The sequence below is a fragment of the Cellulomonas sp. NPDC055163 genome (assembly GCF_053607065.1).
Map to the genome: position 1 here is coordinate 521,913 of NZ_JBSGSU010000002.1, position 45,030 is coordinate 566,942.

Genomic DNA, 45,030 nt, shown 5'->3' on the forward strand with positions numbered 1-45,030 from the left:
GTGGTGTGTCGACCGCGCTCCACGCGGACACCGGGATGGCGACCGTCTTCGTCCACGATGCGTACCCCGGCGGTGCCGGCTTCGCCGAGCGCGGGTACGCGCTGGGCGAGACGTGGCTGCGGGCCACCCGAGACGCCGTCGCAGCCTGCCGGTGCGCGCGGGGTTGCCCGGCGTGCGTCCAGTCGCCCAAGTGCGGCAACGCCAACAACCCGCTCGAGAAGGCCGCCGCGGTCCGGCTCCTCGACGCGGTCCTCGCGCACGCCGTGCCGGGCTGAGCCGCGCCGAGCCCGGACGGACCGCGCGCCGCCCCGTCGACCTCGCGCCGGACCCGCGGCGACGGCCTCACCCTCGCGCCGGACCTGCGGCGGCGGCCTCACCCTCGCGCCGGACCCGCGGCGGCGGCCTCACCCACGCGCCGACACCGGCCCCGCTCGTGCGTGCGCCGTCGCCGGCCCGACGGCCGAGCCGCGGACCGTGCTCACCACCACGACACCGGCACCGTCACCGCGGCACGACGAGAGACGCACATCGTTCCGGCGGGCGGTCGCCCGCGCGACCTCGCAGGCCTCCGAGACGTCGGCGCCGCCGTGGTCGAGCAGGTGCTGCGCTGCCGCGAGCGCCGCGAGGTCAGCACCGGCCTGCGCGCGCCCCCGCGCACCCTGCGCACCGGCGAGGAGCCCGACGACCGCGAGCAGCGTGCCCGCGACCGCCACGACACCGAGCGTGAGAACCGTGCCGGCCCCGGTCTCGTCGGTACACCGGCGCCGGACGCCCCGAGCCCCGCCGATCGCGCGGGCACCGACCGAGCCACCAGAGCACGGCTCGGTCCCGGTGCGCCGAGACGCCTCCACCCGGGTCACGGCTCGACCCAGGCGACCGCGCTCGCCCGCGCCACGAGCGGGCCCGTGCGCAGCCCGCTGCTCACCACCGCGTCGCTCACCGAGACCGTCACCCAGTCGCCGCTGCGGACGACGGCGACGTCCGCGCCGGGCCCGGCGACCCGCGCAGCGGTGGCCCGCACGCCGGACTCGTCGTCACCGATGGCGGCCGCACGTGCGCCCGCGCGGGCGGCGTCGGCGCAGCGGAGCTGGGTGAGCGCGGACGCGGCGAGGACGAGGACCGCCACCAGGACCAGGACGACCGCGGGCAGTGCCACGGCGAGCTCGGCGGTCACGCTGCCGCGCTCGCGTGCCGTGCCCGGGGCGGCGCCGCTCTCGTCGGCACCTGCCGGCCCCGACCCCCTGGCGCTCCCCCGCTGGTCGGTGACCTCCGGCGAGACACCACCCGAGCGCGTCCGGGCGACGCCGCCCGACGGGGTCCGGGCGGCGCCGCCCCGACGTCCCCTCGCGTCGCCGCGCGTGCAGGCCGGCACGACACCACCGGAGCGGCCCGGCACGGCACCGCCCGAGCTCGTGCGTGCGCCGTCACCGCGCCGCGTCGTCACACCGACAACGCTCCGCGGATGAGGCCCAGGAGCAGCGCCTGCACCTCGCCGCTGCGCAGCACGACCATGAGGAGGCCCGCGAAGCCGACGGCGGCGACCGTCGCGATCGCGTACTCCGCGGTGGCCATGCCGACGTCCGACCCGGCGACGACCCGGCCCCGCAGCACCTGCGCGACCTTCCGGGCCGGCACCATTCGTGCGGCGCCGTCGTCCGGCACCCCCGTCGGTGCGGGGCCTCCGCTCGGCACTCCCGTCGGTGCGACGCCGTCGTCCGGCACACCCGCCAGTGCGACGCCGCCACCCAGCACCCCTGTCGGTGCGGTGCTCCCGTCCCGCCTCTCCGGACCGCTCGCGGTGACCGGCGCCTCCGCCCAGCTCCGCCGGTCGAGCACGGGAGCCGCCCCGCGCAGCCCGGCGCCGACACCCACGTCAACGGGTCGCCGCGTGACGGGACGGTCCGTCTCGCCCGCCGTGCGGCGGCCCAGCGTCGCCCGGCGTGCGGCGTGCGTTCTCGTGTGGGGCCCGGTGGACGTGGGTCCTCGTCCGCCGGGGCGAGCGCGTCGGGCGGGGTGCAGGTCGACGGTGGTGCGCATGGTGGTCCTCCTCCTCGGGCGCCCTCGCGGCGCCTGGCGGGGACCACGTTCGCGCTCGCACTCGGCTCGCGGGACGGCTCTTTCCGCCGCTGCCCGTCGAGCGGTGAGCCGAGCGGGCTGGGGGTGCACCGCGACCGTCCGCCTTCCTTCGGCGGCGACGGGCTCGCGCTCGCCTCCCCCGGGGCGACGCGCGCTCGGCACACGCGGTGCGGTGCGCCCTCATCCGAGGCGCCACCGACGCGCCACCGCCGCAGGGCCTACCGGCCCACGCCCGCCACCCACGACCCGCCCGACCCACGCCCACCTCACGCGACCGGCCCGACGCGTGCTCGCCACAGCCCCTCGCCCGACCCGCGCGACGCGACGCGACGCGCGTCGGACGTCGGACGTCGGACGTCGGGACGTCGGACGTCGGGACGGTCCGCTCCCCGGGCCGGGCACAGCGACGCCCGGTCCACCCCCTGGACCGGGCGTCGCCTTCACGGGCGTGCTCACGGGTCAGGACCCGGTGCACCGCCCAGCTTCGTGGTGGCCGGTCGGGCCGGGGGCCGCGCCGACATCGGGTCTCGCACGGGAGGTCGATGCGAGGTGAAGCAGGTGCTGCGTCCGGGTGGGGCCGGCGCCGAGCGGGGGCGTGCTCGCGGCGAGCTGGGTTCCCACCGGGTCACCTCCCTCGCGTGGTCGCGACGTTGCGACAGCGGCAGGTTATGCAAAAGCCCCGTCTCCGGCAACGTCTGGCTCCTGCGCGACCGGCAGACGCCTCACCCCAGGAGACCACCGGCGAGAGAGACGACGACCGGGACCAGGCCGAGCAGGACGAAGGACGGCAGGAGGCACAGCCCGAGCGGCAGCACGAGGCGCACTCCGAGCCGGCCGGCGGCCTCACGCGCGCTGCGCCGCCGGTCGCGGTTCACCTCGTCCGCCGCTGCACGCAGCCGGGGCCCCGGAGCCGCACCCGACGACCACGAGTCGGCGAGGCACTCCGCGACGGGTGCCAACCGGCCCGGCACGGCGGACCACGCCGCGGACCAGCCTGCACCGAGGACGAGGGCACGTGCGGCCGCCGTCAGCGCCGCTCCGTCGTCGCCTCCCACCGCGTCCCCGACGGCGTGGACGGCGCGCGGGAGCGCCGCCCCGGACGCCACCGCCACCTCGAGCAGGTCCAGGACGAGCACGACGTCGACACCACCCGCGTCGTCCAGCACCGCGCCGTCCAGCACCGCGTCGTCCAGCACCGCGTCGCCGAGCGATGCGTCGGGCGCGCCGCCCCGTAGGCTCCCCGCGGCCCGACGGCACCGCCGGCCGACCCCCGCGAGCCGCGCCGAACGCCCGGTGCTCCACGGCACCCGTGCGAGCCCGACGAGCAGCGCGACCACGAGCGCCACCGCCACCCCGCTCACCGGTCACCCGGTGCCTGGGCCGCGACGACGAGCCGTCGCGTCCACACGTGCCCGGCTCCGAGCAGCACCGCCCCGACGAGGGCGGACGCCGCGCCGAGCCCACCGTCGAGGAGCACGCCGAGCGGGTCCGCACCGAGGGCCGTCCCGAGCACGACGCCGAGGACGGGCAGCCACCGCAGCACGGTCGCGGTGGATCTCGGACCGGCCAGTGCGGCGCGGCGGTCGGCGTCGAGCTCCTCGTCGCTCTCGAGCGTCCGGGCGACCCGGTCGAGCACCGGCCCGAGCGGTGTGCCGAGCTCGGCGGCGAGCCGGCCCGCGGCCACGACAGCCCGCGCGCGTCGCAGGTGCTGCTCGCGCGGGCCGCGCGACGGCCACCGGGTCGGCCCGCGTCCGGGGACCAGGTCCGCCAGCGCCGGCACACCGTGCGGCCCGACGACGATCCCGGCGACCGTGAGCCAGGCGCGCGCCGGCGAGCTGCCCGTGCGCAGCGCCGACGCGACGCCGGTCACAGCGGCGGCGAGCTCCCCCGCCGCCATCAGACCCGGGCGTGACCCCCCACCGCCCGTCCGGCCCACGTCGGCGCCGCGGCGCCCGGGCCTCGGCCGACGCCCTGCCGGCTCGCCGAGCGGTGCCGGCGCCCGCCCGCGTGGACCTGCGGCAGCCAGGGCGGCCAGCGCGACCAGGACCCCGGCCCAGACGCTCACGAGGCCCCGAGCCCGAGCCGCTCGGCGAGCGCGGGCCACCCGGGTCCCCGCACCGCGACGCCGCCGGTGACGTCGACCGCGACGTCGACCCGCAGCTCGCCGTCGCCGTCCCGCCGCACGACGCCGATCTGGGCGAGGTGGCGCAGCGCGCCCGTGCGGCGCACGTGCAGCACGGCGTCGAGCGCGCTCGCGGCCTGCGCGGCGACGGACGCCCGCGACATCCCCGCGAGCGACGCGAGCGCCTCGAGCCGCGCCGGCACGTCCGACGCCGTGTTGGCGTGCACGGTCGCGCAGCCGCCGTCGTGCCCGGTGTTGAGCGCGGTCAGCACCTCGCGGACCTCGGCACCGCGGCACTCACCGAGCACGATCCGGTCGGGCCGCATCCGCAGTGCCTGCCGGACGAGGTCGGCGAGGTCGACGCCGCCCGCGCCGTCGACGTTGGCGTGCCGCGCGAGGAGGTGCACCACGTGCGGGTGCGCCGGCGCGAGCTCGCCGGACTCCTCGATGCACACGATCCGCTCGTGCGCGGGGACGAGCGAGAGCAGCGCCGCGAGGAGCGTCGTCTTGCCGGTGCCCGTCGACCCGGACACGAGGAAGCTCGCGCGCGCGTCGACGAGCGCGCGCAGGACCGGCGCGAGCGCCGGGGCGACGCTCCCGGACGCGACGAGCTCGGGCAACGTGAAGGCGCGCCGCCGCAGGACCCGCAGCGACAGCAGCGTGCACCCCCCGGCGACGGGCGGCAGGACGGCGTGCAGCCGGGTGCCGTCGGGCAGGCGCGCGTCGACCGTCGGGCTGGCGTCGTCGAGGCGCTGGCCGCCGACGGCCGCGAGCCGGACCGCGAGCTCCCGCACCGCCTGGGTGCTCCCGAGGTCGACCGGGGTGCGTTCGAGCCGCCCGCTCCGCTCCACCCACACCTCGTCGGGCGCGTTGACGAGGACGTCGGTGACGTCCGGGTCGTCGAGGTGCTGCTGGAGCGGGCCGGCGCCGAGCAGCTCGGCCCGCACCGCGCGCTCGAGGTCCACGAGCGCGCGGCTGCCGAGCAGCGTGCCCGACGCGCGCAGCGCCGCCGCGATCTCACCCGGGTCAGGGGCGGCGCCGCGCCGCGCGAGCCGGTCCCGCACGTCCTCGAGCAGCGCACGGTCGACGGGCGGCAGCGGCTCACCTCGGCGTCGTGACCCGACGATCTCACCGGAGGTCCGCGCCCGCGCGCCGTCGACGGGCTCCCAGCTCCGCCCCCCGAGCACGTCCCCGTCGGCGTCGGGTCGCCGTCCCGCACGCCCCGCCTCCGCAGGCCGAGCGGGGAGGCCCGCGTCGAGCGACCGTCGCGGCCCCGCGACGTCGGGGTGCGGCCTCACAGGTCCTCCGCCAGCCGGGCGACGGCGCGCAGCAGCGGCCCGCGCCGCAGTGCCGGGCTCGCCGGTCCACCGCCCCGCTCGCACGCCGCCGCGACGGCCCGGTCGGCGGCCATCGAGACGCCGAGCGGCAGGTCGACCACGTGGGCGAGCTCGAGCGCGCTGAGGCCACCGGGAGCCGGGCCGCGGACGACGAGCCGGACGTCCTCGACCGTCTCCACGAGCGCAGGACGCAGGGCGAGCGCGCCCGCGACGGCACGCAGGTCGCGGGGGACGACCACGAGCACGAGCCCGCACAGCGCGAGCACGCCGGACCGCTCGGTCACGTCCGCCCGGTCGAGGTCGACGACGACGTGGTCCACCTGGGACAGGAGGGCGCCGAGCACGTCGCCCACGGCGGCCGGCGGCGGAGGGCCGGGGCGCGCCCGGTCGGCGCTCAGCACGGTGCACCCGCCCCAGCTCGGCAGCAGCGCGACGAGCTCGACGCCGGCGACCTCGCCGCGCGCCCCGGCGAGGTCCGGCCAGCGCAGCCCGTCGGCGCCCTCGAGCCCGACGAGCACGTCCATGCCACCACCGGTGCGCTCGAGGTCGACGAGCGCCGCAGACCCGCGCCGGGCGAGGCGGTGCGCCAGTGCAGCTGCGAACGTCGAGGCACCGGCGCCGCCCCGCGCCCCGACGACGCCCACGACGGTGCTGTCCGGGCGTGCCCGCCGCACCGCTCCGCGCGTGACCGCACGGGGGCCGGGTCCGGCGGGCGCTGCGAGGGCTGCCTCGACGTCCCCCGGGCGCGGCCAGCCCTCCGTTCCGCGCCGACCGGCGAGGTCCGGTCTCACGTCGAGCACCTCCGAGCTGCGAGCGAACACGCCGGCCTCCTCCCTCGGCGGCGGGTCCGGCCGACCCGCTCGCGAGCGCCGATGGTGCACGCGCTCCGGGCCGACGAGCGGCGCGCGATCCGGGCCTGCGGGCGTCGCGAGCCGTAGGGCGGGGCTGGGGGTGGTCGGCGACGGGAGCCGGCTCGGCTCGGCTCGCCCGCGGCTCCCAGGCGCCCAGTGGGGCGTCCGTGGCCGGGTCAGCGCGATCGGCGGGAGGGTGGCCCGGTCGGTGCGGGTGCCGACTGGCGAAGGCCCGGCGGCGCGTCGGTGGCTCCCGCTAGGCTCACCGGCGGCGGGCGACGAGAGGCACCTGGTCAGGTCATGGTGGAGAAGGGTTCGGACGACGCGGTCCCGGCGAGCTCCGGCACCGGTGGGCACGACGCGCCCGACGTGGGGCCCACGACGACACCGCCGACGCGACCGTCGGCGGCGCCACCGCCCGCGACAGCACCGCCCACGACCTCCCCGGTGCCTCCCCCGTCCCCGTCTCTGACGACGACCTCCCGGCCGGCAGCAGCGCGCACCGGCCCCCGGCCCGGCGCCGCCGCCTTCTTCGACCTCGACAAGACGATCATCGCGACGTCGTCCGCCACCGCGTTCTCCCGGCCGTTCCTCGCGGGCGGACTGCTGACCCGGCGGGCGGTCGTGCGCACCGCGATCGCGCAGTTCCTCTACCTCGTCGGGGGCGCCGACGCGGTGCAGACGGAGCGGCTGCGGGCCAACCTCGCGCAGACGGTCACGGGGTGGGACGTCGCCCAGGTGTCGTCGATCGTCGAGGAGACGCTGCACGAGTCGATCGACGCCGCGGTCTACGCCGAGGCCGTCGCGCTCATCGAGGAGCACCACGCCGCGGGCCGGGACGTCGTCGTGGTGTCCGCGTCGGGCGCGGAGGTCGTCCGACCGATCGCGGCGGTGCTCGGCGCCGACCACGTGATCGCGACGCGGATGAGCGTCGTCGACGGCCGGTACACCGGGGCGATCGACTTCTACGCCTACGGGGAGAACAAGGCGCTCGCGATCACCCAGCTCGCGGCCGAGCGCGGGTACGACCTCACGGCGAGCTATGCGTACTCCGACTCCATCACCGACGCGCCGATGCTGGAGGTCGTCGGGCACGGGTTCGCCGTCAACCCCGACCGCGCGCTGCGCCGGCTCGCCGCCGAGTCGGGGTGGGGCGTGCTGACGTTCACGCGGCCGGTGGCCCTGCGCGCCCTGGTGACCCCGCCGCGCTCCGTCGTGGCCGGCATCGCTGCCGCCGCCGTCGTGGCGGTGGGGGTGCTCGTGTGGCACCTGGCGCGGCGCGGGCGCACCGAGACCTGAGCCGCCGGTCCTGACGACCGGCACGGGTCACGGCGGGTGATCGAGGCCGTCCGGCGCCCCGCCCCGCCGGTGCCGCACGGGTGCCGCGCCCGTGCGGCCCCGGAACTGGGGTGCTCGCCCCGCCACGGCACGGCACGGCACCGACGCCCGCCCGGCGCGGCACGGCACCGCACGGCACGGCACCGCACCGCACGGCACCGCACCGCACCGCACCGCACCGCACCGCACCGCACCGACGATCGCCCGCCGCGGCACCGACGGTGGTGTCCGGTTCGTCCCGCCGGTCCGCCCCTCGGACCACGCGTCCACGGACTGACCACCGACGCGGCGTCCTGACCTGCCGGGACGCCCCGGAACTTCCCGTCCCCGCCGCGCGGGGGTACGAAGGGAGCACGACAGTCGGACCCGCAGGGAACCCACGCGCGATCGTCCACGCATAGGACACGTCGACCGGGCTGGCCCGTAGCGACGACGCAGTTGCACGCCTGCTATCCCTCCGGTCCGTTGTTCGGCGACGGCGTCCTCACGGGCGCCGTCGTCCATGTCCGGGCTCGCGCGTCCGGGCACCACACGTCCGGGCTCGCGCATCCGGGCGCGACGCGTCCGGGCTCGCGCATCCGGGCCCGGGCTGGCCCGTCCGGGCACCGCGCGTCCGCGTCCGGCGGGTGCGTCCGCCTCGCCGCCCGGCTCAGCCGTCCGTCGACAGCCGTCCCGCGAGCACCGCGTCCGCGACCGAGCGGGCCTCGCGCGCGCCGTCCACCGCGCCGCGCGCGCAGAACGCCACCCAGCCCGCGAGCCCGTCGGGCGTCCCCGTCGCGAAGCCCGCCGCCGCGGAGAGGTACGGGTTGGGTGCGGTCGCCCACGCGTGCTCGGGCACGAGCGAACCGGTCGGGTCGAGCCCGCGCGACGTGAGGACGAGCCGCGACAGCGCACGGGCGACGAGCCCGTTCCCCGCGACGAACGGCCGCAGCGCGAGCACCTCACCGTGCACGACGGCCGCGACCACGACGGCGGGCACGCGGGTCTCGCGCAGCACCCGGCCGAGCAGGTCGAGCCGGCCGGCGACGTCCGCGCCCGACGGCGCCGCGCCGAGCCCGCGGAGGTCGAGCGCCGGCTGGTCGGTGCGCAGCCGGCCGAGGTCGCCGTCCGCGACCCAGCCGCGACCGGCCGCGGCGTGCAGCCGCGCGGCGAGCTGGGCGAACGGCGGGAGCGTGGCGGCACCGCGCGCACCGAGCTCGGGCATCAGGCGCTCGACCTCGGCCGTGACCCGCAGCGCCCCGGTCGCGACGGCGACGTCGGGGGCGGGCCTGTCCACCGGCGCACCGCCGGGACGCTCGCGCCCGGGCTGCGCTGCTCCGCCGCGGCGGGCGGTCCCGAACGGCGAGGCTCCGCCGGCGACATCCACGAGCGGCACAGCCCCGCCGGAAACGGTCGCGAGCGGCACAGCCCCGCCGGCAGCGGTCCCGAACGCCGAGGCTCCGCCCGGGGCGACGTCGGGGGCCACGTCGGGCTGCCCCGCTCCGCCACGCGCAGCACCGGGGTCGCCGTCCGCCCCGACCGCGAGCGCCCGTACGACGTCGAGCGGCACCCGGGCACCGTCGAGGGCCGCGCTGCCGCGAGCCGAACGGAGACCTGCCTCCGCCCGCACCTCGCGCCAGCGCCGCCGGTACGCCTCGTGCCACCGCAGCTCCTCGCAGGCCCGGCGCGCGGCGTCGACCGCCTCCGCGACCCCGGGCAGGGCCGCGAGGCCGGCGAGGGGGTCGTCGGCGGAGCTCCTCGGGGCGGCCTGCGGGTGCACGGGCGTCACCCTACGGCGCGTCGTCGGGCGGCTCACGGAGCAGTGCCCGGGCCTGCCGGGCCGCCGACCGACGGTGAGGCCCCGGAGCGGACACAATGGCCGCATGGTCTCAGCGCCGAGCGTGTCGTCGTCCATCACCGCCCGCCTCGAGGTCCTGGCCCGCCCGACGGCGGTCAGCGAGCTCACGACGGCGATCGAGCGCGAGGGCGGCATCGTGACCGCGCTCGACGTCACGGCGTCGGGCCACGAGCACATGACGGTCGACGTCACGTGCGCGACGCGCGGCGAGGAGCACGCGGGCGACATCGTCGAGGCGTTGCGCGGGCTGCCGGGCGTGGTCGTCGACCGGGTCAGTGACCGCACGTTCCTCATGCACCTCGGCGGCAAGCTGTCGATCGAGTCGAAGGTGCCGCTGCGCAACCGCGACGACCTGTCGATGGTCTACACCCCGGGTGTCGCGCGCGTCTGCCAGGCGATCGCCGCGCACCCTGAGGACGCCCGGCGGCTGACGATCAAGCGCAACACCATCGCGGTCGTCACGGACGGCACCGCGGTGCTCGGTCTCGGGGACCTCGGGCCGCTCGCCGCGCTCCCGGTGATGGAGGGCAAGGCGGTGCTCTTCAAGCGGTTCGCGGACATCGACGCGTTCCCGATCGCGCTCGACACCACGGACGTCGACGAGATCGTGGACACGGTCTGCGCGATCGCCCCGGTGTTCGCGGGCATCAACCTCGAGGACATCTCGGCGCCGCGCTGCTTCGAGGTCGAGCGGCGGCTGCGTGAGCGCCTCGACATCCCGGTGTTCCACGACGACCAGCACGGCACCGCGATCGTCGTCGTCGCGGCGCTGACGAACGCGCTCAAGGTCGTCGGCAAGCAGCTCCCGGACGTGCGGATCGTCCTCTCGGGCGCGGGGGCGGCGGGCACGGCCGTGCTCAAGCTGCTGCTCGCGGCGGGGGCGCGCGACGTCGTGGTCGCGGACATCGACGGGGTGGTCCACGCCGGGCGCCCGGGCCTCGCACCGCAGCTCGTCTGGACGGCCGAGCACACGAACCCGCGCGGGGTGACGGGGACGCTCCGGGCGTCGCTCGCGGGGGCCGACGTGTTCATCGGTGTCTCCGCACCCGACGTGGTCTCGGGGGAGGACGTCGCGACGATGGCGCCGGACTCGATCGTCTTCGCGCTCGCGAACCCGCGTCCCGAGGTGGACCCGGACGACGCCGCGCAGCACGCTGCGGTCGTCGGGACGGGGCGCAGCGACTTCGCGAACCAGATCAACAACGTGCTCGCGTTCCCGGGGGTGTTCCGCGGGCTGCTCGACGCGCGCTCGCACAAGGTCACGGAGAGCATGCTGCTGGCTGCGGCGACGGCGCTCGCGTCGGTCGTCACCGACGACGAGCTCAACCCGACGTACATCGTGCCGAGCGTCTTCAACCCGGAGGTCACGACGGTCGTGGCGGCTGCGGTCGAGCACGCGGCACGCACGGCGGAGGGTGCGCGCACCCACGGCTGAGACCCGCGGTGCCGTGGCCGGTGTCGCGGCTGCGCGGTCCGAGCCGGCGTCGGGGGAGCCGCCTCGTGCGCGCCCGCGTCAGCGCCGGAGCGACGCCTCGACGCGGTCCTGTCGGCGATCGTGCCACGCGAGCGCCTGTGCCCGGAGGGTGCGGACCTCAGCCCCAGGCGCGGCCGTACTGCGGCGGGGTGAGCGCCGCGGCGTCGACCCCGAGCTCGTGCGCCGCCCGCAGAGGCCACGACGCGTCGCGCAGCGCCACCCGCCCGAGCAGCACGGCGTCGGCCGCGCCGTCGACGAGGACCTGCTCGGCCTGGTGGGCGGTCGTGATGAGCCCGACCGCGGCCACGGGCAGGCCGGACGTCTCGCGCACGGCCCGCGCCGCGGGGACCTGGTAGCCGGGCCCCACCGGGATCGACGCCGGCACGTTGCCGCCGGTCGAGACGTCGACGAGGTCGACGCCGTGCCCCACGAGCTCCTTGGCGACGAGCCCGACCTCCTCGACCGTGAGGCCGCCCTCGGCCCAGTCCGTCGCGGAGAACCGCACGAGCAGCGGCTTCTCGTCGGGCCAGACGGCGCGGACCGCGTCGGTCGTCTCGACGAGGAGGCGGGCCCGGTTCTCGAGGGTGCCGCCGTACTCGTCGGTGCGGGTGTTCGACAGCGGCGAGAGGAACTCGTGCAGCAGGTAGCCGTGGGCGGCGTGCAGCTCGACGACGTCGAACCCGGCGGCGAGCGCCCGGCGCGCCGCGGCGGCGAACTGCCCGGGCACCGCCTCGAGCGCGGCGTCGGTCAGCTCGGCGGGGGCCTCGAGCCCCGGGTAGGCGAGCGCGGACGGCCCGACGCTCGTCCAGCCGCCCTCGGACGCCGGCACGGTGCCCCGGCCCGCGGCGAACGGCGAGTACGTCGACGCCTTGCGCCCGGCGTGCGCGAGCTGGACCCCGGAGTACGAGCCGCGGGCCCGCACGAAGTCGGTGATCCGCGACCACGCGGCCACCTGCGCGTCGTTCCACAGCCCGGTGTCCTGCGGGCTGATCCGCCCCTCGGGGACGACCGCGGTCGCCTCGGCGACCACGAGGCCGAAGCCGCCGGCCGCCCGCGCGCCCAGGTGCACCAGGTGCCAGTCGTCCGGCAGCCCGTCGGTCGCGGAGTACTGGCACATCGGCGCGAGCCACGCGCGGTTCGGGAACGTGGTGCCGCGCAGGGTCAGCGGCTCGAAGAGGAGGGTCACGGCGGGACCAACGCCGCGAGGTCCGGCGCGATTCCCGAGCCCGGGCTTTCGTCCCAGGGGCGGCGTCCCGCGGCGCGGCACGCTGGGCGCATGCTCACGATCGCCGAGGCGACGGACCACCACGCGCACGTCGCGGTCGCCAAGACCGCGCTCGCGCGCCGCCCGCTGACCTTCCTCGTCCAGACCATGCTCGCCGGCGCGTACATCGGCATCGGGGTGGTGATCCTGACGACCGCGGGCGGGCCGCTCGCCGTCGCCGGGTCGCCGTGGGCGCCGCTCGTGCAGGGCCTCGTCTTCGGGGTGGCGCTGGCGGTCGTCGTGGTCGCCGGGGGCGAGCTCGCGACGTCCGCGATGATGATCCTGACCCAGGGTGCGATGCGCGGCACGGTCTCGTGGGGCCGTGCGGGGGCGACGCTGCTCGCGTGCCTGGCCGGCAACCTGCTGGGCGCGATGGTGTTCGCGACCGTCGTGCACCTGTCGGGCGCGCTCGGGCCGTCGACGGCGGCGGGCCAGACGATCGCCCGGATGATCGAGCACAAGGCCGCGGAGACCGGCACGCAGCTGTTCTTCCGCGGCGTGCTGTGCAACCTCATGGTGTGCCTCGCGGTGTGGTGCGCGGCCCGGCTGCGCAGCGAGGGCGCACGCCTCGTGATGGTCTTCGCGTGCGTCGCGGTGTTCATCACGTCGGGCTTCGAGCACGTGGTCGCGAACATGACGACCTTCTCGTTCGGCCTGATCGGCGGGCTCCCGGGCGCCACGTGGCTCGAGCTCGGGCGCAACGTCGCCCTCGTCGGGCTCGGCAACCTCGTGGGCGGCGGCCTGCTGGTCGGCGCGGCGTACGCGTCGAGCGCGCGGCCGGCCCCGCGCCCTCCGGCCCCGTCGCTCGTCGCTGCGGCGCCCGCACCGGCTCCCCCGGCGGCGCCGGCGGGCGTCGGGCCCGCCGGTGCCGACGCCGTCCCGACCCCCGGCGCCAGGACGCCCGGCGTCCCGGGCGGCGGCCGCGCGTGCACCGCACCCGGTGCGGCGACGCGCGAGGTGCAGGAGCCCGCCCTACCGTGAGATCGGACGGTGCCGCTCGACGGCGCCGCTGACGCACGAAGGAGCGGCGATGAGCACCTCCGACCCCGGCCCCGGGAGCACGCCCGCGGGGGGCACGCCCCTCGGGACCTCCTCCCCCGGCTCCCCCGGTTCCGCCTCCCCCGGTTCCGCGTCCTCCGGGACGACCGGGCCCGCTCCGGCGGGCCGCGCCACCGACGAGCGCGAGGACCTCTTCCCCGGTCCGCACGCGCCGCGCCGCACCGGGCCCGCGGGCCACCTGCTCGGCACGCTCGTCGGCCTCGTGCTCGTGCCGGCCGCGCTCGCGGTCGCGCTCGTCGGCGAGTCCCGCATCCTCGTCGCGCAGACCGACGGCTGGGACGCCTCGACCGACGTCGTCGGCATCGTGCTGGTGACGCTCGGGGTGCTGCTGCTCGCCGCGACCGTCTACCTCGGGGTGTGGTCCCCGACCGTGCCGATCGCGGGCGGGCTCGTGACCGCCGTCGCCGGCGGGGTGTTCCTGTACGCGCCGGCCCTCGCGCGGGACACGGTCCTGACGGTGCTCGACGGCACGAGCTGGCGGACGACGGGCGGCAACGCGACGGTCGCGGCCACGTCCGGCACCGTCCTGCTGGCCGGGGCGCTCGTGCTCGTCGCCGGGCTGACGGCGTGGCAGTCGCGGCGGCGCGGGAAGGCGGTCGGCGACTGGCGCGCGCGTCACGGGGCGCACGCGGCGGAGGCCGACCGGGCGGCGGCCCAGGCGTCCTGAGCCTCGACGACCAGCCGTCCCGCCAGCCGCGGGCGCGAGGTCGGGCACGTGCGCGCGGCCACGCGACAGGGCCACGCGAGGGACTGAGGTCCTACTAGAGTGCGACGGACGGGACGCCTCGTCCCCTTTCGCACCATCGTCGCTGCGCAGGAGGTACACCGTGGCTCAGGCCGCCGAACCCACGCACCCCGAGTCCTCGGACATCGAGAACCTCCTCACGGAGGACCGCCGGTTCCCGCCGGAGCCCGAGTTCGCGGCCCAGGCCAACATCCACCCCGAGGTGTACCCGTGGGCGGCCGCCGACCGCCTGGGGTTCTGGGCCGACCAGGCCCGCGAGCTCATCAGCTGGTCGACACCGTTCTCCGAGGTCCTCGACTGGTCCGGCGCCCCCGTCGCGCGCTGGTTCGGCGACGGACGGCTCAACGCCGCGTACAACGCGGTCGACCGGCACGTCGAGGCCGGCAACGGCGACCGTGTCGCGCTGCACTTCGAGGGCGAGCCCGGTGACGCCCGCTCGATCACGTACGCCGACCTGCAGCGTGAGGTCTCGCGCGCCGCGAACGCGCTCACGGAGCTGGGCGTCGGCACCGGCGACCGGGTCGCGATCTACATGCCGCTGATCCCCGAGGCCGTCGTCGCGATGCTCGCGTGCGCCCGGATCGGTGCCCCGCACTCCGTCGTGTTCGGCGGCTTCTCCGCGGAGGCCCTGCACTCGCGCATCCTCGACGCCGAGGCGAAGCTCGTCATCACGGCCGACGGCGGCTACCGGCGCGGGTCCGCGAGCGCGCTCAAGCCCGCGGTCGACGAGGCCCTCGACAAGGGCGCCCCCTCGATCGAGCACGTCCTCGTGGTGCGGCGCACCGGGCAGGACGTCGCCTGGACCGAGGGCCGCGACGTCTGGTGGCACGACGCCGTCGACTCCGCGAGCGACACGCACGAGCCGGTCGAGGTCGAGGCCGAGCACCCGCTGTTCATCCTCTACACGTCGGGCACCACCGGGAAGCCCAAGGGCATCTTCCACACGACCGGCGGGTACCTGACGCAGACGGCGTTCACGCACCGCGCCGTCTTCGACCTCAAGCCCGAGACCGACGTGTACTGGTGCACCGCCGACATCGGCTGGGTCACGGGCCACTCGTACGTCGTGTACGGCCCGCTGGTGAACGGGGCGACGCAGGTCATCTACGAGGGCACCCCGGACACCCCGGACAAGGGCCGCTGGTGGAGCATCGTCGAGAAGTACAAGGTCTCGATCCTCTACACCGCCCCGACCGCGATCCGCACGTGCATGAAGTGGGGCGAGGAGATCCCGGCGGCGCACGACCTGTCGTCGCTGCGCCTGCTCGGCTCGGTCGGTGAGTCGATCAACCCGGCGGCGTGGACCTGGTACCGGCGGGTCATCGGCGGCGACAAGGCCCCGATCGTCGACACGTGGTGGCAGACGGAGACCGGCGCGATCATGATCTCGCCGCTCCCGGGCGTGACGACCGCGAAGCCCGGCTCCGCGCAGGTCCCGCTCCCGGGCATCGCGGCGGACGTGCTGGACGACGACGCGCAGCCGGTGCCGAACGGCGCGGGCGGCTACCTCGTGCTGACGGAGCCGTGGCCGTCGATGCTGCGTGGCATCTGGGGCGACGAGGAGCGGTTCCGCGACACGTACTGGTCGCGGTTCCCGGGCAAGTACTTCGCCGGCGACGGCGCGAAGAAGGACGAGGACGGCGACATCTGGCTGCTGGGCCGCGTCGACGACGTCATGAACGTCTCGGGCCACCGGCTCTCGACCACCGAGATCGAGTCGGCGCTGGTCTCGCACCCGATCGTCGCCGAGGCGGCCGTGGTGGGCGCGAACGACGAGACGACGGGCCAGGCGGTCGTCGCGTTCGTGATCCTGCGGACCGAGGAGGGGGACGCGGCGAAGGCGTCGGGGATGGACGTGCAGGCCGAGCTGCGCGCGCACGTCGCGAAGGAGATCGGCCCGATCGCGAAGCCGCGCACGATCCTCGTCGTGCAGGAGCTGCCGAAGACGCGCTCGGGGAAGATCATGCGGCGCCTGCTGCGCGACGTCGCGGAGCACCGGGCGGTCGGGGACGCGACGACGCTCGCGGACTCCTCGGTCATGGACCTCATCACGGCGGGGCTCAACACCCCGTCGGCGTCGAGCGCGGACTGAGCCGGCGCGCGGACCGGGTCGGGTGGCGCACCCGGGCCCGGCGCGCGCCGCACCGCACCGCACGCGACGGAACCCCGTCGTCCACCCGGACGGCGGGGTTCCGTCGCGTCCGGGAGCGGTCGCGGACGGGTGCGCGGGGAACCCGTGTCCGGCGGGACGAACGGGTCCCGTCGGTGGGGCCTCGCACGGGCTCTGTCCACCGTTGTCAGGGGGTGTGTCTCAGGACCGCCGGGATCCGGGCGCCTAAACGCTTCGTGCGTCGAGGGTGCCGACGACCGGGTGATAGGCAGACCCCCGACGCACCCCCAGGTGCGCGGCACGACGGACTGTCCCCGTCAGCAACGACGCAGAGCCGCCATCGAGGCTGACGCGCCGTCGTGCCCACGAACATGGCGCTGGGAACGAGGAAGTACATGAGGAATCGACTCTGGGTCGCGGGCGCGCTCGCCGCCGCGCTGATCCTCCCCGTCGGTGCCGCGACGTCGGCGAACGCCGCCGACCCCGTCGGGTTGCACGTCGCGAACGGCCGGCTCGTCGAGCGGAACGGCACGCCGTTCGTCTTCCGTGGCGTCAACCACGCCCACACCTGGTACGCGACGCAGACGCAGTCGTTCGCGGACATGGCGAGCCTCGGCGCGAACTCCGTCCGGACCGTCCTGTCCAACGGCGACCGCTGGACCAGGAACGACGTCGCGGACGTCAAGAACGTCATCTCGCTCGCCAAGGCGAACAAGATGATCTCGATCCTCGAGGTCCACGACACGACCGGCTACGGCGAGCAGTCCGGCGCCACGACGCTCGCGAAGGCCACCGACTACTGGATCTCCGTCAAGGACGCCGTCGCCGGCCAGGAGGACTACGTCCTGGTCAACATCGGCAACGAGCCGTACGGCAACAACGCGACGGCCAACGCGAGCTACGTCGCCGACAACCAGGCCGCGATCAAGCGCCTGCGCGCCGCCGGCATCAAGAACACGATCGTCGTCGACGCCCCCAACTGGGGCCAGGACTGGGCCGGCATCATGCGCGACAACGCCGCCGCGATCTTCGCCGCCGACCCCGACGCGAACACCGTCTTCTCGGTGCACATGTACGGCGTGTACGCGCAGGCCTCGACGATCACGGCCTACCTGGACGCGTTCAAGGCCAAGAACCTCCCGCTCATCGTCGGCGAGTTCGGGTTCGACCACTCCGACGGCAACCCCGACGAGGACACGATCCTCGCGGAGTCGCAGGCGCGCGGCATCGGCTGGCTCGGCTGGTCGTGGAGCGGCAACGGCGGCGGCGTCGAGTACCTGGACCTCGTCACGAACTTCAACAAGAACGCGCTCTCCGCGTGGGGGACACGCCTGTTCACCGGCGCCAACGGCATCAAGGCGACGGCGCGGACGGCCACGGTCTTCGGTGGACCGACCCCGACCCCCACGCCGACCCCGACCGTCACCGTGACGCCGACGCCCACGCCCACGGTCACCCCCACGCCGACCCCCACGGCCACGCCGACGCCGACCGCCACGCAGGGCACGGGCGCGTGCTCCGCGACGCTCTCGGTCGGGAACAGCTGGGGCGGCGGCTACCAGGCCTCCGTCACCGTCACGGCCGGCTCGACGATGATCGGCAGCTGGACGACGTCGTTCCAGCTCCCGTCCGGCAGCACCGTCTCGCAGCTCTGGAGCGGCACGCACTCGGCCTCGGGCGCGACGAACACGGTGCGGAACGCGGCGTGGAACGGCCTGCTCGGCGCGGGCGCGACCACGACGTACGGCTTCATCGGCGCGGGCACGGCCCCGACCGGCACCGTGCCGGTCGCGTGCACGGCGGGCTGACCCGCTCCGCCTGACCCGCTGCACCGCTCACCGGCGGCCCGGTCCCGACCTCTCGGGACCGGGCCGTCGGCGTGCGTGCGCGGCGTGCGGGACGTCAGACCCCGAGCGCGCGCCGCAGGTTCCGCACCGCCTCGCGCCCGGCCCGGTTCGCGCCGATGGTCGACGCGCTCGGCCCGTACCCGACGAGCTGGAGCCGCGGGTCGGCGGCGACCTGCGTGCCCTCCATCACGATGCCGCCGCCGGGCCCGCGCAGGCGCAGCGGCGCGAGGTGGTCGAGCGCGGAGCGGAACCCCGTGGCCCACACGACCGTGTCGGCGCGCACGTACACCGGGACGTCGTCGGACACCGACCCGACCTCCCAGCGCGCACCCCGCGGCACCAGCCGGGAGAACATCGGGCGGCGCACGAGCACGCCCGACGCGATGCCCGCGCGGTACTCGTCGGTCAGCGGGAGCCCGGTCACGCTCACGACGCTCTCGGGCGGCAGGCCCGCCGCGGTGCGCTCGGCGACGCGCGCGACCGCCTCGCGCCCCAGCTCGGGGGTCAGCGCGGCGTCGTCGATCCAGCGGGGCTCGCGCCGCGTGACCCACGTCGTGCGCTCCGCGACGTCCGCGAGCGCGAGCAGCAGCTGCACCGCGGACGTCCCGCCGCCGACGACGATCACGCGCTCGCCCGCGAGGTCCGCGACGTCGTGCACGTCGCGCGAGTGCAGCTGGCGGCCGCGGAACGTCGCGCGGCCCGGGTAGGCCGGCCAGAACGGCTTGTTCCAGGTCCCGGTCGCGTTGACGACCGCCCGCGTGCGCCAGGTCCGCGCCCGCGGTCCCGGGTCGACGCGTCTCCGCGGCCCGTCGTCGACCGTCGCGTCCGCGGCTCCGAGGTCGACCCCGGCGTCCGCGGCCCCGGCGGCGACGCCCGACGGCTCGACCGTCTCGACCGTGAGCAGCCGGTCCGGTCCCCCGACGTCCCGCACCGCACGCACCTGCACCGGGCGCCGCACGTGCAGGCCGTGCTCGGCCTCGTACGCCGCGAAGTACGCGCTGATGACGTCGCGCGCGAGCGCCTCGGGGCCGGCGTCGGGGAGCACCGAGCCGGGCAGCTCGTGGACCCCGTGGACGTGCGCCATGGTCAGCCCGGCCGCACGGTGCTGCCACGCCCCGCCCGCCGCCGCGTCGGCGTCGAGCACGACGAACGTCCCGCGTGCGCCGGACCGCGTGCGCTGCGCCTCGGCGTGCGGGACGAAGCCGACGCGCCGGAGGTGGAAGGCCGCGGACAGCCCGGCCTGCCCCGCGCCGATGACCACGACGTCGACGTCCGGCGGGAGCGGCGTCGGCGGGGTGGCATCGCGGAGGGACGGCGCGCCGCTCACGACGGCTCCCTCAGCCCGTCGAGCCACGCCCGCACGGCACGCCGCCCGGACAGCCGGACCACCGGCACCGTCCCCTCGGCCTCGAGCGCCCGGTACTGCTCCCGCGTGCGCGCGTAGTGCGTCCAGGTCCAGAGCACGATGTTGTGCTCGGGGTCGCGCGCGACCAGCCCCGACCAGAGCTCGCGGTTGCCGTTGCAGAGCTCGCGCCGCGTGACGGCCCGCACCAGCGTGCGGCGCACGACCTGCGCCATGACGAGCCACCGGGGGTGGTCGAGCCACACCACGAGCTCGACGTCGTCGAGCAGCGACCCGACGCGCGTCGTCCAGTTGCCGCACGCGACCCAGCCGTCGGGAGCCTGCGCGAGCCGCTCCCGCAGCTCACGGGAGCCGTCGTCGAGCTCGCGCAGCCGCCAGCCCGGGAGCCAGAAGACGTCGTCGAGCTCGAGGTGCGGGACGCCGAGCCGCCGGGCGGCCTCGTGCGCCGTCGTCGTCTTGCCCGCGCCGCTGATCCCGACGACCCGCACGCGGCGGGGCAGGGTCGTCGGGGGCACTGCCCCATTCTCCCACCGGGACCCGGACCGGCCCGGGGAGACCTCGCGGGGGCGGTGTGCGGATCGCGCGCCCGGCGGGTCGGTCCGTGCGCGTCCCTGCCCGGCACCGTCGCGGCCTCCTGCGACCTGCGGGGGTGAGTACCGGTCGCCGTCGCGGGGTGCCAGGCTGGGCGCCGTGCACCTGCGACCGACCTACCCGATCGCCACCCACCGCCTGCTGCTGCGCCCGCTGACCGAGGCGGACCTCGACGCGCTGCTCACGTACCGCGGCGACCCGGAGGTGTGCCGGTACCTGCCGTTCGAGCCGATGACCCTCGAGGTGCTGCGCGCGCGGCTCGCGGCCGACTGGGCGCGCCACGAGCTCACGGACGCCGGTCAGGCGCTCACGCTCGGCGTCGAGGAGCGCGGCACGGGGCGGCTCGTCGGCGACGTCGTGCTGTTCTTCCACAGCGTCGTGCACGCCGCCGGGGAGATCGGCTACGTGCTGCACCCCGACGTGCGGGGCCGCGGGTACGCGAACGAGGCGGCGGCGGCGCTGCTCGGTCTGGGGTTCGACGGGCTCGGGCTGCACCGGGTCGTGGCCCGGCTCGACGCCCGCAACGGCGCGTCCGCGCGGCTCGCGGCGCGGCTCGGGCTGCGGCACGAGGCGCACTTCGTCCGCAACGAGATGTTCAAGGGCGAGTGGTCGGACGAGCTGGTGTTCGCGATGCTCGCGGACGAGTGGGCGGGGTCGCCGGCGGCGGCGCGGGCGGCGGCGACGTGAGCGCGCTCCTCGACGACGCCCGGCGTGTGGTCGCGGACCTCGCCGGCGCCGAGCCGGGGCCCGCCGCCGCCGTGCGGGCGGGCGTGCTGGCGCACCTGGACGTGCACGGTGACGCCGCGCTCGGGCGGGACGTCCCGGAGCACGTGACGGCGAGCGCGCTCGTGCTCGACCCGTCGCTGACGCGGGCGCTGCTGTGCTTCCACCGCAAGGGGCGGTTCTGGGTCCAGCCCGGCGGCCACCTCGACCCGGGCGACACCGACCTCCTCGCGGCCGCGTTGCGCGAGCTGCGCGAGGAGACCGGCGTCGACGCTGCCGAGGTCCCGACGACCCGGGCCGCGGACCTCGACCGGCACGCGCTCGGCGACGGCTTCGGCCGGTGCGCGTGGCACCTCGACGTCGGGTTCGTCGTCCTCGCGGACCCGGCGGGGGCGGTCGCGGTGAGCGACGAGAGCACCGACGTCGCCTGGTGGCCGCTCGACGCCCTGCCCGACGAGGTGCCGCCCGGTCTGGGCGACCGGCTCGCGCGGGCGGCCCGGGTCGCGCGTGCTGCGGTGCTCGCCGCGTCGTAGGCGGCGCCGCGCTCCCCCGGCAGGCTCCGGCCCGTCGTCCTGCGCGCACCCCGCGCCCCGTGGTGGGATGAGCCGCATGGTGGCCCTCGACGTCGTGACCGGTCCGCTCGCCGAGGCGGTGGCCGCCGACGTGCGGCGGGTCGCCGGCGCGGCGCAGGCCGTCGACGGCGTCGCCCCGCTGTCGGAGCAGCCGCTCCTGTGGCTCTCCGACCCTGCCGCGGACGTGCGCCACGTCCTCGCGCGCGACGGCGCGAGGGCTCTCGTCGGCTACGCGCAGGTCGACCTCGCGGCGACCCCGGACCCGACGGCCGAGCTCGTCGTCGCCCCGGACGCCCGCCGCCGCGGCACGGGCACGGCGCTGCTCGGCGGTGCCGGGTCGGTCGCCGCCGGGGACGCCCACGGCTCGCTCGCGGTCTGGGCCCACGGCGACCTCCCCGCGGCGCGCGCCCTCGCCGCACGGCACGGGCTCGTGCCGGTGCGTGAGCTCTGGCAGATGCGCCTCGACCTCGCGGACGGTGCGTCCGGGACGACCGTCCCGGTGACCGCGGCGTCGAGCCCGGTGCCCGCGCGCCCCCTGCCCGACGGCGTGCGGGTGCGCACGTTCGTGCCCGGGCAGGACGAGGAGGCGTGGCTGCGGGTCAACGCGCGCGCGTTCGCCGCCCACCCCGAGCAGGGCCGGATGACCCTCGCGGACCTGCGCGCCCGCGAGGCGGAGGTCTGGTTCGACCCCGCGGGCCTGCTGCTCGCGGAGCGCGACGGCGAGCTGCTCGCGTCGTTGTGGACCAAGGTGCACGCGCCCGACGCGACGAACCCCGAGCCGGTCGGCGAGGTCTACGCGCTCGGCGTCGACCCGGACGCCCAGGGCCTCGGCCTGGGCGGTGCGCTCACGGCCCTCGCCCTCGAGCACCTCGCCGCACGCGGGCTCGGTGCCGTGATCCTGTACACCGAGCGCGAGAACACCGCCGCCGTCCGCACGTACGCGCGCGCGGGCTTCGTGCGCAGCGCAGTCGACGTGCTGCTCGGGTCCTCCCGGCGGGCAGCGCACACCCCGGACCCCACGGGCGCGACGAACCCCGCGGAACCGCCCACCCTGCCGGACACCCCCGGTTCACCTGCGAGTGGAACGATGGAACGATGACCGACGCCACGCCAGCACGCCGCACGCGCACGACCCGATCGGCCCGCACGACGCGCGCCGCGTCCGCCGCCGCCGTCGCGGCACCGGACGACGCCGGGACCCTCGCCGAGGCGACGCGCGCCGTCCCGCTCCCCCCGGCCGACCCGGCCGAGGCGCCGGTCGACCACGTCACGGGCCGTCCCGGACCGCGCCCGCTGCCGCCCGAGCTCGCCGCGCACATCGCGGAGCACATCGCCGACGAGCCCGCCTCGGCGCACCCGGAGTCGCCCGAGGACGAGCCGCTGCCCGACGACCGGTTCCTCGACCGAGAGATCAGCTGGCTCGCGTTCAACCAGCGCGTGCTCGAGCTGGCCGAGGACCCGGAGCAGCCGCTGCTCGAGCGCGTCCGCTACCTGGCGATCTTCGCCTCGAACCTCGACGAGTTCTTCATGGTCCGCGTCGCCGGCCTGAAGCGGCGCATCGCGACGGGCCTCGCCGTGACCGCGGCGTCGGGCCTGAGCCCCCGCCAGGTGCTCGAGGCGATCAGCGTGCGCGCGCACGAGCTCATGGCCCGCCACGCCCGGTGCTTCACCGAGCAGGTCCAGCCCGCGCTCGCCGCCGAGGGCATCACGCTCGCTCGGTGGGACGAGCTCGGCGACGACGAGCAGGAGCGCCTGCACAAGTTCTTCCGCAAGCAGATCTTCCCGGTGCTGACGCCGCTCGCGGTCGACCCGGCGCACCCGTTCCCGTACATCTCGGGGCTCTCGCTCAACCTCGCCGTCGTAGTGCTCAACCCGCAGACCGGCAAGGAGCACTTCGCGCGCGTCAAGGTCCCGCCGCTGCTCCCCCGGTACATCGCGGTCGACGCCCGGGGCCGCCCGAGCAACCAGGCCGCGGCCGTCGAGATGGGCCCGACGTCGTTCGTGCCGCTCGAGGACGTGATCTCCCAGCACCTCGACCACCTGTTCCCCGGCATGGAGATCATCGAGCACCACACCTTCCGGGTCACGCGCAACGAGGACGTCGAGGTCGAGGAGGACGACGCCGAGAACCTCCTGCAGGCCATGGAGAAGGAGCTGCTGCGCCGCCGGTTCGGTCCGCCGGTGCGCCTCGAGCTCGCCGACGGCATCTCCCCGCGCATCCGCGACCTGCTGGTGCGCGAGCTCGGGGTCGTCGACGAGGAGGTCTACGAGCTGCCCGCGCCGCTCGACCACACGGGCCTCAACCTCGTGGCCGACCTGGACCGCCCGGCGCTGCAGAACCCGCGCTTCGCGGGCTCGACGCACCGGTACCTCGCCGAGGTCGAGAGCGCGTCGGCGAGCGACGCGTTCGCCGCGATCCGCCGCCGCGACATCCTGCTGCACCACCCGTACGACTCGTTCTCGACGTCGGTGCAGACGTTCCTGCAGCAGGCCGCCGCGGACCCGCACGTCCTCGCGATCAAGCAGACGCTGTACCGGACGTCGGGCGACTCCCCGATCGTCGACGCGCTGATCGACGCCGCCGAGGCCGGCAAGCAGGTCCTCGCGCTCGTCGAGATCAAGGCCCGGTTCGACGAGCAGGCGAACATCTCGTGGGCCCGCAAGCTCGAGCAGGCCGGCGTGCACGTGGTGTACGGCATCGTCGGCCTCAAGACGCACTGCAAGCTGAGCCTCGTCGTGCGCCAGGAGCCCGACGGGCTGCGCCGCTACTGCCACATCGGCACGGGCAACTACAACCCGAAGACGGCACGGCTCTACACCGACCTCGGGCTGCTCACGTGCGACCCGGACGTCGGGCAGGACCTCACGCGCCTGTTCAACCAGCTCTCGGGGTACGCGCCCAAGTCGCGCTTCCACCGGCTGCTCGTGGCGCCGCGCTCGGTGCGCTCGGGGCTGGTCGAGCGGATCGACCGCGAGGCCGCCGCCGCGCGTGCGGGCAAGCCCGCGTGGATCAAGATCAAGGTCAACTCGATGGTCGACGAGGCCGTCATCGACGCGCTGTACCGCGCGTCGCAGGCGGGCGTGCCCGTCGACCTCGTCGTGCGCGGCATCTGCGCGGTGCGCCCGGGCGTGCCGGGTCTGAGCGAGACGATCCGCGTGCGGTCGATCCTCGGCCGGTTCCTCGAGCACGCGCGGGTCTTCGCGTTCGCAGCGTCGGACGGCGTGCCCTCGTCGCGCAGCTCGCAGCCGGACGAGGAGGGCCCCGAGGTGTTCATCGGCTCGGCGGACCTCATGCACCGCAACCTGGACCGCCGCGTCGAGGCGCTCGTGCGGCTCGCGGACCCGGACCAGACCGCGGAGCTCGTGAGCCTGCTCGACGAGTCGATGGACGACGGCACGTCGACCTGGCACCTCGCGGCCGACGGGACGTGGACCCGGCACCACACGGGCCCCGACGGCGCGCCGCTGCTCGACCAGCAGACCGCGCTCATCCAGCGTCAGCGGCGCCGGCCGGGGGCCTCCCGGTGAGCCGGTGAGCACGACGACGAGGAGCGCGCCGGAGACGGTCGTCGAGGCCGCGGGGGCCCTGGTGTGGCGGGTGCGCCAGGAGCGGCTCCAGCTCGCGCTCGTGCACCGCCCCCGCTACAAGGACTGGTCGTGGCCCAAGGGCAAGCTCGAGGGCGACGAGACGCCCGCGGTGGCCGCGGTCCGTGAGGTCGCCGAGGAGACGGGGCACGACGTGGTCCTCGGGCGGCGCCTGCCCGGGCTCGAGTACCGGATCTCCGACGGCCGCCTCAAGCGCGTGCACTACTGGGCGGCGCAGGTCGCCGGGCGGCCCGACGGACCCGCGCTGCTGGCCCGCCCGCCGGTGCCGCGGGCGTCGCGCGACGAGATCGACGCGGTGCGTTGGGTCGACGCGGACGTGGCACGCAAGAAGCTCACGCGCGCGGAGGACCGCGAACCGCTCGACGTGCTGCTCGCGGAGCACGAGAAGGAACGGCTCGACACGCGGGTCCTCGTGGTGGCCCGGCACGGGCAGGCGCGCAAGCGCAGCAGCTGGCCGGGCAGCGAGGACGACCGCCCGCTCACCCGCACCGGCCAGGAGCAGGCCGAGCAGCTCGTGCCCGTGCTCTCCGCGTTCGGCGTCACCGACCTCGTGACGAGCCACTGGGCCCGGTGCGCGCAGACCCTCGCGCCGTACGCGGCCGCGACCCACCTGGGGCCGCGGCTCGCCGCCGAGCTGACCGAGTCGCGCCACGACGACTCCCCCGCACGCGTCGCCGCGCTCGTCGAGAGGCTGCTGGGCTCGCGACGCGACGTCGTGCTGTGCACGCACCGCCCGGTGCTCCCGACCGTGCTCGACGTGCTCGCGCAGCACTCGCGGCGCCCGGTGGCCGACGCGCTCCCGCACGAGGACCCGTTCCTGCGGCCCGGCGAGATGCTGGTCGCGCACGTGGTCGGGTCGGCCAGGGGTCCGCGCCTCGTCGCGACCGAGCGGCACACGCCCGTGCGGGCGGACTGAGCCGACGCGGCGCGCCCGCGGGCGTCAGTTCAGGATCGGGCTCAGGACCCAGAAGAAGACCGCGGCGACGAGCGCGGCAGCGGGGATCGTGAGGACCCACGCGGCGCCGATGTTCTTCGCGACGCCCCAGCGCACGGCCGAGAGCCGCTTCGTCGCACCGACGCCCATGATCGCCGAGGTGATCGTGTGCGTCGTCGAGACGGGCGCGTGCAGCGCGAACGCGTTGACGTAGAGCACGACCGCCGCGACGGACTCGGCGACGAAGCCGCGCGCCGGGTCCAGCTCGATGATCTTGCGGCCGAGCGTGCGCATGATGCGCCAGCCGCCCGCGTAGGTGCCCGCGGAGATCGCCGCGGCGGCCGAGAGCTTGACCCACAGCGGGATGCCGTCGTCCGGGTCCGCCCAGCCGACCGAGAGCAGCGCGAGGAAGATCACGCCCATCGTCTTCTGCGCGTCCTGGAGGCCGTGCCCGAGCGCCATCGCGGCGGCGGAGGCGGTCTGCGCGAGGCGGAACCGGCGGGTCGTCTTGGCCGGGGCGTTGTTCCGCACCAGCCACAGCACGCCGACCATGATGAAGAACGCCAGGCCGAAGCCGACGAGCGGCGAGAACACCATCGGCAGGACGACCTTGTCGACGATCGCCGACCAGTAGATGCCGAGCTGCGCGGCGAGGCCCGCGCCGACGAGGCCGCCGATCAGCGCGTGCGTCGAGGACGACGGCAGGCCCAGCCACCACGTGATCAGGTTCCACGTGATCGCCCCGACCAGCGCGCACAGCACCACGACGAGCGCCTGGTGCTGGCTCGCGTCCTGGAGGTCGACGATCGACGTCGCGATCGTCTCGGCGACCTCGGTGCCGAGCAGCGCACCGGCGAAGTTCATCACCGCGGCCATGATGAGCGCCGCACGCGGGGTCAGCGCCCGGGTCGAGACCGAGGTCGCGATGGCGTTCGCCGCGTCGTGGAAGCCGTTGGTGTAGTCGAAGCCGAGTGCGAACGCGACGACGACGATGACGAGCGCAGTCTCCACCGGGGCTCAGGACTCCTTGAGCGCGATGGTCTCGACCATGTTCGCGACACGCTCGAAGGCGTCGGCGGCGTCCTCGAGCTTCTCGACGACCTCCTTCAGCTTCATGAGCTGGATGGGGTCGGTGATCTCGTCGAACATCTGCGCGAGGAGCTTGCGGTGGACCTTGTCCGCCTGGTTCTCGAGTCGGTTGATCTCGATCCAGTAGTCGGACAGGTTCTCCATCGAGCGCAGGCGCGGCATGGCGTCGGCCGTGAGCTCCGCGGCGCGCTGCAGCACCTGGACCTGGTCGGAGACGCGCGCCGGCAGACCGTCGAGCTTGTAGAGCACGATCAGGTCGGCGGCCTCCTCCATGAAGTCCATGCAGTCGTCGAGCGCCGACGCGAGGTTGTAGATGTCGTCGCGGTCGAACGGCGTCACGAACGTCTGGTTGAGCCGACGCATGATCGTGTGGGTCGCCTCGTCGGCGAGGTGCTCGGCGTCGCTGATGCGCTTGCCGATCTCCTTGCGGGTCGGGCGGTCGGCGCCGAGGAGCTCGCCGAGCAGGTTCGCGCCGGTGACCAGATGAGCCGCCGATGCTGCGAGGAGGTCGAAGAACGAGGTGTCGCGCGGGGTCAGGCGCAGGCGCACGGGAGGCTCCGGTGAAGGGGACGCATGTCGCAGACAGGCTAGGGCAACGCTCGGGTGAACACGCAACCCTGGATCTGTACAGCACGCGACGTCGCGGTGGGGGGTGAGTGACGCCGGGCCGGGAGCGCCTGTCGGCGCGAAGGCCGCTCGAGGCGGCTTCAAGTGGAGCCCGGGGCTACCGCGACCCGGCGTCGGTGCAACTGTACGCCCGTCCGTCTCGCCGGTCGCTGTGACGAGACCCACGCGCGGGCGATCGCGGCCGTGCCGCACGACGTCCCGCCCCCGGGACCCCGCGCGCACCTCGGACGGCGCCGCGACCGTCCGGCCAGCCGCCCCGCACGTCACCCGGATGCGGCGAACCGGACACCCGCACGGGTGACCCGGCTCGCCCCGCACGGGCCGGTGCGGCTCACCGCTCGCGGCGCAACCACCTCCGCACCGGCCCCCAGACCCGCCGCGCGAGCAGCCGGATCCGGACGACGAGCCGCCCGGCCCACGGGAACTCCGCCGCGAGCACCGCGACGCCCGCGAACATCACGAGCAGCCCCGGCCCGGGGAGCACGAGCATCGCCGTCCCGGCGAGCAGCAGGGTGCAGCCGGTCACGACGACGAGCGGGACCCGCACCGGCCGCGGCAGGCGCGCCAGCCACTCCGGTACCCCGCGGAGCGCGCCGCCGTGCTCCGGCCCGCTCCCGCCGGAGTGCGCGCCGTCCGGCCCCGGAGCCTGCCCCGGTGCGTCGTCGGGCACGTGGGGGTGCACCTCGGGCCCGGTCACTCGAGCCGCTCCGCACGCCACAGGCCCGCGGCGTGCTCGAGCTCCTCGGCGGTGCGCACGAGCGACGACGCGCCGCGCGTCAGGCGGTGCGCCGCGTCCGAGTCGGTGCCCTCGAGGTGGTCCGCGTCGAACGCCGCACCCGTCGCCAGGACCCGGCAGAACGCCGCCCCCCGCTCGAGCGCGACCGCGAGGTCGCCCCGGTACACGCCGGAGAGCACCGCGTCGGCGAGGTCGCGCAGGTCGTTCGGTCCGGGCGGGCTCGCGACGCCCGCGACGACGTCGTGCACCGGGGCCGCCTCGACGCCCAGCCGGTAGCGCTCCGCGAGTGTCTGCGGGTCGCGGCGCACCCACTCGCGCAGCACGTACAACCGCCACAGCGCGCCGGGCAGCGTGTCCGCGGTGCTGTCGGCCCACATCGCGGCGACTACGTCGAGACCCTCGGCCTCCACGAGGCTCACGAGCCGCGCGACGAGCTCCGGGTCGTCGCCCGCGCTGCGGCCCTGGTGCACGATCGCGCCCGCCGTGGTGTGGGCGATCTCGGAGCGCAGGGCGGGGTCGATGTCGCCGGGGAGCTCGTCGGCCTGTCGGGGGTCGAGCATCGCCGGGCGTCGTGGACGCCTCGGCGCGCCGTCTGAGGTGGTCATCGTTAGATTGTCAGACAGGTCGATCCTGCAGCGCACGTCGTCAGCGAGGACGGTTCCTGCGCCGCCGACCGTGACCGGCCAGCGAGGGAGAGGGCGTCGCCATGTCGTCATCCGCTGCACGACCGTCGCAGGGCTCGGCCGGGGCGTCGGGCCGCCATCCGTCGCACGGCAAGGCGGTCGGCCTCGCGGTCGCCGCCGCGGTCGGCGGTTTCCTGTTCGGCTTCGACAGCTCGGTGATCAACGGCGCGGTCGAGGCGATCGAGGGCGAGTTCGCGCTCAGCGCCGCCGTGACGGGCTTCGCCGTCGCGGTCGCCCTGCTCGGGTGCGCGGTCGGCGCGTGGGGCGCCGGGCGGCTCGCGGACCGGTGGGGCCGCACGAAGGTCATGCTGCTCGGCGCGATCCTGTTCTTCGTCTCCTCGATCGGTGCCGCGTTCGCGTTCTCGGTCTACGACCTCATCCTGTGGCGCATCGTCGGCGGCCTCGGCATCGGCATCGCGTCGGTCATCGCCCCCGCGTACATCGCGGAGATCGCGCCCGCCGCGATGCGCGGCCGCCTCGGCTCGCTCCAGCAGCTCGCGATCACGATCGGCATCTTCGCGGCCCTGCTCTCCGACGCGGTGTTCGCCAACACCGCGGGCGGCGCGGCCGAGGCCTCGCTGTTCGGGCTCGACGCCTGGCGCTGGATGTTCCTCGTGGCCGTCGTGCCCGCCGCCGTCTACGGGATCCTCGCGCTGCGCATCCCCGAGTCGCCGCGGTTCCTCGTCGCCGCGGGCCGCAAGGACGAGGCCGTCGAGGTGCTGCGCTCGGTGTCGGGCGCCGACGAGGACCCCGTCGAGCGGGTGCACCAGATCGAGAAGACGATCGCGGCGGACAAGGCGCTCGCCCAGCAGGCGAGCCTGCGCGGCCCGGCGCTCGGCCTGCTGCCCATCGTCTGGGTCGGCATCCTGCTCTCGGTGTTCCAGCAGTTCGTCGGGATCAACGTGATCTTCTACTACTCGGTCACGCTGTGGCAGGCGGTCGGGTTCGACGAGTCCGACTCCTTCGTCGTGACCGTCGCGACGTCCGTGACGAACGTGCTCGTGACGTTCATCGCGATCGCCCTCATCGACAAGGTGGGCCGCCGGCCCATCCTGCTCGCGGGCTCCGCGGGCATGACGATCTCGCTCGGGCTCATGGCGCTGGCCTTCACCCACTCGAGCGGGGCCGGCGAGGACGTCCGGCTCGACGCGCCGTGGGGTGTCGTGGCGCTCGTCGCGGCCAACGCGTTCGTCGTCTTCTTCGGTGCGTCGTGGGGTCCGCTCGTGTGGGTGCTGCTCGGCGAGATGTTCCCGAACCGCATCCGCGCCGCGGCGCTCGGCGTCGCGGCCGCGTGCCAGTGGATCGCGAACTTCCTCATCACGGTGTCGTTCCCGCCCATGCTCGAGGCGTTCGGCGCGACCGGGCCGTACTCGATGTACGCGATCTTCGCGGCCCTGTCCTTCGTGTTCGTGCTCACCAAGGTCCCCGAGACCAAGGGCATCGCGCTCGAGGACATGGAGGGCGTCTCCCGCACGGGTCGGCGGATCGACCCCTGACGCACGGGCGCCGGGCGCACCGGCGCCTGACGCACGCGCGACGATCGCCGCCGGGTACGACGACGCCCGCCCGCCCCCGCTCACGGCAGGGGTCGGGCGGGCGTCGTCGTGCGTCGGGTGGACGCGTCAGGCCTTGATCGTCGAGACCATCGCGAGCAGCTCGCCCGAGAGCTCGCGCATCTCGCGCGCCGCCGACTCCGTCGCCGCCGCACCGTCCTGGGCCTCGCGGGCCGCGGCGCGCACCGACGAGATCGAGCTCGCGATGCGCTCCGAGCCTGCCGCGGCACCCGCGACCGCCCGGGACATGTGCGCGGTCGTGGCCGACTGCTCCTCGACCGCCGCGGAGATGCTCGCCTGGTACTCCGAGATCGTCTTGATGACGTCCGTCACGCTCGCGAGCTCCGTCGCCGCGCGACCCGTCTGGGACTGGATCGACCCGACCTGCGCGGTGATCGACTCGGTCGCGGTCGCCGTCTCGCGAGCGAGCTCCTTGACCTCGCTCGCGACGACCGCGAACCCCTTGCCGGCCTCGCCCGCACGCGCCGCCTCGATGGTCGCGTTGAGCGCGAGGAGGTTCGTCTGCTCCGCGATCGAGGTGATGAGCTTGATGACCTGGCCGATCTCCGCGCTCGCGTCGCCGAGCCGCCCGACCGTCTCCTGCGCCGCCGTCGCCGCGCGTACCGCGTCGTCCGCGATGAGCGCCGCCTGGCCGGCGTTGTGGGAGATCTCGTTGATCGCCTGGCGCATCTGGTCGGCACCCGCGGCCACGGTCTGCGCGTCCGCGGTCACGCCGCGCGCCGCGTCGTCGACGATGTCGAGCTGCGCGGCCGTCGTGCTCGCGGCACCCGTCATCGAGCCGCTGACGCCCGCGAGCCGGTCGGCGGACTGGCGCAGCGCGCCCGCGCTGGACCGCAGGCCGCGCACGGTCGTCGCCATCCACTCGACGGTGCCGTTGAGCGCCGTCCCCATGAGGCCGAGCTCGTCGTTGCCGAGCGACTCCATCCGGGTGGACAGGTCGCCGGAGTGGATCTGGCGCAGGAACTCGCCGGTGCGCCGCAGGGGGCGCGTGATGCTGACCTGCGCCCACATCGCGAACGCGACCGACGGGATCACGACGAGCACGGGCACCCACACGAGCCAACTGAGCGAGGCGAGCGTGTCGGCGGCGGCCGCGGCGTCACCGGCAGCGAGCTGCGACGCGGCGCGCGAGGTCGCGCTGCGGGCCCCGAGGCACACGGCGACGAGCGCCACGAGGGGCGTCACCACCCCGAGGCGGGACTTGGTCCGGTTGCTGATCACGCTTCTCCAGTCGTCACGGGTCGCCCTGCGTATCGACCGGACGTGCCCGGACATGAGTGATCGGCCCCGGGGCGCCGTCCGCGTCGCGTCAGCCCACCGGCAGGGCGCCGTCCGCACCCCGTCAGCCGACCGCTAGGGTGCCGTCAGGTCCGCCCCCAGCCCGAGGTCGGCGACGCGCACCGGCTGCCCGGTGAGCATCGACTGGTTGGCCGCGATGCCGACCGAGACGGCCCGCACGCCGTCGAGGAAGCCCGCGGGACGCCCGAGCGGGTCGGCCGACGGACCGCGGAAGACGTCGGCCAGCAGGATCGCGTCGCCGCCCCCGTGGCTGCCCTCGCCGACCGGGATCGGGCGCTCGACCGCGCGCTCCCAGTGCCGCTGGACCACCAGGCGCTCGCCCGCGGGGCGGACCGGGTCGACCGCGGTGCCGCCGGGTGTCGCGCTCGGGTCGAGCACGGCGTTCCCCTCGTCGTCGACCACGACCGCCCCGCGCTCGACGACCTCGAGCTCGGCGCGCCCGGCGGTCCCGTTGACCGTGACCCGGTACCCCTCCCAGGGGCTGTGCGCGTTGAGCGAGTACGTCAGCGTCGCCCCGCGGCGGTAGTCGACGAGGACCGCCATGTTGTCCTCGATCGTGATGCCGGGGGCGAAGACGTCCTGGTCGCGCACGTAGCCGTCGTGGTGCTCCGCGTCGAGGTAGAGGGCCTGGAGCCGCGGGTCGAGGGTGAGGTCGAGCGCGAACGGGTCGCCGGCGTTCCCGGTGCCGCGCGCGGGCCGCTCGCCGAGCCCGCGGACCTCGGCGTTCTTGTCGCCGTAGAACCGCAGCGCGCCCGACGCGTACACGCGCACCGGCACGTCCGAGAGCCACCAGTTGACCAGGTCGAAGTGGTGGCTGGACTTGTGCACGAGCAGCCCGCCCGAGAGCACCTTCTCGCGGTGCCACCGGCGGAAGTAGTCGGCGCCGTGCACGGTGTCGAGCGCCCACTCGAAGTGGACCGACGTGACCTCGCCGATCACGCCCGAGGCGATCACCTCGCGCAGCGCGGAGTTGCGGGGCGAGTACCGGTAGTTGAACGTCATGACGACGTCGCGACCGGTGCGGGCGATCGCGTCGGTGATGCGGCGGCAGCCGTTCGCGTCGATGGTGAGGGGCTTCTCGACGACCACGTCCGCGCCCGCGTCGAGCACGCGCGCCACGACGTCGGCGTGCGTGTGGTCGGGGCTCGTGACGACGACGGTGCCGACGCGCTGCTCGGCGACCATCCGCTCGAGGCCGTCGGGCGTGTAGCGCGGGAGCGGCCGGCCGACCCGGGCGTCGTACCAGTCGGCGCGCGCCGGGTTCGGCTCGCACCACGCGACGAGCTCCGCGACGTCGGCGTGGTCGCCGAGGACGGCGTCGACGTACATCTGCGCGCGGTGCCCGGTGCCGGCGACGGCGTAGCGGCGGCGCGGCGCGGCCCCCGGTGCGGGGTGGACCGGGACCGACGCGGCGTCCGGCTGCGTCGCGGGCCGGTCCGGGTGGGGGCCCGGGTGCGCACCGGGCGGGGTGGCGGGGTGCCCGGCGGCGGGCTCGGCTGCGGGGTGCGGGACGGTGGTCGGCACGTCGGTCACGCGGGTCTCCTCGTCGGCGCCGGACCGTCGCTCCGGGGCGTCGTCGCACCCGGTGGGAAAGCGCGTTCCCGCCGCGCGACGATCGTAGCCCGCGATCGCCGCGGCGTCAGGCGCGGGCCTCCCTGACCGGCATCCCGCCTGCCGGGCAGGGGACCCGCGAGCGCGCCGTGCCCCGTCCGGGGCCGGCGCCGGCCGCACCGGACCCGTGCGCGCACGGTGGTCGATATCGGTATCGTTCCCCCCGGTCGACGGCCGTCGACCCGTGCGGGCAGCGTCGCTCCGGGCGCGACCACGACAGGTCGCCGGACGCCAGGCCGACCGTGCGGCCCCTGGCTCGACACCGTTGCCCCACGTCGCCGGACGACGAAGCCGGCCACCCTCGAGGAGCTCTCCATGCCCGAGCGTCAGCGCGCCAGCGTCGTGCTCCACCCCGACTTCCGGGTCGGCACCGTCGACCGGCGCATGTTCGGGTCGTTCGTCGAGCACATCGGGCGCGCCGTCTACACGGGCCTCTACGAGCCCGGCCACGCGACGGCCGACGAGCACGGCTTCCGGCGCGACGTCGCCCACCTCACGCGCGAGCTCGGCGTCACGACGGTGCGCTACCCCGGCGGCAACTTCGTCTCCAACTACGTGTGGGAGGACGGCGTCGGCCCGCGCGAGGAGCGTGAGCCGTTCATCGACCTCGCGTGGCGCACGATCGAGCCCAACGAGATCGGCACCGACGAGTTCCTGCAGTGGGCCGAGCGCGAGGGCATCGAGCCGATGATGGCCGTCAACCTCGGCACCCGCGGGGTCGCCGCCGCGGCCGCGCTCGTCGAGTACTGCAACGGCGAGGCCGGGTCCAGGTGGGCCGACATGCGCATCGCGAACGGGCGCGCGAAGCCCTACGGCGTCCGCCTCTGGTGCCTCGGAAACGAGATGGACGGCCCCTGGCAGATCGGCCACAAGGACGCGCACGAGTACGGCAGGCTCGCGGCCGAGGCCGGCAAGGCGATGAAGCTGGTCGACCCGAGCATCGAGCTCGTCGTGTGCGGCTCGTCCTCGATGCAGATGCCGACGTTCGGCTCGTGGGAGCAGACCGTCCTGTCCGCCACGTACGACGTCGTCGACCACCTCTCGATGCACGCCTACTACGAGGACCGCGACGGCGACCGCGCGAGCTTCCTGGGCTCGGGCACGGCGATGGACCGCTTCATCCGCCGCGTCGTGGCGACGGCCGACGCCGTGGGCGCCCAGCGCCGCTCCGACAAGCGGATCACCATCTCGTTCGACGAGTGGAACGTCTGGTACCTCGAGTCGCGGTTCGCCGGCGGCGAGAACCTCCCGCTCCAGCGCGACGCCCCGCGGGTCATCGAGGACGTCTACTCGGCGCTCGACGGCGTGGTGGTCGGCGACCTGCTCGTGACGCTCGTCAACCACGCTGACCGCGTGCCGATCGCGTGCCTCGCCCAGATGGTCAACGCGATCGCGCCGATCATGACCGAGCCCGGCGGACCCGCCTGGCGGCAGCCGACGTTCCACCCGTTCGCTGAGACGGCCCGCCTCGCCCGCGGCGTCGCTCTCGACCTGCGCGTGCAGGCGCCGACCGTCACGACCGCCCGGCACGGGACGGTCCCGCTCGTCACGGCCGCGGCGACGTGGGACGACGTCGACGGCACGGACGCGGTGCTCGCGCTCTTCCTGGTCAACCGCTCGCCCGAGCCCGTCGACGTCGCGCTGACCCACCCGGGCGTGCGCGTCGAGCTCACGGGCGGCGTGCAGCTGCTCGCGGACCACGAGCCCGCCGTCGCCGGCCCCGAGCACGCGGCGAAGGTCGCGGCCGCCTGCCTGTCGACGCTCGGCGCACCGCCCGCGGGCACCGGCGATGGCTCCACCACCGTCACGCTCGCACCCGAGTCGTGGACCGCCCTGCACGGCACGGCTAGTCGTATCTGACTGTGGTCACAATCGTCGTGACACGCCTGTGACTCGCGGCATTCATCAGACCTCTTACACCCTTTGGTGAGGGTTCGATGAGGTTATCCGGGAAACCTGGGAGAAAACCCGTCCGAATGCTACGTTCGCGTCATGCCCCCTGCCGACACCGTGGTCGACGCCCATGTGCACGTCTGGAATCCCGAGGCCGTGCACTACCCCTGGCTCACCCACGACCTGACCTCGATCGACCGCGTCTTCACGGTCGGTGACGCGGCGCCCGAGCTTCGGGAGCAGGGCGTCGGGCACGTCGTCCTCGTGCAGTCGGCCGACAACCGCGCCGACAGCGAGAACATGCTCAACCAGGCGCTCGGCAACCCCGAGGTCGCGGGCGTCGTCGCGTGGGTCCCGCTCGTCTCCCCCGACGACACCGCCGCGCAGCTCGACGCCTGGCGCAGCGAGCCCGTCGTCGGCGTCCGGCACATGGTGCACCTCGAGACCGACCCGAGCTGGCTGCTGCGCGACGACGTCGGCAAGAGCCTCGGCCTGCTCGCGGACCGGCGCATGACGTTCGACGTGAGCGCCGAGACGCCGACGCTGCTCGCGCACGTCACCATGCTCGCCGAGCGGCACCCCGACCTCACGATCGTGCTCGACCACCTCGCGAAGCCGCCGATCGCGGCGCTCCGCTCGGGCCACCGCGCGGTCTGGAACCTGTGGGCGGGCATGATCGCCGAGATCGCCCAGGCGCCCAACGTCGTCGCCAAGGTGTCGGGCCTCAACACCGCCGCGGGCCCGGGCTGGACGGTCGACGACCTGCGGCCCGCCGTCGACCACGCGCTCGAGGTCTTCGGCCCCGGGCGGCTCATGATCGGCAGCGACTGGCCGCTCGCACTGCTCGCCGCGAGCTCCTACACCGAGGTGTGGACCGCGACGCGCGACACCCTCGGCGGGCTCGGCGAGGCGGAGCGCGCCGAGGTGCTCGGCGGGACGGCGACCCGGGTCTACGGGCTCGCGGTCTGACCGCCCCGGGGCGCCGTCACGGCCGGGTGTGACCACCCCGGGCGCGACGCCCGGTCGACGAGCGGCCCGCGTCAGACCTCGACGAGACCCGCGCCGAGCACGGCCGGGACCCCCGGAGCGAGGTGCAGCGTGACGCGAGGCCCCTCCCCCGCACCCTCGCGCACGACGACCGTGGTCGGCCGGTCGGCCACGAGCTGCGCCCGGGTCACGCGACCGGCCGACCACGTGATCGCGACCGTGACGCCACCGCGCACGCGCAGGCCACGCACCCGACCCTCGCCCCACGGACCCGGGAGCGCAGGCAGCAGGTGCACCTCGCGGACGGCGCCCTCCTCGCCTGCGACCGTCCGGTGCCCCTGCACGAGCGCCTCGACGACACCCGCGGTGAAGCCGAGGTTCCCGTCGACCTGGAAGGGCGGGTGCGCGCAGAACAGGTTCCGGTAGACCCCGCCGCCCTCGCCGTAGCGCGGTCCCGACCGGCCGGGCAGATCGAGGTCGACCGGGGCGAGGAACGAGCGGACCGACGCCTCGACGCCCGCGACGTCCCGCAACCGGGCGCGCAGGTTCAGGCGCCACGCGAGCGACCAGCCCGTCGACTCCGGACCACGCGCGTCGAGGCTCGCGACCGCGGCGGCCGCCAGCACCGGCGCCTGGTCGGGGTCGATCGACGTGCCCGGGTGCACGCGGTAGAGGTGGGACTGGTGGCGGTGCGTCGGCTCGGCGTCGGGCACGTCGGTCAGCCACTCCGAGAGCCGGCCGTCGGCGCCCACCCGCTCGGCGGGCAGCCGCTCCAGCGCGTCACGGATGCGGGTGTCGAGGTCGTCGCGGGGCGTGTCGCGGTCGGACGGGTCGCGGTCGGACGCGTCGCGGTCGGACGGGTCGCGGTCGGACCCGTCGTCGCCGGGCCTGTCCTTGCCGGACCCGCTGGGGCCGGACGCGTCGGCCAGCGCGGCGCGCGCGTCGAGCGTGCGCTCGAGCAGGTCGCGGACCATCGCGAGGTCGGACGTCGTCGAGGTCGAGACGGCGGCCGGCAGCCCGTCCGCCGCGACGTACGTGTTCTCGGGGCTCGTGGCGGGCGCGGTGCCGAGGGTGCCGTCGGGAAGCTCGACGAGCCAGTCGAGCACGAACAGCGCGGCGCCCTCCAGGACCGGCCACGCCCCCGCGAGGAACGCGGCGTCCCCCGTGTACTCGTAGTGGTCCCACAGGTGGCGGGAGAGCCACGCACCGGCGAGCGGCCAGGCCGTCCAGCACGGGTCGCCGTCGCCCTCACCCGCCGGGAGCGAGAAGCCCCACACGTCGGAGTTGTGGTGCGCCGCCCACCCGCGCGCCCCGTAGAGCTCGCGCGCGGTGCGCGTGCCCGACGCCGCGAGCGCGCCGAGCCACCGCAGCAGCGGCTCGTGGCACTCGGCGAGGTTCGCGCCCAGCGCGGGCCAGTAGTTCATCTCGGTGTTGATGTTGAGCGTGTAGTTGCCGGACCAGGGCGGCTGCACGTGCTCGTTCCACAGGCCCTGGAGCCCCATCGGCTGCGTGCCGGGCCGCGAGCCCGCGACCAGGAGGTAGCGGCCGTACTGGAACGCGAGCGCGGCGAGTCCCGGGTCAGGGGCTCCGGCGGCGTGCCGCGCGAGGCGCTCGTCGGTCGGCGCCGACCGCAGCACCGGGACCGCGACGGTGGCCGGGGCGGTCGCCGGGCCGACCGCAGGCCGGTCGTCGCCGGACGGGACCTGGCTCGTCCCGCCGGACGGGACGGTGAGCGGGGCGTCGCCCGACGGTCCAGGGCGCAGCGCATCGCCCGACGCGACCGGCGGTTCGCTCCCACCCGAGGGCTCGGCCCGTGGAGTGTCCGCCGCGCCGCCGAGCACCAGGCCGACGCGGTCCAGCAGCCCCCGGTGCTCCGCGACGTGCTCGGCACGCAAGCGCTCGTGACCCGCCGCCACCGCCGCGTCGAGCCGCGCCTCGACCGCGGCCCGCAGCCGCTCGACGTCGCCGTGCGGCACGACGCCCGGCCCGCCGAAGTCGGTCCCGGTCGCCAGCAGCACGACGAGCTCGCGCGCGCCCCGGACCACGAGCTGGGCGTCACCGGCCACGACGTCACCGTCGCTCAGCACCCGCAGCCCGACGACGGCGGTCACGGCACTCCCCGCGACGGCGCTGCGCTCGACCGGCTCCGCGACGTCCTCGTGCGGCGGCCACACGTGCGACGGCATCCGGGCGGCCGCGGCCCAGCCGGCGCCGCGCACCCCGTCGCCGTCCGGCTCCCCGGTCGAGGTGCGCACGCCGTCGAGCGGGTGCATGGAGGTCACGCTCAGCACGAGGTCCGCGCGCGGGCCCTCGACGACGCGGCGCACCACGAGCACGCCCGCGGGTGCGCTGACGAAGACCTCCTGCGCCGACGGGACACCGCCGGACGTCCAGGCGTGCCCGGCGACGGCGTCGCGCAGGTCGAGCCAGCGCGCGTACGAGGTGCCGGCGGCCTCGTGGCGCTCGTCGGCCGCGGCCCCGTCGACCGCCCCGGTCCGTCCGCCGGAGCCGGCCTGCCCGTCCGTCCCCGTCTGCGCTCCGGACCCTGCCCGCTCGTCCGCCTCGGACGGGTCGGCCGGCCACGCCCGCTCGTCCCGCGCGGGGAGCTGCTCGACCCACAGGTCGACGAGCGGCTGGTAGGCCTGCGAGTGACCGTGCTGGAGTCGCTGGACGTGACGCTCCGCGGCGCGCACGTCCCCGCGGGCGAGCGCCTCGCGCGCCGCGGCGACGACGTGCGGGCCCTCGCCGGGCGCGATCCGCGGGATCCCCGCGTTGGTCGCGGGCGAGCCGGACCAGCACGTGTCGTCGTTGACCTGGATGCGGTCGCGCAGCGGCCCGCCGAAGCACATGGCCCCGATCCGCCCGTTGCCCAGCGGGAGGGCGTCGGTCCAGGCCGCGGCGGGCGCCGTGTAGTGCAGGGTCAGGTCGCCGGCGTCGCCGCTCGTGGTGCTCACGCGGGTGTCGGGGCGGACGGGTCGAGCAGGCCGGCCGCGCGCAGCTCGGACCACACGTCGGCGGGCACGTGCGTGCGGAACCTGTCGACGGCGTCGTCGACGTGCGCCGCCGTGCGGGCCCCGACCACGACGGACACCACCGCGGGGTGCGCCGCCGGGAAGGCCAGAGCCGCGTCGGGCAGCGTGACGCCGTGCCGCTCGCACACGTCGGCGATCGCGTGGGCACGCTCGATCAGCAGCGCGTCCGCGGGCGCGTAGTTGTGGTGGGCCCCCGGTGCCGGGCGGGGCCGGGCGAGGATGCCGGAGTTGTACGGCGCGGCGGCCACGACGGCGACGCTGCGCTCGACCGCGAGGGGCAGGAGGTCGGCGAGCGCGCCCTGCTCGAGCAGCGTGTACCGGCCCGCGAGCATCACGACGTCGATGTCGGTCTCCCGGACGAACCGCGCGAGCATCGCCGACTGGTTCATCCCCGCGCCGACCGCCCCGAGCACCCCCTCGTCCCGGAGCTCGACGAGGGCGGGCAGCGCGGTCGCGACGGCCTCGTCGCCGAAGTCGTCGGGGTCGTGCAGGTAGGCGATGTCGATGCGGTCGAGGCCGGTGCGCTCGAGGCTCTCCTCGATCGACCGCCGGATGCCGTCCCGGGTGAGGTCCCACGCACGGCGCGTGTCCGCCGGGACGTCGAAGCCCTCGTCGTCGCGCAGGTGCGCGCGCTCGGGGCTGGGCACGAGCCGGCGCCCGACCTTCGTGGAGACCGTGCACTCCTCGCGCGGGTACGCCGCGAGCAGCGCGCCGAGGCGTCGCTCCGACAGCCCGAGGCCGTACGACGGGGCGGTGTCGAGGTACCGGATGCCCCGCTCCCAGGCCCGCGCGACGGCGCCGTGCGCCTCCTCGTCGGTCGTGACGCGCCCGAGGTTGCCGAGCTGCGCGGTCCCGAGTCCGAGGCCCGTCACGACCGTCCCGGTCTTCGGCACGACGTGCCTGGTCAGAGCATCGCGGCCCTCGTCGGCCCGCCCGTCGTGCGCACCTGCGCCCGTTGCCGCCATGGGTCCTCCTGCGCGTCGTCGCTGCTCGGCGACCGCCGCGGACGTCCTGCACGGACCGGCCCCGGCGGGCTGCCGCGACCCTACCAACGGCGCCGCGGGCGCGAGCGGCCCGGCGCCGGGCGCACCGGGGGTGCGGTCCGAGCTCGGGGTCCGGGGCGAACGCCGCGGGGGGACGCACCGCGTGTGTCCCAGCGCGTGCGCGGGGCGGAGGTCGCAGGCATCCTGAGGGCATGCCCCGGGAACGGCGGGCGCACCTTCGCGCGCCTGGGAGAACCGTGGAACCCGTACCCGAGACCGCCGAGGTCCTCCGGTCCCTCAACGCGACCAGCGAGCGCGACCTCGCGTCGATGATCGACGCCCTCGCGGAGCGTGTCGCCGCGATCGTGCCCAGCTGCGTGGGCGTGAGCATCAGCCTCCGGGACAGCGGGCTCACGTTCACGCTCGTGGCGACGTCGGAGCAGGTCGCCGCGCTCGACGCGGTCCAGTACGTCGCGACCGGGCCCTGCGTCGACAGCGCCGCCAGCGGGGACGAGATCCAGCTCCACGACGTGCTCGACGAGCGACGCTGGCAGCACTTCGCGCGGTCCGCCGCCGCCCAGGACGTCCGCAGCACGCTGTCGCTGCCGCTCGTCGTCGCGGGGGGTGACGTCGCCGGCGCGGTCAACCTGTACGCGGCCGACCCGCAGGCGTTCGTCGGGGTCGAGGCCGAGCTGAGACAGGCCGTGGGCGGCGGCCATGACCTGGGCGTGTCCAACGCGGACCTGCCGTTCCGCACCCGGGAGGTCGCACGGACCGCAACCCGTGCGCTCGACGAGCTCGACGTCGTGGAGCAGGCCGTGGGCTTCGTCATGGCCGAGCAGCGCGTCGGGGAGGACGAGGCGCGCCGCCGCCTCGTGGACGCCGCCGAGCGGGCCGGGGTGGACGTCCCGAGCGCGGCGCGGGCGCTGATGGCGCGCCGCTGACCCGACCGGCCCGGGCGTGCGGCTCCGCGGTGCCCCACGCGCGCGCGTGCTCGGGCGTGGACCGCGAGGGCGCCGCTCCCGGCCGCCGGCTCAGGACGAGGCTCGGACCTGCAGCGTCGCCTCGAAGATCGACGCGGTCACGCGGCGCTCGGGCGCGTCGATCTGCGCGAGCAGGATCGCGACCATCTCCGCGGTCATCTCCTCGACCGGCTGACGCACGCTCGTGAGGGCCGGGCGGGCGACGGGGGCCAGCGCGCTGTCGTCGAACCCCACGACCGACACGTCGTGCGGGACCCGGCGGCCCGCGTCCTCGAGCACGTCCACCGCGCCGAGCGCCATGAGGTCGTTCGCGGCGAACACCCCGTCGAGCGCGGGCTCGCGGGCGAGCAGCGCACGCATCGCCTCCGCGCCGGTCACGAACGAGAACCCGCCCGGGGCCGTGACGACGTCCGGCAGCCCGTGCCGCGCGGCGACGTCCCGGAAGCCGGCGAGGCGCTCGTGGGCCGACGGAACATCCACCGGGCCCTCGATCGCGGCGAGGCGGCGGCGCCCCCGGGCGAGCAGGTGCTCGGCCGCGAGCGCACCCCCCTCCCGGTTCCCCACGTCGACGAAGCTCACGGGGAGCGGCGCCGCGGGGTGCGCGAAGATCACGGACGGGACGCCCGCGGCGACGAGCAGCGGCGCGAGGGGGTCGTCGGGGCGCGTCGAGACGAGCAGCGCCCCGTCGGCATGACCCTGCTGCAGGTGGCCGAGCACGCGTGTCCGGTCGGCGTCCGTCTCGGCGAGCATGAGGACGGGGTCCACGTCGCGGGGGCGCAGCGCCCGCAGGATCCCGCCGACCGCGCGACCCACGAACGGGTCGTGGAAGTCGACCTCGTCGGGCGGGCCGCCGGGCGACGCCGCCCCCGCGACCGCGACGACGACGAGCCCCGAGCGCCGGGTCACCAGCGAGCGCGCAGCGCGGTTCGGGACGTAGCCGGTGCGGGCGATCGCGTCGCGCACGAGCTCCTGGAGGTGCTCGGCGACGTCCTGGCGACCGTTGACGACGCGGGAGACGGTGGCGCGGGAGACGCCGGCGACACGGGCGACGTCCTCGAGGGTCGGGCGCGCGGCGGACGTCGCGGGGTCGGCCATGCGGGGACGCTAGCACGCGTCAGAGAACGCTCTCCGGGGCCCGCGGGGGTGACGGGTCGGCGCGCGGCGGTCGGCTCGGCGCAGGTCGGCGCGGGTCGCCCGGTGCGGCGAAGCGGCGAGGTGCCGGTGCGGTGAGGCGGCGAGACGGCGAGACGGCGAGATGAAGGGTCACCAGAGTGCAGCGGTCCGTGCCACGGTGCGGGGGTCGGCGAGGCGGAGGGCGCAGCGCGTCAGGACGCGGGCCACCCGCAGGCGAGTGCGACGAAGTCGTGCACGCGCCCGCGCAGCTCGTCGCCCGCCGTCACGGAGAAGACGGGCTGCACGGCACCGTCGACGCGCGCGTGCACCCCGAACGCCGTGCCGCGCTTGTCCTCCGCGACGGCGTGCGGGTCGCACCGCGCGGGCACGACGTCGAGGCCGACCGTGCGGGCACCGTCCGGAGCGGTCGACAGCGCGGCAGGCCACAGCGGGCCGCCCGCCGCCGGGTCGAGCAGGACCGTCCGCTCGACCGCGTCGACCACGACCTCGGGTCCGCCCGCACGCGGCGTGAGGGTGAGCGTGAGCGTCCCGACCCAGCGCCCGTCGGGCTCCTGACGCGTCGCGAGCGACGGGCCGAGCGCGAGCGTGGCTCCCTGCGCGACGGCGACCACCGCGCAGTCCTCCGCGTGGATGCGCGCCAGGTGCCCGTTCGGGTCCTCGGGGGTCAGCTCGAGCGTCCCGCGCCGACCGGCGGCGTCGACCACCTCGAGCCGGACCGTCGCGGCGCCCGCGCCCGCGCCCGACGCGGCGGTCGCGTCCCCCGCGCCGCCCGCGGCGTCCAGGGATCCGGCTGCGTCCCCCGCACCGCTCGCGGACGCCGTCGCTCCCCCGTCCGCCGCCGCGTCCCGACCCGCGTCGCACACCGGGTCGCCGAGCGCGACGGACAGGTCCCGGCGCGTCCCCGCGGGCGCGCGCCGGCCGTCCTCGCTCACCGCGACCCCCTCGACCGTGGGGCTCGTGAGCCGTGCCTCGACGACCTCGAGGTCGGTCGCGCCGTCGTTGAGCACGGCGACCTGGACGACGCGCGCGGCCCGGTCCGTGCGGCTCTGCCGCACCTCGACGCGCAGCCCCGCGAGGACCTCCCGCGGCAGCGGCGCGGCCGAGGCCGCCAGCGATGCGGACGCGCCGGTCGTGCGGGCGGGCGGCGCGTCGCCGGGCTCCGAGCACGCGGCCGTCGCGGCGAGGACCAGCGGCATGAGCAGCGCGGCCAGCAGCGCGGGCGCGGACCGGCCACCGGGCCCGGGCGTGCCGCGTCGACGCATCCCGACATCGTGGCGCACACGGCGCCCCGACGGAACGGGACGGCGCACGGCCACGGCTGCGGTCGCGGTCGCGGTCGCGCCCCGGCGGCGGGCAGTCCGAGCCCGAAGGCCACCGGCCCCGCACCGACCCGCGTATCAGCACCCCGACCCACGCGTCCTCCCCCACAGGACCGTCACCGCACGGTCCGCCGGGCCGTCTCCGCCCGGCGCAGCCCACCCGAGGGGGTCCACGTGGAGCGACGACTGCGTCCGGGCGCGTCGCTGCGGGACGGGCAGGCGCTCGCCGCGCCGAACCGGCGCACGCTCCTGACGATGCAGGCCGACGGGAACCTGGTGCTGTACGAGTACTTCGCGAGCGGCCGGCGCGCGCACCTGTGGGACAGCGCGACCGCGGGCAGCCCCGGCGCCGTCGCGCACCTGCAGGAGGACGGCGAGCTCGTGGTGCGCCGCCCCGACGGGTACGTGCTGTGGGGCGCGGGCACCCCGGGCGACCCGGGCACGGAGCTCGTGCTGCTCGACGACGGCGACCTCGTGCTCGAGCGGCCCGACGGGCGCCGCGCCTGGGCGTCGGGGACCCGGCTCGGGTACGCGCTCGTCGACTTCCGGCCCGAACGGGACGGCTTCGGCTTCCCGGACGCGTTCGCGGGCGTCGTCGCGACCCTGCCCGGCGTGGGCGACGTCGCGGTGTGCGGGCTGTGCGGCGGCATGGCGTTCGCGGCGCTCGACCACTGGTACGCGGGCGTGCCGGTGCCGGCCACGGAGCCGTCGGCACCCGTGCCCGACGACGTGCCGCCCGACGGCCACCCGCTCACCGAGTACCTGCGCGCGCGCACCGACGACTCGTTCCGGGTGCCGTCGGCCGCGCGGTTCGCCGAGTGGTCGGCCCACCCGGACCACGCGACGTGGCTCTACGCGGGCGTCCACCGCTGGTGCACGGAGGACGAGCTCCCGCGGCTCGTCGAGGAGCTGCGAGCCGGGCACCCGGTGCCGCTCGGGCTCGTGCGGGCCCGCTCGGTCGCGGCGGCCGGGGAGAACCACCAGGTCGTGGCGTACGGGTTCGAGCACGACCGCGCGACCGGGCGGACGACGGTGCTCGTGCACGACAGCGCGGCGCCGGGCGTCGAGGTCCGGCTGACGTCGGAGCGGGACGAGGTCGGCTGGACGTCCTCGTGCGGCGGGCGCTGGCGCGGGTTCTTCGTGCAGGACTACACCCCGCGCACGCCGCCGTCCCCCGGACGGGTGCCCGAAAGGGTGTGCGTTCCTGCCCCCGCGCCGGTCCTGAAGTCGC

General features: G+C 76.0%; 37 protein-coding genes and 1 pseudogene (1 of these 38 cut by a window edge). 17 read left to right on the top strand and 21 right to left on the bottom strand.

Annotated elements, in window-relative coordinates:
* A protein-coding gene (locus ACWFNE_RS06085) for a DEAD/DEAH box helicase (protein WP_452121574.1) crosses the window boundary here: on the top strand, positions 1-275 show its 3' portion. 2,389 nt of this gene lie to the left of the window's left edge; the window shows 275 of its 2,664 coding nt (coding positions 2,390-2,664); its start codon lies off the left edge, out of view; it ends in the stop codon at positions 273-275.
* A gap of 129 nt (positions 276-404) precedes the next feature.
* On the opposite strand, the gene ACWFNE_RS06090 is transcribed toward ACWFNE_RS06085, so the two are convergent.
* From ACWFNE_RS06090 to ssd, 7 genes are all read right to left on the bottom strand, one after another.
* Positions 405-788: an Rv3654c family TadE-like protein gene (locus ACWFNE_RS06090; protein ID WP_452121575.1), complete on the bottom strand. Its 384-nt coding sequence runs from the start codon at positions 786-788 to the stop codon at positions 405-407.
* A gap of 68 nt (positions 789-856) precedes the next feature.
* Complete coding sequence (locus ACWFNE_RS06095) at positions 857-1,174, bottom strand: TadE family type IV pilus minor pilin (protein WP_452121531.1); 318 nt, start codon at positions 1,172-1,174, stop codon at positions 857-859.
* A gap of 266 nt (positions 1,175-1,440) precedes the next feature.
* Positions 1,441-1,611, bottom strand: a complete 171-nt coding sequence (locus tag ACWFNE_RS06100) for a DUF4244 domain-containing protein (protein ID WP_452121532.1) — start codon at positions 1,609-1,611, stop codon at positions 1,441-1,443.
* A gap of 1,187 nt (positions 1,612-2,798) precedes the next feature.
* Positions 2,799-3,437, bottom strand: coding sequence for a type II secretion system F family protein (locus tag ACWFNE_RS06105; protein WP_452121533.1), 639 nt, complete (start codon positions 3,435-3,437; stop codon positions 2,799-2,801).
* Complete coding sequence (locus tag ACWFNE_RS06110; RefSeq protein ID WP_452121534.1) at positions 3,434-3,973, bottom strand: type II secretion system F family protein; 540 nt, start codon at positions 3,971-3,973, stop codon at positions 3,434-3,436. Before ACWFNE_RS06110 ends, ACWFNE_RS06105 begins: the two co-directional genes overlap by 4 nt.
* Positions 3,974-4,137: 164 nt before the next feature.
* Positions 4,138-5,295, bottom strand: a complete 1,158-nt coding sequence (locus ACWFNE_RS06115; RefSeq protein WP_452121576.1) for a TadA family conjugal transfer-associated ATPase — start codon at positions 5,293-5,295, stop codon at positions 4,138-4,140.
* 197 nt (positions 5,296-5,492) lie between these two features.
* Positions 5,493-6,356, bottom strand: a complete 864-nt coding sequence (ssd, locus tag ACWFNE_RS06120) for a septum site-determining protein Ssd (RefSeq protein WP_452121535.1) — start codon at positions 6,354-6,356, stop codon at positions 5,493-5,495.
* A 477-nt stretch (positions 6,357-6,833) separates the two neighbouring features.
* Between ssd and ACWFNE_RS06125 the strand changes: the two genes are divergently transcribed.
* Positions 6,834-7,685, top strand: coding sequence for an HAD family hydrolase (locus tag ACWFNE_RS06125; protein ID WP_452121536.1), 852 nt, complete (start codon positions 6,834-6,836; stop codon positions 7,683-7,685).
* 688 nt (positions 7,686-8,373) lie between these two features.
* Here the strand turns inward: ACWFNE_RS06125 and ACWFNE_RS06130 are convergent.
* Entirely contained in the window at positions 8,374-9,483 is a 1,110-nt protein-coding gene (locus tag ACWFNE_RS06130; RefSeq protein ID WP_452121537.1) for a cell filamentation protein Fic, read from the bottom strand.
* 103 nt (positions 9,484-9,586) lie between these two features.
* On the opposite strand from ACWFNE_RS06130, the gene ACWFNE_RS06135 reads away from it, so the two are divergent.
* Complete coding sequence (locus ACWFNE_RS06135) at positions 9,587-10,996, top strand: malic enzyme-like NAD(P)-binding protein (RefSeq protein WP_452121538.1); 1,410 nt, start codon at positions 9,587-9,589, stop codon at positions 10,994-10,996.
* Positions 10,997-11,153: 157 nt separating this feature from the next.
* Here the strand turns inward: ACWFNE_RS06135 and ACWFNE_RS06140 are convergent, their stop codons facing one another.
* Positions 11,154-12,221 carry an NADH:flavin oxidoreductase/NADH oxidase gene (locus ACWFNE_RS06140; protein WP_452121539.1) on the bottom strand — a complete coding sequence of 356 codons (1,068 nt, stop codon included), beginning with the start codon at positions 12,219-12,221 and terminating at the stop codon, positions 11,154-11,156.
* A 90-nt stretch (positions 12,222-12,311) separates the two neighbouring features.
* Between ACWFNE_RS06140 and ACWFNE_RS06145 the strand changes: the two genes are divergently transcribed.
* The 4 genes from ACWFNE_RS06145 (at position 12,312) to ACWFNE_RS06160 (ending at position 18,021) form a co-directional block, all read left to right on the top strand.
* On the top strand, positions 12,312-13,280 hold the full coding sequence (locus ACWFNE_RS06145; RefSeq protein ID WP_452121540.1) for a formate/nitrite transporter family protein: 969 nt from the start codon (positions 12,312-12,314) through the stop codon (positions 13,278-13,280).
* Between the two features lie 49 nt (positions 13,281-13,329).
* Positions 13,330-14,025 carry a hypothetical protein gene (locus ACWFNE_RS06150; protein ID WP_452121541.1) on the top strand — a complete coding sequence of 232 codons (696 nt, stop codon included), beginning with the start codon at positions 13,330-13,332 and terminating at the stop codon, positions 14,023-14,025.
* A 160-nt stretch (positions 14,026-14,185) separates the two neighbouring features.
* Positions 14,186-16,195: an acetate--CoA ligase gene (gene acs / locus ACWFNE_RS06155; protein ID WP_452121542.1), complete on the top strand. Its 2,010-nt coding sequence runs from the start codon at positions 14,186-14,188 to the stop codon at positions 16,193-16,195.
* 413 nt (positions 16,196-16,608) lie between these two features.
* Positions 16,609-18,021 carry a cellulase family glycosylhydrolase gene (locus ACWFNE_RS06160; protein WP_452121543.1) on the top strand — a complete coding sequence of 471 codons (1,413 nt, stop codon included), beginning with the start codon at positions 16,609-16,611 and terminating at the stop codon, positions 18,019-18,021.
* A 94-nt stretch (positions 18,022-18,115) separates the two neighbouring features.
* On the opposite strand, the gene ACWFNE_RS06165 is transcribed toward ACWFNE_RS06160, so the two are convergent.
* Both ACWFNE_RS06165 and ACWFNE_RS06170 read right to left on the bottom strand, forming a co-directional pair.
* A complete protein-coding gene (locus ACWFNE_RS06165; RefSeq protein ID WP_452121544.1) occupies positions 18,116-19,387 on the bottom strand; it encodes an FAD-dependent oxidoreductase in 1,272 nt (423 codons plus the stop codon).
* Positions 19,384-19,938, bottom strand: a complete 555-nt coding sequence (locus ACWFNE_RS06170) for a toxin (protein WP_452121545.1) — start codon at positions 19,936-19,938, stop codon at positions 19,384-19,386. Before ACWFNE_RS06170 ends, ACWFNE_RS06165 begins: the two co-directional genes overlap by 4 nt.
* A gap of 175 nt (positions 19,939-20,113) precedes the next feature.
* On the opposite strand from ACWFNE_RS06170, the gene ACWFNE_RS06175 reads away from it, so the two are divergent.
* From ACWFNE_RS06175 to ACWFNE_RS06195, 5 genes are all read left to right on the top strand, one after another.
* Positions 20,114-20,701: a GNAT family N-acetyltransferase gene (locus ACWFNE_RS06175; protein WP_452121546.1), complete on the top strand. Its 588-nt coding sequence runs from the start codon at positions 20,114-20,116 to the stop codon at positions 20,699-20,701.
* Positions 20,698-21,270, top strand: a complete 573-nt coding sequence (locus ACWFNE_RS06180; protein WP_452121547.1) for an NUDIX hydrolase — start codon at positions 20,698-20,700, stop codon at positions 21,268-21,270. The genes ACWFNE_RS06175 and ACWFNE_RS06180 overlap by 4 nt, the downstream gene beginning before the upstream one ends.
* A gap of 67 nt (positions 21,271-21,337) precedes the next feature.
* Entirely contained in the window at positions 21,338-22,408 is a 1,071-nt protein-coding gene (mshD, locus tag ACWFNE_RS06185) for a mycothiol synthase (protein WP_452121548.1), read from the top strand.
* On the top strand, positions 22,405-24,837 hold the full coding sequence (locus ACWFNE_RS06190) for an RNA degradosome polyphosphate kinase (RefSeq protein WP_452121549.1): 2,433 nt from the start codon (positions 22,405-22,407) through the stop codon (positions 24,835-24,837). The genes mshD and ACWFNE_RS06190 overlap by 4 nt, the downstream gene beginning before the upstream one ends.
* A gap of 4 nt (positions 24,838-24,841) precedes the next feature.
* Positions 24,842-25,831: an NUDIX hydrolase gene (locus tag ACWFNE_RS06195; protein WP_452121550.1), complete on the top strand. Its 990-nt coding sequence runs from the start codon at positions 24,842-24,844 to the stop codon at positions 25,829-25,831.
* A gap of 24 nt (positions 25,832-25,855) precedes the next feature.
* On the opposite strand, the gene ACWFNE_RS06200 is transcribed toward ACWFNE_RS06195, so the two are convergent.
* The 4 genes from ACWFNE_RS06200 to ACWFNE_RS06215 all read right to left on the bottom strand — a co-directional run bounded on the left by ACWFNE_RS06200 (position 25,856) and on the right by ACWFNE_RS06215 (position 28,861).
* Entirely contained in the window at positions 25,856-26,860 is a 1,005-nt protein-coding gene (locus ACWFNE_RS06200; protein WP_452121551.1) for an anion permease, read from the bottom strand.
* Between the two features lie 6 nt (positions 26,861-26,866).
* Complete coding sequence (locus ACWFNE_RS06205) at positions 26,867-27,487, bottom strand: DUF47 domain-containing protein (RefSeq protein WP_452121552.1); 621 nt, start codon at positions 27,485-27,487, stop codon at positions 26,867-26,869.
* Between the two features lie 409 nt (positions 27,488-27,896).
* Entirely contained in the window at positions 27,897-28,235 is a 339-nt protein-coding gene (locus ACWFNE_RS06210) for a PGPGW domain-containing protein (RefSeq protein WP_452121553.1), read from the bottom strand.
* Positions 28,236-28,258: 23 nt separating this feature from the next.
* On the bottom strand, positions 28,259-28,861 hold the full coding sequence (locus tag ACWFNE_RS06215) for a hypothetical protein (RefSeq protein WP_452121577.1): 603 nt from the start codon (positions 28,859-28,861) through the stop codon (positions 28,259-28,261).
* Positions 28,862-29,007: 146 nt separating this feature from the next.
* Between ACWFNE_RS06215 and ACWFNE_RS06220 the strand changes: the two genes are divergently transcribed.
* Positions 29,008-30,480 carry a sugar porter family MFS transporter gene (locus tag ACWFNE_RS06220; RefSeq protein ID WP_452121554.1) on the top strand — a complete coding sequence of 491 codons (1,473 nt, stop codon included), beginning with the start codon at positions 29,008-29,010 and terminating at the stop codon, positions 30,478-30,480.
* A gap of 126 nt (positions 30,481-30,606) precedes the next feature.
* Here the strand turns inward: ACWFNE_RS06220 and ACWFNE_RS06225 are convergent, their stop codons facing one another.
* Both ACWFNE_RS06225 and ACWFNE_RS06230 read right to left on the bottom strand, forming a co-directional pair.
* The gene (locus tag ACWFNE_RS06225; RefSeq protein ID WP_452121555.1) at positions 30,607-31,779 is read right to left on the bottom strand and encodes a methyl-accepting chemotaxis protein; all 1,173 of its coding nucleotides are present in this window, start codon (positions 31,777-31,779) and stop codon (positions 30,607-30,609) included.
* Between the two features lie 132 nt (positions 31,780-31,911).
* A complete protein-coding gene (locus tag ACWFNE_RS06230; RefSeq protein WP_452121556.1) occupies positions 31,912-33,390 on the bottom strand; it encodes a Gfo/Idh/MocA family protein in 1,479 nt (492 codons plus the stop codon).
* A gap of 393 nt (positions 33,391-33,783) precedes the next feature.
* Here ACWFNE_RS06230 and arfA point away from each other — a divergent pair, with 393 nt between their 5' ends.
* Positions 33,784-35,328: an arabinosylfuranosidase ArfA gene (gene arfA, locus ACWFNE_RS06235; RefSeq protein ID WP_452121557.1), complete on the top strand. Its 1,545-nt coding sequence runs from the start codon at positions 33,784-33,786 to the stop codon at positions 35,326-35,328.
* A gap of 132 nt (positions 35,329-35,460) precedes the next feature.
* Positions 35,461-36,330, top strand: a complete 870-nt coding sequence (locus ACWFNE_RS06240) for an amidohydrolase family protein (RefSeq protein ID WP_452121558.1) — start codon at positions 35,461-35,463, stop codon at positions 36,328-36,330.
* Between the two features lie 71 nt (positions 36,331-36,401).
* Here ACWFNE_RS06240 and ACWFNE_RS06245 read toward each other — a convergent pair whose 3' ends face one another.
* A complete protein-coding gene (locus ACWFNE_RS06245) occupies positions 36,402-39,302 on the bottom strand; it encodes a glycosyl hydrolase family 95 catalytic domain-containing protein (protein ID WP_452121559.1) in 2,901 nt (966 codons plus the stop codon).
* The gene (locus tag ACWFNE_RS06250; protein WP_452121560.1) at positions 39,299-40,345 is read right to left on the bottom strand and encodes an aldo/keto reductase; all 1,047 of its coding nucleotides are present in this window, start codon (positions 40,343-40,345) and stop codon (positions 39,299-39,301) included. The genes ACWFNE_RS06245 and ACWFNE_RS06250 overlap by 4 nt, the downstream gene beginning before the upstream one ends.
* Positions 40,346-40,620: 275 nt before the next feature.
* On the opposite strand from ACWFNE_RS06250, the gene ACWFNE_RS06255 reads away from it, so the two are divergent.
* Positions 40,621-41,307, top strand: a complete 687-nt coding sequence (locus tag ACWFNE_RS06255; protein WP_452121561.1) for a GAF and ANTAR domain-containing protein — start codon at positions 40,621-40,623, stop codon at positions 41,305-41,307.
* Positions 41,308-41,397: 90 nt separating this feature from the next.
* On the opposite strand, the gene ACWFNE_RS06260 is transcribed toward ACWFNE_RS06255, so the two are convergent.
* The gene (locus ACWFNE_RS06260; protein ID WP_452121562.1) at positions 41,398-42,441 is read right to left on the bottom strand and encodes a LacI family DNA-binding transcriptional regulator; all 1,044 of its coding nucleotides are present in this window, start codon (positions 42,439-42,441) and stop codon (positions 41,398-41,400) included.
* A 230-nt stretch (positions 42,442-42,671) separates the two neighbouring features.
* Positions 42,672-43,742: a hypothetical protein gene (locus tag ACWFNE_RS06265; RefSeq protein ID WP_452121563.1), complete on the bottom strand. Its 1,071-nt coding sequence runs from the start codon at positions 43,740-43,742 to the stop codon at positions 42,672-42,674.
* A gap of 231 nt (positions 43,743-43,973) precedes the next feature.
* Here ACWFNE_RS06265 and ACWFNE_RS06270 point away from each other — a divergent pair.
* A pseudogene (locus ACWFNE_RS06270) lies at positions 43,974-45,030 on the top strand (hypothetical protein); the annotation flags it as partial.

What these genes read in the sequence shown, in the direction of transcription:
- ACWFNE_RS06240 (WP_452121558.1), top strand. Translation starts at nt 35,461, where the DNA reads ATGCCCCCTGCCGACACCGTGGTCGACGCCCATGTGCACGTCTGGAAT.
- ACWFNE_RS06150 (WP_452121541.1), top strand. Translation starts at nt 13,330, where the DNA reads ATGAGCACCTCCGACCCCGGCCCCGGGAGCACGCCCGCGGGGGGCACG.
- ACWFNE_RS06160 (WP_452121543.1), top strand. Translation starts at nt 16,609, where the DNA reads ATGAGGAATCGACTCTGGGTCGCGGGCGCGCTCGCCGCCGCGCTGATC.
- ACWFNE_RS06190 (WP_452121549.1), top strand. Translation starts at nt 22,405, where the DNA reads ATGACCGACGCCACGCCAGCACGCCGCACGCGCACGACCCGATCGGCC.
- ACWFNE_RS06215 (WP_452121577.1), bottom strand. Translation starts at nt 28,861, where the DNA reads ATGCTCGACCCCCGACAGGCCGACGAGCTCCCCGGCGACATCGACCCC.
- ACWFNE_RS06265 (WP_452121563.1), bottom strand. Translation starts at nt 43,742, where the DNA reads ATGCGTCGACGCGGCACGCCCGGGCCCGGTGGCCGGTCCGCGCCCGCG.
- ACWFNE_RS06250 (WP_452121560.1), bottom strand. Translation starts at nt 40,345, where the DNA reads ATGGCGGCAACGGGCGCAGGTGCGCACGACGGGCGGGCCGACGAGGGC.
- arfA (WP_452121557.1), top strand. Translation starts at nt 33,784, where the DNA reads ATGCCCGAGCGTCAGCGCGCCAGCGTCGTGCTCCACCCCGACTTCCGG.
- ACWFNE_RS06260 (WP_452121562.1), bottom strand. Translation starts at nt 42,441, where the DNA reads ATGGCCGACCCCGCGACGTCCGCCGCGCGCCCGACCCTCGAGGACGTC.
- mshD (WP_452121548.1), top strand. Translation starts at nt 21,338, where the DNA reads ATGAGCCGCATGGTGGCCCTCGACGTCGTGACCGGTCCGCTCGCCGAG.
- ACWFNE_RS06135 (WP_452121538.1), top strand. Translation starts at nt 9,587, where the DNA reads ATGGTCTCAGCGCCGAGCGTGTCGTCGTCCATCACCGCCCGCCTCGAG.
- ACWFNE_RS06145 (WP_452121540.1), top strand. Translation starts at nt 12,312, where the DNA reads ATGCTCACGATCGCCGAGGCGACGGACCACCACGCGCACGTCGCGGTC.
- ACWFNE_RS06110 (WP_452121534.1), bottom strand. Translation starts at nt 3,973, where the DNA reads ATGGCGGCGGGGGAGCTCGCCGCCGCTGTGACCGGCGTCGCGTCGGCG.
- ACWFNE_RS06220 (WP_452121554.1), top strand. Translation starts at nt 29,008, where the DNA reads ATGTCGTCATCCGCTGCACGACCGTCGCAGGGCTCGGCCGGGGCGTCG.